This is a genomic window from Pollutibacter soli, assembly GCA_029269725.1.
Lineage (GTDB): Bacteria > Bacteroidota > Bacteroidia > Chitinophagales > Chitinophagaceae > Pollutibacter > Pollutibacter soli.
The window spans coordinates 865073-922743 of sequence record JARJHS010000002.1 but is presented as its reverse complement, the minus strand read 5'-3'; the positions used below and the strand labels follow the sequence as shown (position 1 = coordinate 922743).

General features: G+C 42.5%; 54 protein-coding genes (2 of these 54 running past the window's edge). 6 read left to right on the top strand and 48 right to left on the bottom strand.

The features are described from left to right. The 9 genes from murG to mraZ form a co-directional block, all read right to left on the bottom strand. A protein-coding gene (gene murG / locus P2W82_RS08435) for an undecaprenyldiphospho-muramoylpentapeptide beta-N-acetylglucosaminyltransferase (protein WP_336515425.1) crosses the window boundary here: on the bottom strand, nucleotides 1-296 show its 5' portion. It extends 811 nt beyond the left edge of the window; only the first 296 of its 1107 coding nucleotides appear in the window; it begins with the start codon at nucleotides 294-296; its stop codon lies off the left edge, out of view. Then, on the bottom strand, nucleotides 289-1545 hold the full coding sequence (locus tag P2W82_RS08430; protein ID WP_336515424.1) for an FtsW/RodA/SpoVE family cell cycle protein: 1257 nt from the start codon (nucleotides 1543-1545) through the stop codon (nucleotides 289-291). Before P2W82_RS08430 ends, murG begins: the two co-directional genes overlap by 8 nt. A 255-nt stretch (nucleotides 1546-1800) precedes the next feature. Continuing rightward, entirely contained in the window at nucleotides 1801-3138 is a 1338-nt protein-coding gene (gene murD / locus P2W82_RS08425) for a UDP-N-acetylmuramoyl-L-alanine--D-glutamate ligase (RefSeq protein ID WP_336515423.1), read from the bottom strand. 280 nt (nucleotides 3139-3418) lie between these two features. Continuing rightward, entirely contained in the window at nucleotides 3419-4690 is a 1272-nt protein-coding gene (mraY, locus tag P2W82_RS08420; RefSeq protein WP_336515422.1) for a phospho-N-acetylmuramoyl-pentapeptide-transferase, read from the bottom strand. Between the two features lie 144 nt (nucleotides 4691-4834). Further along, the gene (locus tag P2W82_RS08415) at nucleotides 4835-6301 is read right to left on the bottom strand and encodes a UDP-N-acetylmuramoyl-L-alanyl-D-glutamate--2,6-diaminopimelate ligase (protein WP_336515421.1); all 1467 of its coding nucleotides are present in this window, start codon (nucleotides 6299-6301) and stop codon (nucleotides 4835-4837) included. Between the two features lie 246 nt (nucleotides 6302-6547). Further along, the gene (locus tag P2W82_RS08410) at nucleotides 6548-8677 is read right to left on the bottom strand and encodes a penicillin-binding protein (protein ID WP_336515420.1); all 2130 of its coding nucleotides are present in this window, start codon (nucleotides 8675-8677) and stop codon (nucleotides 6548-6550) included. 26 nt (nucleotides 8678-8703) lie between these two features. Beyond that, entirely contained in the window at nucleotides 8704-9036 is a 333-nt protein-coding gene (locus P2W82_RS08405) for an FtsL-like putative cell division protein (protein ID WP_336515419.1), read from the bottom strand. A gap of 56 nt (nucleotides 9037-9092) precedes the next feature. Next, entirely contained in the window at nucleotides 9093-10031 is a 939-nt protein-coding gene (gene rsmH, locus P2W82_RS08400; RefSeq protein WP_336515418.1) for a 16S rRNA (cytosine(1402)-N(4))-methyltransferase RsmH, read from the bottom strand. Between the two features lie 17 nt (nucleotides 10032-10048). Then, on the bottom strand, nucleotides 10049-10504 hold the full coding sequence (gene mraZ, locus P2W82_RS08395) for a division/cell wall cluster transcriptional repressor MraZ (protein ID WP_336515417.1): 456 nt from the start codon (nucleotides 10502-10504) through the stop codon (nucleotides 10049-10051). A gap of 270 nt (nucleotides 10505-10774) precedes the next feature. Here mraZ and P2W82_RS08390 point away from each other — a divergent pair, with 270 nt between their 5' ends. The 4 genes from P2W82_RS08390 to P2W82_RS08375 all read left to right on the top strand — a co-directional run bounded on the left by P2W82_RS08390 (nucleotide 10775) and on the right by P2W82_RS08375 (nucleotide 14096). Further along, nucleotides 10775-12004: an S-adenosylmethionine:tRNA ribosyltransferase-isomerase gene (locus P2W82_RS08390; RefSeq protein WP_336515416.1), complete on the top strand. Its 1230-nt coding sequence runs from the start codon at nucleotides 10775-10777 to the stop codon at nucleotides 12002-12004. 123 nt (nucleotides 12005-12127) lie between these two features. Next, complete coding sequence (locus P2W82_RS08385; protein ID WP_336515415.1) at nucleotides 12128-12709, top strand: pentapeptide repeat-containing protein; 582 nt, start codon at nucleotides 12128-12130, stop codon at nucleotides 12707-12709. Nucleotides 12710-12823: 114 nt separating this feature from the next. Beyond that, entirely contained in the window at nucleotides 12824-13447 is a 624-nt protein-coding gene (locus tag P2W82_RS08380; protein ID WP_336515414.1) for a sensor histidine kinase, read from the top strand. 1 nt (nucleotide 13448) lies between these two features. Continuing rightward, nucleotides 13449-14096, top strand: coding sequence for a response regulator transcription factor (locus P2W82_RS08375; RefSeq protein WP_336515413.1), 648 nt, complete (start codon nucleotides 13449-13451; stop codon nucleotides 14094-14096). Here the strand turns inward: P2W82_RS08375 and P2W82_RS08370 are convergent. Further along, nucleotides 14093-17101, bottom strand: coding sequence for a sensor histidine kinase (locus P2W82_RS08370; protein ID WP_336515412.1), 3009 nt, complete (start codon nucleotides 17099-17101; stop codon nucleotides 14093-14095). The genes P2W82_RS08375 and P2W82_RS08370 overlap by 4 nt on opposite strands. Before the next feature lie 39 nt (nucleotides 17102-17140). On the opposite strand from P2W82_RS08370, the gene P2W82_RS08365 reads away from it, so the two are divergent. Then, nucleotides 17141-18652 carry a clostripain-related cysteine peptidase gene (locus tag P2W82_RS08365; protein ID WP_336515411.1) on the top strand — a complete coding sequence of 504 codons (1512 nt, stop codon included), beginning with the start codon at nucleotides 17141-17143 and terminating at the stop codon, nucleotides 18650-18652. Between the two features lie 258 nt (nucleotides 18653-18910). Here P2W82_RS08365 and P2W82_RS08360 read toward each other — a convergent pair whose 3' ends face one another. Further along, the gene (locus P2W82_RS08360) at nucleotides 18911-20260 is read right to left on the bottom strand and encodes a sensor histidine kinase (protein ID WP_336515410.1); all 1350 of its coding nucleotides are present in this window, start codon (nucleotides 20258-20260) and stop codon (nucleotides 18911-18913) included. Nucleotides 20261-20410: 150 nt separating this feature from the next. Between P2W82_RS08360 and P2W82_RS08355 the strand changes: the two genes are divergently transcribed. After that, on the top strand, nucleotides 20411-20962 hold the full coding sequence (locus P2W82_RS08355; RefSeq protein WP_336515409.1) for a YqgE/AlgH family protein: 552 nt from the start codon (nucleotides 20411-20413) through the stop codon (nucleotides 20960-20962). 268 nt (nucleotides 20963-21230) lie between these two features. Here P2W82_RS08355 and P2W82_RS08350 read toward each other — a convergent pair whose 3' ends face one another. From P2W82_RS08350 to P2W82_RS08170, 37 genes are all read right to left on the bottom strand, one after another. Continuing rightward, nucleotides 21231-21599, bottom strand: a complete 369-nt coding sequence (locus tag P2W82_RS08350) for an ApeI family dehydratase (protein ID WP_336515408.1) — start codon at nucleotides 21597-21599, stop codon at nucleotides 21231-21233. Then, nucleotides 21586-22230, bottom strand: a complete 645-nt coding sequence (lolB2, locus tag P2W82_RS08345) for a flexirubin biosynthesis protein LolB2 (protein WP_336515407.1) — start codon at nucleotides 22228-22230, stop codon at nucleotides 21586-21588. The genes P2W82_RS08350 and lolB2 overlap by 14 nt, the downstream gene beginning before the upstream one ends. Then, nucleotides 22193-22828: a flexirubin biosynthesis/transport protein LolA2 gene (gene lolA2 / locus P2W82_RS08340; protein ID WP_336515406.1), complete on the bottom strand. Its 636-nt coding sequence runs from the start codon at nucleotides 22826-22828 to the stop codon at nucleotides 22193-22195. The genes lolB2 and lolA2 overlap by 38 nt, the downstream gene beginning before the upstream one ends. Next, a complete protein-coding gene (locus P2W82_RS08335) occupies nucleotides 22821-23594 on the bottom strand; it encodes a polysaccharide deacetylase family protein (protein ID WP_336515405.1) in 774 nt (257 codons plus the stop codon). The genes lolA2 and P2W82_RS08335 overlap by 8 nt, the downstream gene beginning before the upstream one ends. Beyond that, entirely contained in the window at nucleotides 23588-24619 is a 1032-nt protein-coding gene (locus P2W82_RS08330; protein WP_336515404.1) for a beta-ketoacyl synthase chain length factor, read from the bottom strand. Before P2W82_RS08330 ends, P2W82_RS08335 begins: the two co-directional genes overlap by 7 nt. Before the next feature lies 1 nt (nucleotide 24620). After that, complete coding sequence (locus P2W82_RS08325; RefSeq protein ID WP_336515403.1) at nucleotides 24621-25823, bottom strand: beta-ketoacyl-[acyl-carrier-protein] synthase family protein; 1203 nt, start codon at nucleotides 25821-25823, stop codon at nucleotides 24621-24623. Then, entirely contained in the window at nucleotides 25823-26086 is a 264-nt protein-coding gene (locus tag P2W82_RS08320) for a phosphopantetheine-binding protein (RefSeq protein WP_336515402.1), read from the bottom strand. The genes P2W82_RS08325 and P2W82_RS08320 overlap by 1 nt, the downstream gene beginning before the upstream one ends. A gap of 4 nt (nucleotides 26087-26090) precedes the next feature. Continuing rightward, nucleotides 26091-26705 carry a beta-ketoacyl-[acyl-carrier-protein] synthase family protein gene (locus P2W82_RS08315; protein WP_336515401.1) on the bottom strand — a complete coding sequence of 205 codons (615 nt, stop codon included), beginning with the start codon at nucleotides 26703-26705 and terminating at the stop codon, nucleotides 26091-26093. Between the two features lie 13 nt (nucleotides 26706-26718). After that, nucleotides 26719-27972 (bottom strand): NAD(P)/FAD-dependent oxidoreductase, encoded by a 1254-nt coding sequence (locus P2W82_RS08310; protein WP_336515400.1) that lies wholly within the window; start codon nucleotides 27970-27972, stop codon nucleotides 26719-26721. Nucleotides 27973-28002: 30 nt separating this feature from the next. Further along, the gene (locus P2W82_RS08305; RefSeq protein WP_336515399.1) at nucleotides 28003-29070 is read right to left on the bottom strand and encodes a methyltransferase; all 1068 of its coding nucleotides are present in this window, start codon (nucleotides 29068-29070) and stop codon (nucleotides 28003-28005) included. A gap of 55 nt (nucleotides 29071-29125) precedes the next feature. Beyond that, nucleotides 29126-30265, bottom strand: a complete 1140-nt coding sequence (locus P2W82_RS08300; protein ID WP_336515398.1) for a beta-ketoacyl synthase N-terminal-like domain-containing protein — start codon at nucleotides 30263-30265, stop codon at nucleotides 29126-29128. A 14-nt stretch (nucleotides 30266-30279) separates the two neighbouring features. Beyond that, nucleotides 30280-30702: an acyl-CoA thioesterase gene (locus tag P2W82_RS08295; RefSeq protein ID WP_336515397.1), complete on the bottom strand. Its 423-nt coding sequence runs from the start codon at nucleotides 30700-30702 to the stop codon at nucleotides 30280-30282. A 56-nt stretch (nucleotides 30703-30758) separates the two neighbouring features. Next, complete coding sequence (locus P2W82_RS08290) at nucleotides 30759-31400, bottom strand: hypothetical protein (RefSeq protein WP_336515396.1); 642 nt, start codon at nucleotides 31398-31400, stop codon at nucleotides 30759-30761. Beyond that, nucleotides 31397-31834, bottom strand: coding sequence for a hotdog family protein (locus P2W82_RS08285; RefSeq protein ID WP_336515395.1), 438 nt, complete (start codon nucleotides 31832-31834; stop codon nucleotides 31397-31399). The genes P2W82_RS08290 and P2W82_RS08285 overlap by 4 nt, the downstream gene beginning before the upstream one ends. Then, nucleotides 31835-32716, bottom strand: a complete 882-nt coding sequence (locus tag P2W82_RS08280) for an LpxL/LpxP family acyltransferase (RefSeq protein WP_336515394.1) — start codon at nucleotides 32714-32716, stop codon at nucleotides 31835-31837. Continuing rightward, nucleotides 32716-32973 carry a phosphopantetheine-binding protein gene (locus P2W82_RS08275; RefSeq protein ID WP_336515393.1) on the bottom strand — a complete coding sequence of 86 codons (258 nt, stop codon included), beginning with the start codon at nucleotides 32971-32973 and terminating at the stop codon, nucleotides 32716-32718. The genes P2W82_RS08280 and P2W82_RS08275 overlap by 1 nt, the downstream gene beginning before the upstream one ends. A gap of 10 nt (nucleotides 32974-32983) precedes the next feature. Continuing rightward, a complete protein-coding gene (locus P2W82_RS08270; protein ID WP_336515392.1) occupies nucleotides 32984-34204 on the bottom strand; it encodes a beta-ketoacyl-[acyl-carrier-protein] synthase family protein in 1221 nt (406 codons plus the stop codon). Between the two features lie 321 nt (nucleotides 34205-34525). Then, on the bottom strand, nucleotides 34526-35254 hold the full coding sequence (gene flxB, locus P2W82_RS08265; RefSeq protein ID WP_336515391.1) for a flexirubin biosynthesis SDR family reductase FlxB: 729 nt from the start codon (nucleotides 35252-35254) through the stop codon (nucleotides 34526-34528). A gap of 24 nt (nucleotides 35255-35278) precedes the next feature. Further along, a complete protein-coding gene (flxA, locus tag P2W82_RS08260; protein ID WP_336515390.1) occupies nucleotides 35279-36880 on the bottom strand; it encodes a flexirubin biosynthesis tyrosine ammonia-lyase FlxA in 1602 nt (533 codons plus the stop codon). Nucleotides 36881-37226: 346 nt separating this feature from the next. Beyond that, on the bottom strand, nucleotides 37227-38516 hold the full coding sequence (gene flxY / locus P2W82_RS08255; RefSeq protein ID WP_336515389.1) for a flexirubin biosynthesis putative acyl-CoA ligase FlxY: 1290 nt from the start codon (nucleotides 38514-38516) through the stop codon (nucleotides 37227-37229). Between the two features lies 1 nt (nucleotide 38517). Further along, complete coding sequence (acpS, locus tag P2W82_RS08250) at nucleotides 38518-38892, bottom strand: holo-ACP synthase (RefSeq protein WP_336515388.1); 375 nt, start codon at nucleotides 38890-38892, stop codon at nucleotides 38518-38520. Beyond that, a complete protein-coding gene (locus P2W82_RS08245) occupies nucleotides 38889-40565 on the bottom strand; it encodes a C45 family peptidase (RefSeq protein ID WP_336515387.1) in 1677 nt (558 codons plus the stop codon). Before P2W82_RS08245 ends, acpS begins: the two co-directional genes overlap by 4 nt. Beyond that, nucleotides 40549-42069: a phytoene desaturase family protein gene (locus P2W82_RS08240; RefSeq protein WP_336515386.1), complete on the bottom strand. Its 1521-nt coding sequence runs from the start codon at nucleotides 42067-42069 to the stop codon at nucleotides 40549-40551. The genes P2W82_RS08245 and P2W82_RS08240 overlap by 17 nt, the downstream gene beginning before the upstream one ends. After that, complete coding sequence (locus P2W82_RS08235; protein ID WP_336515385.1) at nucleotides 42056-45895, bottom strand: 1-acyl-sn-glycerol-3-phosphate acyltransferase; 3840 nt, start codon at nucleotides 45893-45895, stop codon at nucleotides 42056-42058. Before P2W82_RS08235 ends, P2W82_RS08240 begins: the two co-directional genes overlap by 14 nt. Nucleotides 45896-45941: 46 nt before the next feature. Continuing rightward, nucleotides 45942-47144, bottom strand: coding sequence for a DUF2062 domain-containing protein (locus tag P2W82_RS08230; protein ID WP_336515384.1), 1203 nt, complete (start codon nucleotides 47142-47144; stop codon nucleotides 45942-45944). A gap of 105 nt (nucleotides 47145-47249) precedes the next feature. Beyond that, on the bottom strand, nucleotides 47250-47858 hold the full coding sequence (locus tag P2W82_RS08225; RefSeq protein WP_336515383.1) for a hypothetical protein: 609 nt from the start codon (nucleotides 47856-47858) through the stop codon (nucleotides 47250-47252). A 163-nt stretch (nucleotides 47859-48021) separates the two neighbouring features. Continuing rightward, a complete protein-coding gene (locus P2W82_RS08220) occupies nucleotides 48022-49059 on the bottom strand; it encodes a beta-ketoacyl synthase chain length factor (protein ID WP_336515382.1) in 1038 nt (345 codons plus the stop codon). Nucleotides 49060-49061: 2 nt separating this feature from the next. After that, nucleotides 49062-50249, bottom strand: coding sequence for a beta-ketoacyl-[acyl-carrier-protein] synthase family protein (locus P2W82_RS08215; protein WP_336515381.1), 1188 nt, complete (start codon nucleotides 50247-50249; stop codon nucleotides 49062-49064). A 7-nt stretch (nucleotides 50250-50256) separates the two neighbouring features. Next, the gene (locus P2W82_RS08210; protein WP_336515380.1) at nucleotides 50257-50520 is read right to left on the bottom strand and encodes a phosphopantetheine-binding protein; all 264 of its coding nucleotides are present in this window, start codon (nucleotides 50518-50520) and stop codon (nucleotides 50257-50259) included. Nucleotides 50521-50534: 14 nt separating this feature from the next. Beyond that, a complete protein-coding gene (locus P2W82_RS08205) occupies nucleotides 50535-51812 on the bottom strand; it encodes an ABC transporter permease (protein WP_336515379.1) in 1278 nt (425 codons plus the stop codon). After that, nucleotides 51805-52560 (bottom strand): ABC transporter ATP-binding protein, encoded by a 756-nt coding sequence (locus tag P2W82_RS08200; RefSeq protein ID WP_336515378.1) that lies wholly within the window; start codon nucleotides 52558-52560, stop codon nucleotides 51805-51807. The genes P2W82_RS08205 and P2W82_RS08200 overlap by 8 nt, the downstream gene beginning before the upstream one ends. After that, nucleotides 52557-53573, bottom strand: coding sequence for a BtrH-related acyltransferase DarH (darH, locus tag P2W82_RS08195; protein ID WP_336515377.1), 1017 nt, complete (start codon nucleotides 53571-53573; stop codon nucleotides 52557-52559). The genes P2W82_RS08200 and darH overlap by 4 nt, the downstream gene beginning before the upstream one ends. Further along, on the bottom strand, nucleotides 53563-53970 hold the full coding sequence (gene DarG / locus P2W82_RS08190) for a flexirubin biosynthesis protein DarG (RefSeq protein WP_336515376.1): 408 nt from the start codon (nucleotides 53968-53970) through the stop codon (nucleotides 53563-53565). Before DarG ends, darH begins: the two co-directional genes overlap by 11 nt. A gap of 203 nt (nucleotides 53971-54173) precedes the next feature. After that, nucleotides 54174-55322: a dialkylresorcinol biosynthesis protein DarB gene (gene darB, locus P2W82_RS08185; protein ID WP_336515375.1), complete on the bottom strand. Its 1149-nt coding sequence runs from the start codon at nucleotides 55320-55322 to the stop codon at nucleotides 54174-54176. A gap of 9 nt (nucleotides 55323-55331) precedes the next feature. Then, nucleotides 55332-56234, bottom strand: a complete 903-nt coding sequence (locus P2W82_RS08180) for a hypothetical protein (protein WP_336515374.1) — start codon at nucleotides 56232-56234, stop codon at nucleotides 55332-55334. A gap of 8 nt (nucleotides 56235-56242) precedes the next feature. Further along, nucleotides 56243-56743, bottom strand: coding sequence for a hypothetical protein (locus P2W82_RS08175; RefSeq protein ID WP_336515373.1), 501 nt, complete (start codon nucleotides 56741-56743; stop codon nucleotides 56243-56245). Between the two features lie 107 nt (nucleotides 56744-56850). Next, nucleotides 56851-57671: the 3' portion of an MFS transporter gene (locus tag P2W82_RS08170; RefSeq protein ID WP_336515372.1), read on the bottom strand. It continues 301 nt past the right edge of the window; the window shows 821 of its 1122 coding nt (coding positions 302-1122); the start codon falls outside the window, past its right edge; it ends in the stop codon at nucleotides 56851-56853.

The following is a 57671-nucleotide window of genomic DNA, read 5'->3' as shown; positions in this document are numbered from 1 at the left end:
ACGGCATCAGGCTGGTAGGTCTTAAATATGCGGCGTACCTGGATAAAGCTTTTTATGATCTTAATGGGTAACCCAAAATTTTTATAAAGTGCAGAACGATTAAATCCGGCGATATCCAATCCCTCGATCCTGAATCCAGCCTGTGGCACTTTCTCCATTTCCATTTTTCCTTTTGCACCTATAAAAAGGAAATCCGTGTCGGGAGTAATTTTTTTTATCGCCTGCGCAATCGCAATCGCGGGAAAAATATGTCCGCCGGTTCCACCACCTGCTATGATGATCTTCCTCCTATTCATCACTTACCTCCTTTTTACCAGACGGTTCGGTTATGGGTTGCAGCTTGCCTTCTTTCTGTTCCACATTCCTCGCAACACTTAGTATAATTCCGATAGCAATACACGTGAACAGGAATGAACTCCCGCCCATACTAACCAAAGGAAGTGTTACACCCGTTACCGGGAACAGGTTTACATTCACTGCCATATTTGCCATTGCCTGGATCACCAGCGTGAAGCTGAGACCGAGTGCGAGGAATGCACCGAATGCATATGGGCATCTTTTAAATATTCTTATGCATCGGAACAGGAATGCGAGATAGATAAATAGTACAAAAGCTCCACCAATCAATCCATATTCTTCAATGATAATGGCGTAAATAAAATCGGAATAAGGATGCGGCAGAAAATTCCTTGCTTCACTGTTTCCCGGACCAAGTCCAACCCATTTGCCTTTCGCAATTGCAATCTTTGACTGCTGAACCTGGTAAACTGTTTCTGTTTTGTCAGCATACATAAAATTCTGTACACGCCTGACCCAGGTTTCTGTTCTTCCTTTTGTCAGGATAGAAGGCAGCTCTTTCGCTTTCCCTTCTGCTTTGTCATAATACGCTCCGGCAATACTGATGAGAATAATAATAGGAATGGCTGCAACACCGATCACCAGCCCGATATGTTTCATGCTCACCCGACCGATAAACATCAGCAGCAAACTGGTGGCGCCTGTGAGTAAAGCAGTCGACAGATTCGCTGGCGCTATCAATGCACAGGTGACCATTACCGGTATGATCAATGGGAGAAATCCCTTTTTGAAATCCTTGATCACCGGCTGCTTCCTGCTCAACTGCCGGCCGAGATACATGAACAGCGCCAGCTTGGCCATATCCGATGTCTGGAAAGTCAGGTTGATGATCGGCAGCTTGATCCATCGGTTTGCTTCATTGATACTTGAACCAAAAACGAGAGTATATAATAGTAATGGTATTGATACCAGGTATAGTATTAATGCCACCCGCGAATAGATGGTATAGTTGACGAGATGCGCGAAATATATCAGTACAACACCGATGATGATAAACACCACCTGTTTGAATAAATATGATTCAGTACTCTTTGATAATTTATATGCAAGAGTTCCCGTACTGCTATATACCACCAGCAGACTCATCATCGTTAGTATGAGCACAATTGCCCAGATCACTTTGTCCCCACGCGTATTCTGCGCAAGGCGGGTGAATGTTGGAGTTGGTATTTTTTGTTCTACGGGCATGTTTTTTAGTTCATAGTTCGAAGTTCATAGTTCGAAGTTCATAGTTCGAAGTTTATAGTTCATAGTTCATAGTTTGAACAGCCAGTTCTTCATTGTTCGGTCTTCGTTGTTCGTTCTTCGTTTGCAGAGCCTCTGAACATAGGGTTCGGGCGGTTCCTTTTGCCTAAATCAGAAACAGAACACTGAAACAGAAAACAGGGCGGCACACTCATCGGCCGGCTGTCCCCAACTTACTACTTACTACTTACTACCTACTCACAGTTCCCTCACCGCTTCTTTAAATTGCTTTCCTCTGTCTTCGTAATTTTTAAACAGATCAAAACTTGCACAGGCAGGGCTGAGTAACACAACATCACCTTTATCTGCCAGGCGGAATGCAGCATGTACTGCTTCTTTTGCGCTGGCTGTATTTACCATAACCTCTACCTCCTGTCCAAAAGCTTTGTGAATTTTTGTATTGTCTACTCCCATGCACACAATCGCTTTCACTTTTTCTTTCACCAGTTCCATCAAACTCGAATAATCATTGCCTTTATCAACACCGCCCAATATCAGGATCACCGGCTTCTCCATACTTTCCAAAGCAAACCAGGTACTGTTTACATTGGTCGCCTTACTATCATTGATGAATTCTACCCCTCTTATCGTTGACACCGGTTCCATTCGATGCTCAAGACTTTCAAAAGAAGTTACCGCATCGCGGATCTTTTCTTTTCGGATATCCATAACCGATGCTGCCAGGCATGCTGCCATGGTATTATACTGATTATGTTTTCCTTTTAAGGCAAAGTCATAAATACTCATGGTCAGCGGTTCATGTCCGGTAATAACCATGTGGTTGTTGTTGATATACGCGCCCTTGGGCAATTCTCGGCTCATAGCAAACGGCAATGGGTTTGATGAAAAAGGGATCAGGTTGATGTATTGCATGGTTACAGGATCGTCTTCACAATAAATAAAAACATCTCCCGCTTCCTGGTTCTTTACGATATTGAATTTTGCTCTGATGTACTTTTCAAAAGAATAATCATATCTGTCCAGATGATCTTCGGTAATATTCGTCAGCACCGCTACATCAGGTCTGAACGTTATGATATCATCCAATTGAAAACTACTGATCTCCGTCACATACAATTCTTTCGGATCTTCGGCCACCTGCCTCGCCATCGAAAAGCCGATATTACCTACCAGCGCACAATCCAATCCTGCTGTTTTGCAGATGTGGAAGATCATTGCCGTTGTTGTCGTCTTCCCATTGCTGCCGGTGATTCCGATGATTTTGCTCTTCCCTTTGTGGCGATAGGCCAGCTCTATATCACTGATCAGCGGAACTCCTCTTTCTAAAAAATCTTGTACTACAGGACTTTTGTGAGGAATACCAGGACTCTTCATGACTTCCCCGGCCCATTGCATTTTCTCTGCGCTGTGGCCACCTTCTTCGAATTCAATTCCGCGGGACTGCAGGTCTTTTTTATAATGATCTTTAATCACACCGCCATCGGAAACGAAAACTGCATACCCTTCCTTCTTCGCCAGGATCGCCGCTCCTACACCGCTTTCACCTCCTCCCAGAATTACAAGACGCCTGTTCATTACATTCCCTTTTCAAAAAAAAATTGGTTCTTCAATGGATGAATTTCTTTGGTACGTTAACAGAAGCCCTGGAACAGATCTTCAGTTTTCGAGAACATGTATGGATGGTTTTTCAGGATGACGCATTTATGACCCCCGAATCATCTTCCGGAATGGTTGTCACCGGATCTGCGTACTGATTACTTAATACAATTCCATTCTTTCCCGTTCACTTTCCAAACTCATCGTTTAACCGCCTGCGTTACGTTCCATCCACAAATACTCCAGCTCTTTATTTTTACTACCTGATCTTTAATGATAATATCGCGAACACAACACATAACAAAGTCACGATCCAAAACCGCACTGCTATCTTACTCTCATGGTATCCCAGCTTCTGGTAATGATGATGAAGAGGGCTCATCAAGAAGACTCTTCTTCCTTCGCCGTATTTTTTCCTCGTGTATTTGAAATAACTCACCTGTAGCATTACACTCAGATTTTCTATCAGGAAAACGCCACAGAAAATGGGGATCAATAATTCTTTCCTGACAATGATCGCCAGCGCAGCGATGATTCCACCCAGTGCAAGACTTCCCGTATCACCCATAAAAACCTGAGCAGGAAATGTGTTGTACCACAGGAATCCAATACACGCTCCGATCATTGCTGCAATAAATATGGACACTTCACCCAGGTTGGGTATGTACATGATGTTGAGGTAATCAGCCAGCAAAAGATTACCACTCGCATAAGCAAAAATGGCAAGACAGATGCCGATCAATGCAGATACCCCGGTTGCAAGTCCATCCAGACCATCGGTGATATTTGCCCCATTGGATACAGCTGTTACAATAAATATCACGATTACGATATAAAGGATCGAAGTAAGGCCACGCATTGCCTTTGGTAAAAGTTTCGAATAGTTGAACTCGTGGCTTTTAACAAAAGGAATGGTTGTAATCGGTTCATTTGCCGGAACAAAATGCCGTGTTGTATCACGGAATTTTACCGGAATCGCATCCGATGGAATCTGGGTGCCTTTATACTCGCGGTATACCTGGACATTATCGTTGAAAAGCAAGGTTGCTCCAATGATAATGCCCAGGCCTACCTGGCCGAGTATTTTAAACCATCCGGCAAGTCCATCTTTATCGCCTTTTTTATATGCGACTCCTGCTTTCTGCGCCAGTCTTTTTGCCCGTAGTTTCAGATAGTCATCAATAAATCCAACGATGCCCAACCAAATGGTGCAAAGCACCATAAGACGGATATAAGTTTTATTCAGATCAGCGAATAATAATGTCGGGATCAAAATTCCGAGCAGGATGATGATGCCACCCATCGTCGGGGTTCCTTTCTTTTTCTCTTCACCCTGTAGTCCAAGTTCTCTTACGCTTTCGCCGACCTGCTTGTTCTGCAGATATCGAATGATCCGGCCTCCATATATCATCGTAATTATCAGACTGAGGAGGATAGCCATCAATGCCCGGAAAGTGATGAACTGAAACAGTCCACTCCCCGGGAATTTGATCCCCTCCGAAGTCAGCCAGTTAAAAAGATGATAAACCATTTACGTTTTACGTTGTACGTATAACGTTGAACGTTATACGTCGAGTTAGCCAAAAATCTCAACAATCCGGGCACCTCAATTGTCCATCAATATCTTGCACCAGCTTAGGCGCACGTTATACGTTATACGTTTTACGTTTCACCTTCAGCGGTCAAGTAATTCAAACATTTCCTTCAGTACCATCTTATCATCAAAGGGAAATTTGTTCCCCGCTATTTCCTGGTATTTTTCGTGTCCTTTACCTGCGATGAGAATGATATCCTCTTCACGACAAACAGTGATTGCCGTTTTTATTGCCTCCCTCCTGTCTACAATCGATATTACTTTTCGTTTAGCCGCCGGCGTGAGCTTCTCTTCCATTTCTTTGATGATCGCTGCCGGATCTTCTGATCTTGGATTATCAGAAGTGAAAATGGCCTTATCACTATGTTCGCATGCCACCTCAGCCATGAGTCTTCGTTTTGTGCGATCCCTGTCGCCACCGCAACCCACCACCGTGATAATCTGCTCACCACCGCTTCTCAATTTTTTTATAGTTGTCAGCACATTCAATAGTGCATCGGGTGTATGCGCATAATCAACAATTCCGATAATTCTGTCTTTTGCAGAAATCAGATAATCAAATCTTCCTTCAGCGCCGGTGAGATTACTCAGGATACGCAAAACTTCCTGGCGATCTTCGCCTAAACAAAGCGCAGCAGCATACACCGAGAGAAGATTATATGCATTGAATTCGCCGATCAATCTGAAATGAACTTCCTGTTCATTGATCGTCATCTGCAATCCACCAAGACTATTATCAATGATCCTTCCTTTGAAGTCAGCGATCGTACGCAGACTGTAATAAAATTTATCCGCAGGTGTGTTCTGCAACATCACGGCTCCACGCTTATCATCCAGGTTAGATATTGCAAATGCATTGGCATCAAGATGATCAAAAAATGATTTCTTTACGCGTATGTATTCGTTGAATGTTTTGTGATAGTCAAGGTGATCGTGCGTGATATTGCTGAATATCGCACCCGTAAAATGTAAGCCGGTTATACGATGCTGATGAATCGCATGACTGCTGCATTCCATAAATACGTGTGTGCAGCCATCGTCCAACATCTGGCGGAGCAACCTGTTCAGACTCACTGCATCGGGTGTGGTATGTGTTGCAGGAATGATTTTATCGCCCACCTGGTTTTGTACAGTTGAAACCAAACCGCAGCGATGATCCAGCAGCGTGAACAATTTGAACAATAATGTCGCGATAGTCGTTTTGCCATTGGTTCCGGTAACGCCAACCAGCTTTAATTTTTCGGACGGGCTACCAAAAAACTGGTGCGCGATATATCCTGCAGCCTCTGCTGAATTTTCCACCTGAATCCAGGATACAGCTTCCTTCATTTTCTTTGGAAACTCTTCGCAGACAACAACTGCGGCACCCTGCTTCACTGCCTGGTCGATATATTCATGACCATCTGCATGCGTTCCGCGAACCGCAATGAAACATCCTCCGGGAACCACTTTTCTTGAATCGATGGTGATGTCATCGATATCAATATCGGTTGTACCGTTCACTGACCGGATTTTTACTTTGTACAATATGTCCTGTAACCGTGGCAAATTTTTACTGTAATGATTGTTCGTTTATTTTTTTTCGTGATCGCTTTTTATTCCATCAATCCCTGGATTGAAATCCGTTTTCCATTTTCAACATCCCGTGGATTGAAATCCACGGCTAAATGATTGGGCGATCCTACGGATCTATTTTCTTTCGCTCTTTCAGGGCTCTTGTCTTACGCCCCTACAGGGCTCATTATTAACTTTCAACTATTTCTTACCTCTCACCTTATTCCTCTTACCAGTTACTTAGGCTCCGAGTTCAAGCACTACCACCTGTCCCTTGTTAACCTTTGCTCCTGCTGTCACCGACTGTGCCTTCACCTTTCCTCTTCCCCTTACTACCACTTTTAACTTCATATTCTCAAGCAGGAAGATGGCATCTTTCAATCCCATCCCCTGTACTGCGGGCATCGCCTGTTTTGAAATTGCCAGTTCTCTTGCGGTAGGTTGAAAATCATTATTCACCACATTTGTCCACTCGCTTCCTTTGGCAGAGTCACGAAAATTTTTCTTCATGGAATTGAAAACCTGTTCGTAATCTGCCTTCCAACCGCTCCATGCATAAAAATTGCTATCGGTTTTTTCGGTGATGGCGTAGAGCTGATGTGCTGCTGTATTTCTTGAATAAAGCTTATCCGCAATCTCTCTGAACACCGGACCAGCCACCGCACCGCCATAATAAACTCTTGCATGAGGCTTATTCTTTATCACCACAATGCATGAATACTGCGGATCGGTAGCCGGAAAATATCCGGCAAACGATGACTGATAAATATGATCTGCATAACCTCTTGTTCCGTTTGCTACCAGTGCCGTCCCTGTTTTGCCTGCAAAATCATACAGTGGTTGCTGCAAAGCTTTAGCAGTACCGTTCGTTACAACTCCTTCAAGGCATTCTTTCAACTGTACAAGTGTTGATTCCTTGCAAACGCTTTCAACTAGTGTTGTGGGTTCGTACTCTTCGATGATCTTGCCGTCCTTCATGATTGCATTCACCAGATAAGGCTTCATCATCTTTCCATTGTTTGCAATGGCATTGTAGATCATGAGCGTATGCATCGGTGTAAGGGAAAGATTATATCCAAAACCCATCCATGGTAAAGTGGGTGCGCTCCAGTATTTGCTTTTGGGTGTGGGGATGACTGGCTTTGTTTCGCCTGGCAGATTCAAACCGGTGAGTGTATCCAATCTTAACCTGTACAGATGATTAAGAAATGACTGCGGCTGGCGATAATAATACTGCGTCATCAGTTTCGCCATTCCCACATTGGAACTGAGTTCGAATGCCTGCTTAACAGTCACATCGAAGAGACCACGTTGCTCACTGTCATAAACTGTTCTCGTGCCTACACGCCAGACACCGCCTTCAATATTTACCTTGTCATTCAGATGCACATAACCATCTTCCAAGACTGAAAGCATCGTTACGAGTTTGAATGTTGAACCAGGTTCAGATTTGGTTACGGCATAATTCATGTCTTCGAAATAGCTGCCGTCTGATTGTCTTCCGAGATTGGCAATCGCTTTGATCTTTCCGGTTTTCACCTCCATCACTATCGCAGTCCCATGTTCAGCTTCATTGCTGATCATCATTTTCATCAAAGCCTGCTCCGTGATGTCCTGGATATTTACGTCGATCGTTGTGAGAATATCTTTTCCGTTGATTGGTTCAATTTCGGAACCTTCAATTGGTACATAAGAACCACCTGAAATGCGACGCACAAGTCGTTTCCCGGTAACGCCCTTCAACAAACTATCATAGGCCTTTTCGAGGCCTACATTTTTTGAAATCGTTTTTCCACTTTCGTCTACATATTCCCGTGAAAGCCCGATCGTCCTGTTAGCCAGCAGGCCGTAGGGAGCCATTCTTTTTTCTTTGTCCTCGAAAATGAAACCGCTTTTATTTCTGCCCTGGTTTACCAACGGGAACTCCCGTATTTCCTGGTACTGCCGGAAACTTACATTCCGCTTGAGGAGGTAATACCGCTCTTTCTTTTTATAGGCTGCCTTTAATTCCTTTGCGTAAGTTTTTGCAGGTTTGTCGTGGAACATTCCTGCCAGGGATGCCGAAAGTGAATCAACATAAGTATTGAATCGTTTTCCGTTTTTCTCGCGTAACCCATCTGCCGCAAAATCGATCCTGATATCAAAGAAAGGAATGGAAGAGCTCAGCATGCTGCCATCTTCACTATAGATCGTACCGCGATCGGCATCCATTTCGCGATATTGCAGGTGCAGGCTATCGCTCAGCCCGATCCAGTAACTTCCCTCAGCCTGCTGTATATAAATGGCTTTACCCAATATTACCAGGCTGAACACAACAATGCCCAGGAAGATCAGGTACACGCGCCATAGTATGTCTTTTTTAATTTCCAATACAGCAGTTCGTTTTCAATACTTGTTTACAATGGCATAGAGTCTTTAAGTTTCATTGGTGGCACCACGAGTTCTTTCAGTCCCAGTGGTTCCACAGCTTTTACTACTTCGGATTGTTTTGTTTTAAACATCAGCTCGCTCTTGATGGTCTTATACTCGTACTGCAGTTCACGCAATTCGCGCGCACTGCGGTTGATGTCTTTTATTTTCTTTTCAGCGAGGTGACCGTTATAGATATACACGACGGCGAGGAAAGACAAAAACAGAAAGAAGCCGATATTCCTTACCATCCATTGGTAGTTAAGGAATAGGCGTTTCCATTCCCGGCGGGGTTCTCTTTGTTCCTGTTGGTCTTGCATGTAAAATCCGTTGGTGGTTGTTCAGGATATTGGATTTTAAACAGCAAATTCGATAGTTAGCTTTCAGCTTTCATAGCAATGCGCAGTTTCGCGCTTCTTGCCCTGGGGTTCGTTCTTATTTCTTCCGGTGAGGGAAGAATAGGTTTCTTTGTGATCAGCGTGAAAGGCGACCTCCCTCGGTTACCGTAGATTTCATCCGCTTCGGGCTCATTCACACTGCCGTATTTAAAAAATTGTTTCACCATCCTGTCTTCAAGACTGTGAAAGGTTATTACAGCAATTCTTCCTTCGGGTTTCAGCAGGTCTGCGACCTGTGTAAGCATTGTTTCCAGCGCACCAAACTCGTCATTCACTTTTATTCGCAGGGCCTGGAATACCTGGGCGAAATATTTATTCGGATTTCCTTTTACACATTCCGCAACGGCATCTTTAAATTGCCGGCTGGTCTTCAGTGGCAGCGAGGTCCTTTTCTGAACAATTGTTTTGGCAAGTGTTTTTGAATTTGTAACCTCACCATACTGTTCAAACAATTTGTGCAGTTCCTGCTCACTCATCTCTTCTAATAAGGTTGCTGCCGTAACCTTTGCACGCTGATCCATTCTCATGTCCAATGGCGCATCAAACCGGATAGAAAACCCGCGCTCCGCTTCATCGAACTGGTGGCTGCTTACGCCCAGATCTGCAAGTATTCCATCGACAGGAGAGGCTTTGTAGAACTTCAGAAACCTGCCTATATACCTGAAATTCTCAGGTACAAAAATTACCCGCTGGTCGTTGGGCAGGTTTTGTTTCGCATCTGCATCCTGGTCGAATACGATCAGCTTTCCATCTGCTCCCAGTTTTTCCAGTATACCCCGGCTATGGCCACCCGCGCCAAACGTGCAATCGACATACACGCCATCTGGCTTAATTGCAAGCCCTTCAATAACCTCACGAAACATTACAGGCACATGGTACACCTCACTATTTCGTTCGTCATTTTCCTGTTCCGCCATAAGCTGATTGCATGCGGTTAAACATTTGGCCTGCCCATTACCTGTGCTGCCAGATTGCTGAATTTTTCCGGCGAAATCGCCTCAAAGAACTGTTGGTACCTCCCTTTATCCCAAATCTCAATCTTCGTCATTGCCGACACCAGCACTATGTCTTTTTCCAGGCCTGCGTGCTCCATCAGGTTTTTTGGCACCAGGAGCCGGCCGGCACTGTCCAGTTCCAGGCTTATAGCTCCGTTCAGGAAATACCTGCGAAACTCCCGGACCTGTGGCTCAAAATCATTCAGTTTGCTGATGTTGTCGAAAATCGGATTCCACGCACTCAACGGGTATAGTGTCAGGCATTTTTCAAATCCCCTGTTGATAACAAATTGAGTATTCTCGCCCTCCTGCAGCTGTTTTTTTATACCAGCTGGCAGCAGAAACCTACCTTTAGGGTCTAAAGTGGCCTCAAATTCACCGAGAAAACCAATCATTTACAGAGAATTACAAAAACCGATCCATTATTCACACAAAATAACACATTTTCCCACTTTACTTTCCAAATTAAATTTTTTTAATTTTTCCACAACGTAAACGCAGTGCGGATACGGCTTTCCGTAATAAATCATGAAAACAACGTGGATAGCGTGTAAAACCCTGTGGATAAGCTGTTGGCGGAAGGTTAGAAACTGTGCATTGCATGATTAATCGGTGGAAAGTACAGATGCCCTAATTTTGATCGACCAGCAGTTAGCTGTTAATATATGCACCCTTCAGATCTCGCGATTAAAGATTTCACTTATGCGCTACCGGATGACCGGATCGCAAAATTCCCACTCGAAAAACGTGATGAATCCAAACTACTGGTTTTGCAGGAAGAAGGTTTTAAAGAAACCCAATACCGGTATATCGCACATTTTCTTCCGGAAAACGCCCTGCTGGTTTTCAATAACACCAGGGTAATTGCTGCGCGGATACTATTTAAAAAAGCAGAGGGAGGGATAATTGAAATATTTCTTCTCTCGCCTGTTTCCGGGAAGCCCGGCATTGCTGATGCCCTTAGTCAGCACGAAACAGCGATCTGGCGCTGCCTGATCGGTGGTGCCAGCAAATGGAAACCCGGTTATATTCCTACCATTCATTTTTCAGAAACCGGACATTCGATACATCTGAAAGCGGAGATCGTGGAAAGGGAAGCAGATAGTTTTATCGTCAGGTTCAGCTGGGCTCCCAATGAAATGAGTTTTTCGGAAGTAATTCATTTCGTTGGACAGACCCCATTGCCTCCATACCTGAAGCGTGCACCTTCAACAGAAGATCCGGAAAGATACCAGACGATTTTTGCAGAATCGGAAGGTTCAGTTGCTGCACCTACTGCAGGACTTCATTTCACGCCTGAAATTTTCAAATCATTAAAAGAGAATAAAATCGATTCTCTTTTTCTGACGCTGCATGTGGGTGCGGGTACATTCAAACCGGTGAAATCCGAAACGATGGCCGGTCATACCATGCATGCTGAATGGCTGGAAATCGATCTGGATAAGCTGCAATTGCTGAAAAATAACAAGCGTCCGGTTATTGCTGTGGGCACTACATCACTAAGAACACTTGAAAGTGTTTACTGGATGGGTGTGAAATGTGTGATTCATCCTGACATCAGTATGGAATCCATTGAAATTTCGCAGTGGGAAGTGTATAATGATTTACCAGGCGAAATTGATAGAGAACAATCCTTGAATGCACTCATTGAATGGATGGAAAAAAATGATATTACCAGGCTGATCGTAAAAACAGGCATCTTTATCGCGCCAGGCTATCAATTCAGAATGATCAATGGGCTTATAACAAATTTTCATCAGCCGCAGTCAACATTATTGTTGCTGGTTGCAGCTCTTATCGGAGAGAGATGGAAAGAACTTTATGAGTATGCGATAAATCATGATTTCCGTTTCCTGAGTTATGGCGATGGATGTCTCTTATTCCCGAAAAAATAATTTGTGTCAGTGTGCATTTGTGGTTAAATTCTCATGTTAACGCAGACATACAACCGAAAAAATAGCATTGCCTGATTTTTATTTTTATCAAATACCAGGCAGCAATAAAATACCTGTTTCGTTATGGCGGGAACCGATCAGTATTTTGACGACATTGTTTTTGAGAAAACCGATTTTCCGAAGGAAGGATTTAAGGTAGGTGAGTATGACGATTGCCGTTTTATTCAATGTAATTTTGAAAAACTGAATTTTTCAACTACACGATTTTCAGAATGTACTTTTACTGGCTGCAATCTCAGTCTGGCGATTTTAAAAGGAACTTCATTTCAATCGGTGGAGTTTGTCGACTGTAAAATTCTCGGAGTTCATTTTGAGGACAGTTCGCCTTTTCTTTTTTCTGCAGCTTTTAAAAATTGTGTAACCGATCATTCGAGTTTTACTGGAATGAAATTGAAAGATTCTCTGTTTGATCATTGCCACATGAAGGGAACAGATTTTTCAAATGCAGATCTGAGTTCTGCAAAATTTGATTTTTGCGATCTTGCAGATGCAGTTTTCAGTCAGTCAATTCTTGAAAAAACAGACTTTCGCACTTCTTATAATTTCAGGATTGATCCTGAAATGAACAAAATGAAAAAAGCGAAATTTTCTGTCAGCGGCCTGCCGGGGCTGCTCGAAAAATACCATCTGGATATTAACCAATAACCACTGCAACGATCATTAGTAAAAAAAGCATTAACAGGTGATACCGTTTTTTTACGGGATAGGTTCATATCTACAAATTGTATCATTGATATTAAATCATAAACAATTTGTTTCATGGACAGTGGGTCAATTGGTAAGGTGAAGGAAGAATGGCCGTATCGATTGGAAATTCAGGGGAGGGCTTTGGAAGTAATTTCGCGTGAACTCCAGGAAAACATTGGACAGTTGCTGTGGCTCGCCAGGTTACAACTCGGACTGCTGTCAGATAATCTGGAACAGACTCAGCAGGAAAAAGCGCAGGACACCGGAAAAATACTGTACCAGGTGATACAGGATCTGAAAGCATTGGCGAGGCAGAATATCCCTGATGAAATTCTTCGCAAGGGTTTTATTGACGCTATTAAAAATGAAATCCAGATTAAACAGTTGTTGCATGGAACTGAAATTGAGCTGGTAATCAATGGCGAACTGCCACCTGTTTCCGCAACCGATGAATTGCTCATTTTCTGCACTGTTCAGGAAATAATAAATGATAACTTTAGCTCACAGCAACGACCCCATGCAATTCATATTGATTGTGACCAGAAAAACATCTGTTTCAAATTGAAGAAAAATACTGATCAGCAGCCTATCCATATTAGTGAAAATGCAAGGCTAAAAACTGAACAGATGAATGGTAAGCTCGAACTAGTAGAAGAGACTGAAGTAAATACTCTTTTATTATCAATTCAATTGTAATATGCCACTGTTAGCATTAGTTGATGACCATGTCGTTTTAAGGCAAGGTCTCGCCGGGCTTGTTCGTGATATTGGTTACGACATTGCCTTTGAAGCCGAAAACGGCGAAGCCTGTATAAAGAAACTGGCAACATCCAGGGAACCTGATGTCATACTCATGGATATCAATATGCCAGTGAAAGATGGGTTTGAAACAACACTGTGGTTGAAACAAAATAAACCGCATATCAAGGTGCTGGCCTTAAGTATGGTTGATGATGAATCCTCCATCATCCGTATGATTAAATATGGAGCCAGAGGGTATGTACTCAAAGAATGCGATCCTTCAGAATTGAAATCTGCAATTGATGATGTGATCAAAGACGGATTTCATTATTCTGATATCGTTTCCGGGAGATTGGTCAACAGTGTAAACAAAATGGAAAATGAGGATCCTGAAATGAAAAGATTTATGCGGCTGACGGAAAAAGAAATTCAATTCCTGCGCCTCGCAGCTTCTGAACTGACATATAAAGAAGTGGCGAGCGAGATGAAATTAAGTCCCCGGACGGTAGACGGCTACCGGGATATTCTTTTCGAAAAACTGAAAGTTAAAACACGCGTCGGGCTGGCGATGTATGCCATTCGTCATGGAATCGTTCATGCTTAAACAGGCCTGAGCAGGATCGTTGTACCCTCTCCCATGCCTGACCTCAGTTCCATCCTGTAACCGATTTGTTCGGCTCGCTGTTGCATACTTTTCAAACCATATCCTTCTGTTTCTGCATTGCTATCAAAGCCATTTCCGTCATCCCTGAGTGTAATCAATGGCCTACCAGACTTGCCGGGTTGGAAAGTATAACCAAAGGTCTTCGGTTGTGCATACTTGATACTGTTGTTAAAAGCTTCTTTAAAAATTAAATAAAGATTTCTCTTTACATCCTTTGGCAATGTCATTCCGGAAATATCAAATGGAATATTTTTTTCAAGATGGATATTTCTTGCTTGTGCAAGACTACCGGCAAACTGTTCAAACCGATGTACAAGATCACCCGCCGTATCCAACTTATCATTTAACACCCACATCAGGTCGCGTACTCCACTGATGGCGTTTTGAGTTTGCTCCCGGATCTGAAATAAATATGAACTATCTCCTGGCCTGGCAATAGACAGATTGGTAAAGATTTTTATGCTATTTAATGTACTGCCGATATCGTCGTGAAGATCACCTGAAATTTTCCGTCGAAGGCGCTCTTCTTTCTTTAATTGCGCGATCCTGTTCAGGTACAGTCCATACAGAATTCCAGCGAATGCAATTACGAGGATCAATTTAAACCACCAGGATTGATACCAACGTGGCTGTATATAAATATTCATCGCAAGCTCATGCTCACCAAATGAACCATCTTCCCTGAGGTAACGGATACTCACAGAATAACTACCGTATGAAAGTGTGTTCAACGTTATGATATTATTTTCACTGACATCGATATATTCATCCTGTACACCATCCACTTTATAGCTAAACCTGATCTTGTGATTATCGGTAAAACTCAACGCTGCCAGGTGCATGGAAACGATGCTCGTACCAGCCGGCAGACGTACCTCAGTCCACTTCAATGAATTGATTACCTGCTTCTCTGCACCGCGGTAATATTCAACCTTGTGACAATACACCGGGAAATCTGTTACCTGTATCCTGTACAGATCAAGATCAATTTCCGTAAAGCCATTTAAGCCACCGAAATAGATTCTGTTACCGATAGCAAGTTTGCCTTTTTCATCAAAGGAATTATCCTGCAGCCCGTCTTCAATAAAATAGTTGGTACATGATTTCTGACGGGAATGCACACGCGAAATACCATGGTTGGTACTTACCCAAAAAACGGAATCATTTTCGGGAAGAATGCTGTATACACAATTATTGCTTAATCCATCCTTTTCTGTAATGTATTGCCACTCGCCTGATGTTTTATCCAGGCCATTCAATCCACCTCCATAAGTACCATACCATAAAATTTTTCCATCATCATACAAATCGGAGAACAGGTCATTCTGAAGACCCGTTCGGTTGGTACTATCCCTGATATAAAGGATGATTTTGTCAACGCTGTCTTTCTTAGTATTAAAAATCGCTACGGAGTTATCCATCAGGAGCCAAAGATTTCCTTCCCTGTCTTCGGCGAGATTGCGGATATGGTTTTCAGGAATTCCGCCGGAATTGGCTTCACCATTTTTAAACTGCCTGATCGTATGTTGCTTTCTATCCCAGCGTACCAATCCCTGCATACCCTCACTTGCCCAATAGGAAACATCGCCCGCATTGTGCACATCATTAAAATAGTAGCTGGAATAAGACCGCCATTCCGGGAATCGATCAAAAAGAGTTTGCTGAGAAATTTTTCCGCTGGAAGGAATATATGCGAACATTCCTTTCTCGCTGCTCACCAGCCAGTAATCGGTTTCCAGCTCTTCAATATGATGTACCACTCCTAGCGCTTCCGAACCTGGTACGCGCTTAGTAACTGCTGTTAAAATATTGGTCAGGTACAATCCATCGGTTCCCGTGGCAAAAATCTCACTGTTGCTTTTTTTAACAAGTGAATAAACATGATCCATTGGATCACTACCGGCAAGGTCACCCGAAAAATATCGTATAAATCCGGAATCCAGATTCACACGTTGCAAAGGACCTGAAGTACTGATCCACAGATTATTCTGATTATCCAGCATGAGGTGATTAATCTTATTGTCCTGCAGCCGGTATTTTTTCTGTTTCTCGGCGAGGTACAGAGTAGCAAGAGGTCTTGTGATATCAAAACAAATCATTCCGTTATTTGTGGCAAACCAGAAACGGTTGTGTTTGTCTCTTACCATCGTATTGATGGTTCTTCCTTCAAATACCGGATCCATAAACCATTCTTTCGCCACCCAGCCAGATTTATCAAATTTCCCCCTGGCCAAACCAACACTGGTTGCCGCATAAACATCATCACCTTCGCCTTTGAGAAAAAGAAAATAGAAACAACCGTCCTTTTCGGTTTTTTGCTGCTTATCAGTGATACTACTGACCTGTCTGCGATTTCTGATATCGTATAGTACAGTTCCATATTCAGCAACACCCACCGCCAGGTAGGGCCAGTGCAATGGCGTTATAAACTGAATGTCGATCTCTTCCGAGAACCCGGGAAAAGAATCGACGATATGAAAATCTTCCTGGTCTTTCGTTTTCCACGCAAGAAAATCCTCTCCACCGACCCATGTTGTGCCAAGCGTATCCACATAAATTTTTTTCAACCAGAGATTAGGCAGTTTGGATCTGATCTTCCTGACATGGAGATCATTCAGATTTAATTCTTCCATTCCAGAATTAAATCCGGCGAATAACAATGAGGTATCATTTACCGGCGCGAAATCCAGGAATGCGACGCCTGCCCAGCTTTTTCCATCCGTATTATTTTTCTTGAATACTTCAAACTGGCGGCCGTTGTATCGATATGCGCCGTCCTGGGTTGCTACCCAGACAAATCCGTATGCGTCCTGATATGTTTTGAAAATGTTATATGAGTTAAGCCCCTGTTGAAAAGAATAGGTTTTGAAAAGGAGTTGTTGACCCTGCGCCTGTACTGCGCAGAGAAAAAGGATTAGCAACCCGTTAAAAAACCCTTTGGGCATCGCTTTCAGAATAAATAAATTTAATAAAGCCTAATAGTTATGAAAAAGTGGACCATCATTATACAGATCAATGCTGAGAATAATCTCATCTACGACAGCATTTCAGTAATTAACGAAATCGGCAAAGCCGATTCAAATGACCTGGTAAATTATGTTGTGCTTTTTGACGGAATGCCGGATCCAAAATTTCCAAAAGCACCTGAACACCCGGCAGTCTATCTTGTAAAAAAGGATACAGTGTACGGAGAAACGGAACCTGATTATGTATTCACTCCCGACTTCGACGATCTTGCGAATCCAAAAATACTGGCGAAAGCGCTTACCTGGATTAAAAATCAGTATCCTTCGGAAAACTATGGATTTATTTATAAAGGACATGGAGGTGCGGAGGGTACAGATATCGTTTTAGGAAAAATTTTTACCACTAAGCTGATGAAGAAGCCTGCAGGAACCGAAGAACAAATAGAAGAGGAACTTACGAGGCTTGGTGGCGACCTCCAGGATTTTGAAGGATATTCAGAATTTGATAAAAATGATAATATCATCCTTGCTATTTATACAAACAGTAATGAAGGTGAATATCTCAGTTATAAAAAACTATCTGAGACATTGGTGAAAGTATTCGGCGAAAAGGGTTTAGGCTTTGTTGGGCTGGATTGTTGCTGGGGCCAGCAGATTGAACACGCTTACAGTTTCAAAAATGCGACAAACTATTTTGTTGCATCCGTAGATGAAATGACTTCCCTTGGTTTGGGTTATCGCGATCTTGCCCAGTATCTGAACCGTCGGCCAACCATCTTACCATATGAACTGGCCAGCATGTTCGTCGCTGTGAATTATGTAAAAAATTATGCTGATTACGATTCTGAAATTCCTGAGTTCAGGGAAATGGGTGTTTCGCTTACGGCAGTTGATACGATACGACTGAATAATCTTGTGAAACTTTTTAATGATATCTGCGACCGGATGATTGAAAAAATGAATCTGCATTCGGCACATATCACAAAAGCACTGGAATGTTGTATGGATTATACGTACCAGATGGAACGCTCTATGTACAGCGTCTACAACATAGACATGGTTTGGTTCTTTGAGAATTTTCTTTTCTTCAATAAAACCGATCATAAACTCAATGATATGATCATGAGGTTTATTCACTTTCACCTGCTGTACTATATCCGTGGTTATATGGGGAATAATTATAAGGTTATTGATCCAGGCAGCGGAAAACGGGAGCTTGGCGGACGCGGTGTGTCCATTGCATTTCCGCGGACAAAGGAAGAATTTGACGATTCTATTTATTCCAAAAAAGATAAGCCGGATTTTGCCGATGACACGCATTGGATAAAAATGCTCAAAGCCTATCATAAAACGCTTCCACCCGCTCCACGAAAAGCGCGAGCACTGCGACCATTAACCAGATCCGCCGGAGAAGAAGTTGTCGCCGAAGTGATACGCGAAAAAATGCATATAGGTGAGGATAATTGTAAATGGAGAAACTTTAAGCCAGCAAAAAAGAACCTGAAAGAGGAACCACAAATGTCTCTCTGATCTAAAACAAAAAATGTGAGGGCGGCGGCGTTTCTCGTTCATCGTTGTTCGTTCATCGTTGTTCGCTGAAGAGGTGTATTTGCAGAAGTGTAGAATAGATAATCCGAAGTAAAAACCTGATGTGGAGGTCAACCAGATGCAAAGGATTTCACGCTTTGACTTTTTATATCCATGCAGACACTGCATCAAAATTCTTTTGCAGTTCAATATCCATCCGGATTTGCACAATAAACAGCAGGCCCTAAATTAGTCTGGAGATTATTCTTTACTAACGGGGAGGTCTACTGTAAATGCACTGCCGCTTCCCGGAACACTTTCGGCTTTAATCCTTCCCTGGTGTGCATCGACCATGCTCTTAACATAGCTTAAGCCCAGTCCAAACCCTTTTACGTTGTGAACATTGCCGGTATGCACGCGGTAAAACTTCTCGAATATACGGGAGAGCGCTTCTTTATTCATACCGATACCATTGTCTTCAATGCGTATGCGGATATATTTGCCCATGTCATGAGTAGATATTTTTATCACAGGCGGCACATTCTCTCTCGAATATTTTACGGCATTGTCCACCAGGTTCGAAAGCATATTCGTGATATGAACTTCGTCGCCCACGATTTCATCTGTTGAAGCACCGAGATCAAGTGTTGCCTTCCCTCCTCTGTCGTTCAATTGAAGACTGAAATTATCCTGGATTCCCTGGAGAATTTTATGAACATGCAATGGCTGAAGCTGTAACTGTATCTGTTGTTTATCCAGCAACGCAGCCTGCAGGATGGTTTCCACCTGCTTGTTCATCCTTTTGTTTTCGTCTTTGATGATATTGCTGAAATAACTCAGTTTTTCTTTATCAGCGATTACTTTATCGTTCCTGATAGCATCAACTGCGAGAGATATAGTAGCCAGAGGAGTTTTCAGTTCATGGGTCATGTTATTGATGAAGTCAGATTTGATCTCACTCAATTTTTTCTGCCGTAACAGTGTGCGAACAGTCAGGAAGAAAGCAGTGATAATAATTACGGTAAACAGAATTGCACCGCTGATCATCCATCCGAGAGATTTAAGCACAAAATCCTGCAGATCTGAAATGATGATGATGAGTTTTTCATCAGGTGAAAGGCTTTCCGTTTCAGAACCGGAATTAGAAACCAAGGGCCATATCGCTATCCAGTTATGAGCAGTATCTTCCAATGCAGCATCATAACTCTGATCAAAATTCGCCGACTGCATTTCATATCCGAATGTATTTGTACTTGAAATGATTGCGAACTCGAACTTAGTATCCTTTAAACCTTGTTTTTCGAATGCTTTGCGAAGTTTTTCCTGTATGCCTTTTACTTTATATCGCTGGGCAATGGTCGGAGCACGCATCAGGTTCAGGAGTTGATCCCTTGGCCACTCAGACATTATTTTCGGTGATATAAAAGTCGGAAATTTGCTCTTTTCCTCTACCAGTTCGTCCACCACTTCGTACATGGCTTTACTGATATGCTCATTAACCTGCTCCTTTTGGATAAGAAGTGATTTTTTGATCCACGAAACCTGGATGACAATTATGCCAACCAGCGAAAGAGAGATCAGTATGGTAATGAGTGTAAAGATTTTCTTCATCGGCCTGCAAAATAACGGGGACGCACTCAGCTTTATTCCCGGAAAATTTCTATTTAACTTAGGTTTAGGAAAACGTTAAACGTTAAACGTCCGACGCTTAACGCCTAAGATTGCTTGTAAATTAACGGATTATCCATTATCTTAGAAATAATGACGTCACCTTCTGCCGGAACTTTACTGATAGCCGAACCATTTCTGAAAGATCCCAATTTCAGCAGGACTGTCGTGCTGCTTTGCGAGCACCAGGAAGAAGGCAGTTTTGGCTTCGTGTTGAACAGAAACTATCAGCACACGCTGGATGAACTTATACCGGAATTGGTCGGAATCGATATTCCTGTACATTATGGCGGACCGGTTCAAAAAGACACGATACATTTTCTGCATCAATACCCGGAACTGATCCCTGATGGATTTGAAGTGGCTGAGGGTGTTTTCTGGGGCGGCAATTTTGAAAAGGCTATCGAAATGATCCGGGCAGAAAAGATAGACAGGAACAAGATCCGTTTTTATATCGGCTACTCGGGATGGACGGGCGGGCAGCTGGAAACAGAACTGAAAGAAAAAAGCTGGCTGGTACTACCCGCGCACCGCAATCTTGTATTTCATCGGAAACTTGATGAAATCTGGAAAGATTCGCTGAGAAATCTGGGCGGAGAATATGAAATGATGATCAATTTCCCGGTTGATCCTTCACTGAACTAGTGTCTTGTTAATAACGAATGGACGTTTATTACTCCCGGAAGTTTGTTGGTATCTCAAAGTTCTATAATTACAGCAGGAGACTGAATATTCACCTATGTGACTATGTTTTCCTTATGTGAACTATGTGGTTCAAATTTCTCCGCAATTACAGTTTTTTATTAAATCACATAGGTCAGATAGATATCATAGGCACATAGGTAGGAAATACATTTTTCGGAGTAAATGGAAATCGATCCTGTTCTGCAAATCACCATTCATGCTAAACATATCATGAATCTGCTATCCGGGCTTTCATTTTAAAAAAAACAACCTCTTCTTTTTTCAGCATTGCATCGACAATCGTTTTGCCTTCTTCAGTTTTTTTCAGTTGTATTTGTACATCAACTTCCGGATGTTGATTGGGATTAATCATGGAAAGAAACTTCATCTGAGGAATGTCATTGAATAAGAATGATCGGTTGTGAAGCTCAGTTATGATTTCTTTTACCAGCATCAGCATGCAAACTCCCGGAACCACGGGCTGCCCGGGGAAATGACCTTTGAAAATCGCATGATCTTTGTCAAAAATTATTTCTGCATTGATCTTTTCAGATTCAACCGTATGTGTTTTTATCCGGTAAAAATCATTCAATAACATCTCGCTTCATTTTATTGAGCTGTATTTTGAACTGGAACTGCTGATGTTCTATTGTAAATGAAGATGGAATTCCATCAACATCGGGAACCATTGTCGCTTTCACAACCGGTTTTCGTTTACCCATGCGCTTCATCAACTCAAGTGTTGTCGACGATTTATTTGTGAGATAAACATCATATCCTTTTGGTCTGCTAAAAATAAACCAGCGTTGTGTTTCACTCTCTCTAATCTCATACTTCCCTTGTACGAGCCGGTTCATCAATATTAATTCAAAATCCTTTTTCAGTGTTTTAATCACTGATTTTTTGTTCAACTGAGCCATGATTGACTCCACTATAAACTCACCCACTGCCGTCCAGGAAAAATCAAAATACACAGGACCCGCTTCATTGGTAAACACCACACGCATACTGCTGTCCGGCATTTTTTTGATCACAAGTATTCCACTCAGGTGTCGGCCTGTAACATCCACTTCTGTTTTGTAAAATCCAACACCAAACGCGGGCCGAAATTCTTCGAGCGCAGTAAATGAAGAATCAGCCGTTGCAGAAAGATGCTGAAATGGCGTTCTGCAGGAAGGGAAAGCAAAAATGCTACCTGACAGCAAAAAGATGATCAGGAATTTTTGCATTCAGTTGTTTATTTAGAAAACGAATTTTTGTCTGATCCCCACGAAGTTCATTCATTTCAACCGTCTGCACTGCATAATCCGATTTATCAATGATCACCACAATGTTTTTGAAAAGCTCTTTCATATTCTTTGCCACGGGTGTCATTTCCACCAGCCAACCGGATTTATTTTCGAAAACCTTTGTAATAAAATCCGGATTCGAAAACACTGTACCCTGAACACAATCCACGGTAATCCTGTTTACCTGCTGAATTAATTTCCCTGACGAAGAAGATACCTTTGTTTCCTTCACTCCATCTTTGATCAGTATTTCACCCTGATTCATTACCAACAGGTATTGAAATGGTTGCTGGTATTCCATTCTCACTTTATTTTCCCGCTTAAACCAGAACTTACCTTTTGAATTGATTTTTTCGCTCAGCAGGCTTAAGGTTTTCTCCTGTGTAAAATCACTCTGGATGCTTTCGGTTTTTTTTGAGTTCGAACTGAATTGCTCTTTAAATGCTGCCGGATCCGGCACAGCAGTGTAACCAGAATACTGCGCATACAGTACGGTGGAGAAAAAACAAAAAGTTGTAGTTACAATTATGTTACGCATAAGGTTTCAGATTAAGAAGCTGATCGATCCTGACTACTTCGTATCCGCGGTTTTTTATTTCCTGGAAAAATTCCGGAAGAATTTCTGCCATTGTCAGGCTCGTATCATGAAACAGAATTACAGCTCCCGGGCGAAGTGATGACTTCAGTTTGCTGAGCAATTTATTTCGATCGTTTATTACAGTATCCATGGACCGGATGCTCCATCCAACTGCGGTATAACGTCCATATTCAACCGCTTTTCGGATATTCGGATTCGTTACACCATATGGCGGACGAAATAGTTTTGGTTGCACCCCTATTATCTTTTTTATCTCATCATCTGCAGCAGAGAGATCCAGATTCATGTTTTCCGCAGATTTCATTGAAAACCAGAAATCGTGCGAAAAGCTGTGATTGCCAACCAGGTGCCCGGCATCAGTAATTGCTTTGAGTATTTTTTCTCTCCCTCCTATCTTTTTACCGATGCAAAAAAATATAGCGGGAAAATGAAATTCTTTCAGTGTACTAAGTATCCTTGGTGTATAGTGTTCATCGGGGCCATCATCAAAACTGATGGCAATTTTTTTATCGTTTGTTTTTGCAGAACAAACCACCGGCAGATAAAATTGTGAGTCGATGCGATAACTCCCAAAAAAAAGAACCGTAAGATAAATGAGTGCAGCAATACCGATAGGCCATACCGGCCATGCCAACAATATTTTAGCCAGCAAAAGCACAGCTATAATAACTGTAAAAAGAATAGTGGTATTGCGAAACTTCAGCATGCACTGAGAAGGATTAATGAATGATGCGTGCCTTTATAATGATTCCAGATGAGAATTTTCTTTGGTGAGCCTTTAGCATTTTCTGATATCAGCAATGAAGCGTACCAAAGTGCAAATGAAATCGCTGTAGGATATTCACCGCAATAGTTCTTGAAAGTCCGCATAGGAATTCCTCCGAACAATTTCTCCTGAAGAGCATCATAAATTGCATCGCCTTTGTTGTCGCCATTGTGTCCTGACAAAATAAGGTCAACGTTTTTTATATCTGTATCCGAAGATTTTAAAAAATCTATGATAAATTTTTCCGTCTCACCAGCATCAACAGGTTTGTACAACGAAGCGAAATCATCTATGCATGAAATTGACTGATCATTTTTTTCTCCTGAAATCACAAAGAAAGCGGAGCCTTCACCTGCAATCGTTCCTGTCGTTCCGGAACCGATCAGCTTATCGCCCACTTCTTCATTTTTCTTGTATATATCGAAGCGCGAAAGAATGTCGTAGCTGTAACTGGTGATTTCATCAGCAGCACCAACAAGTATTTTCTGCCGGGGATTTTCTTCCAGTAGCAAGGCTGCATCGAGTAGTGCTGATTCAAATGAAAAAGCACGATGAACAAAGGTGTTATTGTAATTATGGCATTTCAATAACAAAGCGATCTGCGCAGCGACTGTATTATGCGTGGATTGTATAAAAGCAGTTGGCGATAACATTTCCTCACCTTGCTCCACCATCCGCTGTATAAACACGCCCGTATCCTCAAGACATCCATATGCAGTACCGGTGATGATTGCGTCAGGCATTTCAAGTTTAGCTGTTTGCAGACTTTTCTTTGCTGCTGCCACCCCCATTCTTATGATCCTGCTCATTCTTCGGATCAGTTTCGGATCTATCCATTCCCTGTATTCCGGTTCGACAACATCAAACCTGTTGGATTCCGGTTTACGGATTTGTGCCGGAAAGCCCTCGTCCGTAAAACCAGGCTGAGGTGAAATTGCCGATGATGAATGTATGTACAGTTTCATATCAGCTTTTTGAAAAAACGAGTGAAGAACAATTGCCTCCGAAGCCAAAAGAATTTGACATTACATGTTTCAAACCTTTTCCCTTCAACAATTCTGTAACAGGTTTGAAGGGAAGTCCTGTAATGGCTGTTTCAAACCGAAGATTGGGAAATATCAAATCGTTCTGGAGTGCCAGTACAGAGAAAACGGCTTCGATGCCACCGCTTGCACCGAGGGTATGGCCAGTAAATGATTTTGTGGAACTCATCGGAGGAAAAACAGGATCAAACAATCTTTTTACAGCTGTTCCTTCCGCGATGTCGTTATTCTGCGTACCGGTGCCATGAAGGTTTATATAACTGATATCGGCTGGCTTTAATCTGCTCATTTCAAGCGCGAATTTCATTGCAAAATAAGAACCCGCGCCATCCGGTGACGAAGCCGTCTGGTGATAAGCATCATTTGCATTTGCATACCCGCTCAGACTGATCGTTGGTTTTGTTTTTAATGTATTTGCGATTTTTTCTGACACCATTACTACATAACCCGCACCTTCCCCCAGGTTCAGACCTTTCCTGTTTTCATCAAAGGGCCTGCAAAACTTATCATCCAGGATCATCAGTGTATTGAAACCATTCAGTGTAAATCGCGTGAGCGCATCAGCACCACCAGCAATCACTACATCCAATCTATTTTGTTTGATCAGTCTTGCTCCGAAAAAGATCGCGTTTGCAGAAGAGGAGCAGGCGGTACTGATTGTGCTGATAAAATCTTTCACACCTAAAAGATCTGCTACGATTTCTGTAACTGACCCGCATTCATGATGCACTACATTGCGCAGATGTCCTTTTGAATGGTCAGCGAGAAATGGTTTAAAAAAGTTTTCCGTTTTATCCATTCCTCCAACCGTGTTCGCAGAAATAAAACCGATGCGCAAACCGGATTTCAGATCAATTCCGGATTTATCAACCGCTTCTTTAGCGGCAATTGCAGACAAGAGTGCGGTGCGTGGGATATGTTCGTTCAATCCGCAGATCGATGCGAGTTCCGCATTGGAAAATTTGACTTCAGCGACGGGCAGCTTTCCTTTATGCGAACTTTCGAGCCAGTGCATGGTATCCATTCCTGCAACTCCGTTTTCGAGGGATTGCAGAGAGGTTTCTGTATCCTTTCCAATGGATGAAATGGTACCTGTAGAAGCAATAAAAACAGGTGCGCTATTCATCAGGCATTACTGGGCTGGTGAGTGGTGATGTATTCAGCCATAGTACGCACAGAGCGGAATACTTTTGGTCCGTCTTCAGCATTTGAAATCTTGATCTTATAATGTTGCTGTAGCAACACAATCAATTCAAGCGCATCGATAGAATCCAATCCAAGTCCTTCTACGAACAGTGGCTGGTCATCTCCGATATCTTCGGGTTTTACATCCTGCAGGTTCAACTGCTCTATGATCTGCTTTTTCAGATCCGACATTAATTTCTCCATCTCCTTACTGATAAATTTGATTCATAATAGCTGGTGTAAAACCTACCGCGCCAGCATTCGGTGTTTTCTCCACCAGAAATAAAGCCGCGTCCAGCTGTTTACCAAGGGTTTCCACCCATCCGCAAATACAAGCCTGCAAGTTATCATTATTCAGCAGGCCGCTGACATATTGTTGAATAAAACCGGCATTGAAATGATCGAAAATAAAAAAGGCATTTTCTCCTTTCAAGCGATGCCTGATGCTGATTTCGCCAGCGACAATATTGGGTAAAGTATAAACGAACAAAGCCGGGCTCGCAATATCTTTTACGGTATCGTAATACCGGATATCAGTATCCAGGCTCGCATTGGCATTGGAAAGTACGATACCTACTTTGTCTGCAGGATAATTTTTGTACCTGAACTCCGGCCCGAGCAGAATCTCAGTCGCCAGCCAACCCAGCTTTGAAAGCTGATCCATCTTATAAAATTTAGGATAGGCCGGCAGAAGATGTTCATAAATTTCTGCAAGGATAGAAGAGGGATCTTCCGAACCTGCTTTAAAATACAACTCACCGTTACGCATTACTATCCCGTTTTTGACAGTAACACTGGCATTGATATAAAGATCGCTTGACAACCTATTAATTTCTTTAGGATGTTTTTTTCTCCATCATATCCCTGTACTCAATTTTGCGCGCAAGTACCTGTAATGCCTGGATATGGTTTTTAACATAAGGATTGGTAGTATCCCACACATATCCGGCCAAAACAGAACAGATCATATTTTTTATCTCGGGCACCTGCTTTTCGGCAAAGAAAATAGTGTCCAGTGTTCCATCATACCAGGAAGTAACATAGGAACGGAAAGTATTAACCCCCTGCATGACGGGTTCCATATATTCTTTTTCCCAGTTCACATTTTCGCCTTTCAGTTTTTTAATCACCAGGTGCGCAGCATTCTGGCTTGAAATAGTTGCGAGGGTAACACCGGACGAAAAAATGGGATCAAGGAATTCGGTAACATTCCCTGTCAGCACGAATCCGTTTCCATAAAATTTGTCCGTTGTAGAAGACCATGATTCCAGTACGCGTGGTGAAAAAACCAGTTCCACATCCCTGAATCGTTCAGCGAGGTAAGGTTCTGATTCAATTAATGCACGATACACCTGCTCATCATTTCCATCGAATGTTTTGAAGAAATCCGGAGTTCCGACAAATCCCAATGAAGTAATGCCCGTGGAAAATGGAATCACCCAAACCCAAACACCTGGTTTATGTGTTACGATGGTGATTCGGTTAGGTTCATCGGACATTGATCTTTTCTTGTCGACGGTGTGTGCAAACAATGCTTTTCTTGGAGGCAACGTGGAAGGACGATCAAGATTGAACAGACGAGGGATGACGCGACCATATCCACTGCCATCAACAATAAACCTGGCGGTGATCTCTGCTGTCGAGCCATCGGTATACTGGACCGTTGTAACAGAACTTTCATCATCGAAAAAACGTATACCCGTTACCGTGGTTTCGTAAGACACTGGTATTCCCATTTTTTCGCATTCATCTGCAAGCGTCTTATCAAACTCGGCGCGAGGTACCTGCCATGTCCAGTTCCATCCAGGGGTGTACTGGTCAGCAAAGAAATAATCGCAGATCTTTCCATTCTTCACAAACTTTGCCCCGAATTTTTGCTGGAAACCTTTTGATTTAACAGCGTCAAGAAATCCTGCTTCATCCAAAGCTTCCATACATTTTGGCAAAAGACTTTCACCTATAACGAATCGTGGAAATTTCATTTTCTCAACAACGGCAACGGAAAATCCTGCCTTGTTGATGATAGACGCAGCAACGGTTCCGGAAGGACCAGCACCAATGACAAGCACATCTACACTAATCTGTTTCATACTTATGATAATTAAAAAATGGTTGTTAACTTATTTTTTTCTGCAGGTTAAAAGCGTTTGACTGAGGCCGATTCCGTTGACTTGTTTTTCGATAGTGAACCCGGCCTCATCTACACACTTCAGGAATATGGCTGCGCTGTACATCTGGCTGTTGCCGTTTGCAAGCGCAGTAAAATATAATGAAGTCTGATGAAGACAAAAAGCTGCCACTTCAAATCGCTGAAGATCCCAGAACGGTTCCAGTATGAAAAGTTTTCCTTTTTCATCAAGTGCTGCATGTGCTCTTTTCAGAATGGATACTATTTCAGCTTCTGAAAAACAATCCAGGAACTGACTCATCCAGATCGCTTCATATCCGGTGGGAAATTTCACCGTTTCATCGAGAATATTTACCGCCTTAAAGCTTACACGATCTTCCAGGCCCATCTCTGCTATTTTCTTTTTTGCAACATTCAACTGACCAGGAAGATCCATGATGGTTACTTCAATATCATCTCTGAATCCGGTCGATGCAACGGCCCATTTGCCTGTATTACCACCAACATCCAGCAGTTTTCTTACACCTGTTCCGTAAACATGCCTGAGTACCAGTGGAAATGCATCATCTGAAAAAAAGTGATCAAAACTAAACCAGCTTTTTTGTACATGTGGCGGAAGACTGGAGAGTCCTTCATAAATCGTTGGCCAGTTGCCGAGTTCTTTCAGCCCTTCTGGTTTACCGTTTTCTATGCTTTTATCAAGATAATACATCCCCTTGTAATTGACGTCATGTACAAAATCCATGTTTGTACGGGTCAGGGGATCGTGAAGAATAAAATATCCGGTTTTTGTAAGTGTATATATTCCGTCGTTTACAATCACGAGCCCGATACTCAAACCGGATTCCAGCAACACACGAACGCCATAGGTTGACAGTTTAAGTTGTTCTGTAATCTGTTCAATGGTTACACCATCGGTTCCGCTTTCTTCGATCATCTGCAGAATGCCGCTGTTCCTGAGTACTCGTGCGGCCTGGAAAATCATTGGTCCAAAAGCAATCCATTGAGCCTGTTCTTTTGCCTCGAAAGCAGTCTTTCTGTCTTTACTGAAAAAATTCATGAATCAGTTGCCTTGTTTATGTATCAGTTTTGAAATAGGTAATGAGATTTTATATTCAGCGACTAAGCGTAATAGCTGCGTTGCAGCCACCAAAGCCAGATGCCGTTTTAAGGCTATGTGTAATAGATGCGGTTCGCAATTTATTCGAAATGTTCAAAGGCATTGACACACCGGATTCTTCAAAACCGGGTGTGGGAACTATTAATCCTTCGAGCATGCTTTGTTTTGTAATGATGGTTTCAATGATTCCAGCTGCCCCAAGTGTATGACCGAAATATCCTTTCAGGCTGTTGACCGGGACATCCTGCAAATTAGCCAAACTAATCGCTTTGGCTTCCATTTCATCATTATAAATCGTAGCAGTTCCATGAGCAGAAATGAACTCGATTTCGGAAGATTTCAAACCAGCTTCATCCAGTGCGCTATTGATGGCAAGAAAAAGTTCCTCCCCTGTTCTTGAAGGCCCGGAGATGTGATTGGCATCGTTTCTGACGGAGCCGCCGCTGATCCTGATGTTGCCTTCGTATTTATCATTACCGGATAAGATAATTGTTGCTGCTCCTTCACCAAGGTTAATGCCTTTTCTCGCCGCATCGAACGGCCGGCAAACAGTATCGCTTAATGCCTGGAAAGACTGGAAACCGGAGAATATGAATGATGTGATTTCATCTGCGCCTGCAACAACTACCGTTTCATAACTATCTGATTCAATCAATCTTTTCGCAGTGATGATCGCTAGTAATCCGGAAATACATGCGTTTGAGATCACCAGCGGTTGATGTTGAAATTGAAAATGCGCAGCGATCTTTTTTGCAGATGCAACGAGACTGATTGCGTCTGCTTTCGCGATCTGATCGCCACCCGACTCCAGCATACTGATATTCCCTTTCGTTGAAGAAATAATCAGCAAAGTTTTTTCTTCTTTAGGATCGACATTTCCGGACCGAAGCGCATCCTGAACCGAAAGCGTCAACAGATTTTCAAAACGGGAAAATCCCTTAACTGAATCCGGAAAATGTTTTCCGTTCCTTCCCTCTCCTATCAATGAAGCAACAAATGGAGTTTTACTTATAGAAATGTCTTCGTGTGTGCGCACACCGGAGCCGCCACCAATGATCGTTTCAAAATTTTCCCTGGTTGTAGATCCTGCGGGAGAATAAATATTATCTGCAACGATAAACGCCCCTTTCCTCATGCTGATATTCCTGTTTAAAGTCCTTTTTCTTTTTTCCAGCTTTCAAAAAAAGGAGGGTTTGTCAATTGAAGAAGGTTATCCTCGCGGCGCAGAAAAACCTGCACAGAATACCCGGTAGCAACCAGGTCCTTAGTCACAGCGTTGAATAAACGATACTCAAATCTGAGTCGCGCCGCTTCGCTGGGCACATATATTGTTTCCACCAATACTTTCTCGCCGTACCGTAATGATTTTTTAAAATCACAGTGCACACTCACCACCGGGATCACAAACCCTTTGTCATATACATCGAGATATCCCAATCCGTTGGCCAGACCAAAGGATTCGCGGCCATCTTCAAAATAGCGGATATAATGGCCATGCCACACAATGCCTAAAGGGTCCGCTTCATTGAAACGGACCAATACTTCAATAGTGTGTTTTAGTTGATCAGGCATATCTAAGTACGGAAATAACAGCAGTTTGACTTATTCCAGTTATCAGAATACAACAACTAACTGCCATATCTGGATTTCCATTCGTTGAATTTTTTCTTCTTCACATCGTCAATAACATCTTTAATCGGAACGGCCCAATAATTTCTCCAACTGAAAGCCATTCCTGTTTTTCCTTCCAGTCGCTGAGTCAGTAACACTTTTTTTGTGGCGATATCAACAAATGTCCACCACATAGCAGCAGCCTTCTTCGATTTACTGAGTGATTCAACAACAATCAACAGACCAATTCCTTTGTGATCTCCAAAATCAAAGCCGGATACCAGCGTCTGAATATCTGCTTCTTTCAAGCGATCATAATCTGCCGAATTGGATGATTTAATGTCATCAGGTTTTACTGCACGGTTCCTTTTCGAAACGAAACCAAGATCACTGGGAAGATCAGTTCTTTTTACTGCACCTGCGATATCATATTTTTTTGCTTCGCTCACCATGAGATCGTTCAGGCCATCAAACTGGCGGTCAACAATATCATTTGCATTCGCCTCTGCGTCGTTAATGATTTTCACTTTGGTAAAATCAAGACCGTAGTAAAATATCGGTTTAGAAGGATCAAAAATATCTTTTACGGATTGTGCATTCAGTGAGAGCGAAGCAATCACCAGAAATGCCGTCGTTAATAATAGTATCTGCTTTCTCATTTTGATGTGATTTTATTGTCTGGTAATAAAAAAATTTTCATTTCGCAGCTTGCTACCAGTCTGCCTTCACAGGACACTTGTCCGGAAATGAGTGTGACATCAAATATCTGATTTTCTATTTTAATGTTTGTTTCAAGCAAAGATCCATTAGAGGGGAGTTCAGTAATTTTCAGATTTGTTACTGCACCAATAAATCCTGTTTTAACAGGTTCATTTTTATTCAAAGCCACAAAGCCGGCATGCGCTGCGGCTGTTTGTGCAATGTTTTCCACCAAACCGCCTTCTGAAAAACTGTTCTCGTCTAATAAAACATTGTCAGCCCGGATGGTAAATTTTGTGGAGCACGTATCATCAGTCACATTTACCAGTTCATCAACCATAACAAAGTTAGGACGCTGAGGAATCAGTGATAATATGTTGGGAAAATTGCTCATTTATGCCTGCCAGAAATTGTAGAAATTATACCATTGGTCTGGGTATAGTTTCACTTTTTCTTCCATATCTGCCGCAAATTTATCAACCATTAGTTGCATTCCCTTTGTTTTTTCCTTGCTATAATCGTCGAGGAGTTGAGATCCGTATAAATAATAGTGAAATTTTGTTTGTTTCATGGCAAAAACAAAAGTGACAGGCACTTTAAAAGTCTGAGCAAGTACAAAGGGGCCTATCGGGAACCTTGCCTTTGAACCTAAAAAATCTGTACTGATGGTTTTATTACCTTCAAGAAAACGATCAGCATGCATACAGATCAGTTCGTTGTTTCGCAATGCTTCGCTGATGGCATAGATATGAGATAAATCTTCTTTTAGTACGATCACCCCTACCTGCCAATCGCCGGTAACGCCGGTAATATATTTCCTGATGGCTTCATCTTCACCATCAAACAAAACAATATTGATTTTTGTTTTCAGCCGCCGGAGCAGGTTTCCAGCCACTTCCCAGTTCCCGATATGAGCGCTCAGTAAGAGACCGCCCCTTCCTCTTGAAATCATTTCATGAAGCAGGTATTCATCATCAAAATTGAATGAAAGTCGGGTAGGTATTCCCGAGAGTACTGCAATTTTATCAATAATCGATTCTCCAAACCGCACATAGTTCTTATACACATGGGTAACCGCCTTACCAGGAGAATAATGCATCCGATCACGAAAAAAGCGATAAGAGATCCGTGAGGATTTAAATGAAAAAACCAGGTAATAGAAGGCTACCAGATGCAGTAAGGCATAAGCAGGAGTGAGACCAAGATGTTTTAATGTTGCTACGAATATTCTGTAACCTAAAGGTGTTCCCCTGGATTTACCTTGCCATAAAGGCATTATGCGAAGGCTTTAGCATTTACTTTTGAAATGACGTAGTCATAAAAATCCTGGAAAGTGACGATGCCAGCAAAATCTTCCGGTTTTACCTTAAATGAAAAATTGCTTTCGATTACCACCACGAGGTCGATATAGTCCAGGCTATCCAGTTCTAAAGTTTCTTTGAGCTTTGCTTCCGGCCGGATGTTTTCAGCATCTTCTTCAAACTCTTCAACGAGGAAGGCATTAATCCTCTCTATTATTTCTTCAGGGCTCATAAGCATCTGTTTAATTCAATTTTCTGATAATCAATGACGAATTAGTTCCACCAAACCCAAATGAGTTGGACAAAAATACGTTTATATCTTTTTCTATAGTACTATTTACTATATTCAGTTTCGACGAGTCTTCGTCAGGATTTGTGAAATTTATATTCGGTGCAATGAAAGAATTTTCCATCATTAACATGGAGTAAACAATTTCACTGGCACCTGCCATCCAGCATTCGTGTCCCGTCATCGACTTGGTCGAACTCACATAAGGCCTAGTTTCGCCAAACACCTCATCAATCGCTTTCGCTTCGCTGGCATCTCCGGCGGGCGTACTGGTCGCGTGAGCATTGATGTACTCAATGTCCTTTGCCTGCAGACCCGCGTCTTTCAGAGCCATCTGAAGCGACCTGACGGGGCCATCTACTGTCGGGTTAGAAATATGCGAACCGTTGGATGAAAATCCGTAGCCTACTACTTCCGCCAGGATCTTCGCGCCTCTTTTTTGTGCCGACTCAAGACTTTCGAGTATCACAGTTGCGCCGCCACCGCTGGGAATTAGTCCGTCCCGATCGCGATCAAAAGGCCGTGATGCTTTCTCTGGTTCCGATTCGTGAATGGAAAAGGCCGACAATGCGTCAAAACTTCCCATCGAAAAATGACCCGTTTCCTGGGCGCCACCACAAATAATACAATCCTGCAGACCGGTTTTGATGAAATGGTATCCAAGGCCTATAGAATGCGAACCACTTGCGCAGGCAGCACTGATGGTAAAGTTGACTCCCCTTAATTTAAAGATCGTTGCCAGGTTCATGGTCACCGTACTGTTCATCGTCTGGAAAACATAACCTGACCCAACCAACATCGTATCCTTTTTTTCGCGGATAATATCGTTGGACTCAATAACGGATTTTGCCGAACTATCATTGCCATAAAGGATGCCTATTTCATGATTCTGAATATAATCGGCATCAATTCCCGCCATTGCCAGCGCTTCCACGGTGGCTATATAGGCGTACTCACCCTGCTCAGGCAGCATGATCCTGGCCCGCCTGTCGAGCATTCCCTTTAAATTGGGTTTTTCCAGATAGCCCGTCAATCCGGACCGGTATCCGAATTCTTTTCGAACGGGATCAAAAACGATCCCGGATTTTCCTTCGTACAACGAGTTCCTGACTTCCTCTAGGTTTTTCCCGATGCAGGAGTAAATTCCCATTCCCGTAATCACCACTCTGTTCATATGCCGCCTGACTTGTCTGAAATTAAATTAACCTGCATACTATTTATAAAACCCGATCCGGGAGAAACAATTTTTACTGATAATGTCTTCATATGTAACGCTTAATCTCATCACATATTAGTGAACACCCTGATAAATTCTTTATTTTCCTGAAAAACAGTTTCCTCACCGCAGGAAATGGCAAATTACGTTTTTAGTATCTGAAAACGGGGGAATTTATGCCCCGTTTGCAGTTGCAAATTACGTAAACATTAAACCGCTTTTGTAGTTTAAAACACGAAAAATGATGTTGATTTTTAGCAGCTTAATAGGTTACACCGATCAGGTGTAGAGACCGCCATTTACCGAAATAACTTCACCAGTGATATACCCGGAACGTGGAGAAGCGAGGAATGCTACGGTATGCGCGACTTCATCCGCTGTACCAAAACGCCTGACGGGAATATGCGCCTGCAATTCTTTTTCATTCATTTCTTCCGTCATGTCTGTTTTAATAAAACCCGGTGCAACTGCATTCACTGTTATACCTCTCCTCCCGACTTCCTGTGCCAATGCTTTTGTTGATCCGATTACACCAGCTTTTGCAGCCGAGTAATTTACCTGTCCTGCCATGCCTTTGATTCCGGAAAGAGACACTACATTAATGATCCGGCCATACCGACGAAGCAACATATTATTCAACACCAAACGGGTAACAAAGAAGAAACCATTCAGACTGGTTCCAAGCACCTGGTCCCACTGTTCATCCTTCATCCACATCATCAGTCCGTCATCCTTAATACCCGCATTGTTAACCAGTACTTCAATTTCTTTATCCTGGTTTTTCTCTATCCATCCACCCAATACTTCAGTAATCTGGTGACGATCAGCTACGTCAAAAGCAATAATCTCACCATCCGCGCCCCTGGCCCTCACCTGTTCCAAAGTGTCCAATGCTTCTTTCTCGTTGCTGCGATAGTTAATGAGAATAAAATAGCCATGGGTGGAAAGTTCAATGCATATGGCTTTTCCGATACCACGGGATCCGCCAGTGACCAATGCGCATTTCATGTACTGGAATTTATTTTATGAAGATCAGCGTTCGGTTGTTGTGCTGTCGAGAACACCATTGGTGCTATAGCTGGTAGCACGGTTTCCTGAAATCAACGGAGCAACAGTTTTGAAATGATCCCTCAGTTTCTGCAAGTCTTTATATTTAGGGAAATCTTCAACAAACACAGGGAACAACTCGCGTACTTCACGATATAATGCCTTTGTGCGGGCAGACAATTTATCAACACACTCCAGATAATCGATCGCCTGTACCACGGACATCATCTGGATCGTCAGCACCTCAAAAGAATTATCGATGACCTTTTTTGTCATGATCGCTGCGTTACAGCCCATGCTTACAATATCCTGGTTGTCGTTGTTGTTAGGGATACTGTGCACGTACATCGGGAATGACAAGGTCTGATTTTCGGCAACAGTTGAAGTGGCGGTGAACTGCATACCCTGCATACCAAAATTGAATCCGAGAACTCCAAGGTTTACAAACGGCGGAAACTTCTGGTTCAGCTTTTCATTCATCAGATAATTGAGCTGACGTTCAGAAAGCATTGACAGTTTCGTAATGGCGATTTTCAGTTTGTCCATCTCCAGCGAAACATAATCGCCGTGGAAATTACCGCCATGAAAAATATTGTGATTCTGATGATCAATAACCGGGTTGTCGTTGACAGAATTCAATTCATCTGTCACGACTTTTTCCGCCTGGATAATTGTATCATAAACTGGTCCCAATACCTGCGAAACGCAGCGGAGTGAATAGTATTCCTGGACCTTGTCTTCAAATTTTTCCTGGTTTAAATTTTCAGGATTGTATAAATGTTGTGAGCGATCCCGGATCATTTTACTGTCCTGCAAAATATCACGCAGCATTGCAGCGATCCGGTTCTGACCTTTGTGTTTTTTAACTACGTTTAACTCATAACTGTAGTGATCATCAAAAGCTTCCACAATTTCATTAATCATTGCTGATAACATCACTGACCATTCCAACAGCTTTGTTGCCTGGATGATGTTCACCATTCCAATGCCCGTCATAGCAGAAGTTCCATTAATCAAGGCAAGACCTTCCCTGATGTGAATGTGGAGAGGCTTTATTCCCAGCCTGTTAAAAACATCCGCAGTCGGCTGAACCTTTCCTTCATAAATCACTTCGCCATCACCAATCATTACCAATGCGAGGTGAGCAAGTTGAACAAGGTCGCCGCTTGCACCTACTCCTCCATGATCATAAATACAGGGAGTAACATTTTTATTTATAAGATCTTTTAATAATTGGACTGTTTCAACATGCACTCCTGAAAAAGCCTGGATCATGCTGTTGAGCCGGGCCAGCATCAGCGCTTTCACCAATACCGGGTCGAGCAGATTGCCACCGCCTGAACTATGACTTCTGATAAGATTGTACTGAAGCTGCAGCAAATTTTCCTCGCTCACTTTATACTGCGCCATCGGACCAAAGCCAGTATTAATACCATAAATGAGTTTATTGGACGAAAAGCCGCGCAAAAACTTAAAGTTTTCGGCAACATTGTCCACCGCTTTCTCATCCAGAACAATCTGCTTATCCCGGAAAAGCACATCTACAAAGTCTGCACTCGTCAATTCCCGTCCGCCAACATGAGTCATGATATTGGGTAATTTTTCAATTTAACCGTAAAGTAATAAAACGTGCGAAATTAAGGTAAAGATCGGAAATAGGCAGCAGGGAGCGGGCAGCAGGCAACAGATAAATGTGAGACCCTGTCTATTTAATCTGAAATCCTACGTCGTAATCAAAATGGATAGTCGAAACAGGAGCGGAAAATCACCGGAAACAGCTTTACGAATTCGGAATATTGCCGATGAATTTGCTTACCCTGACGTCGTGAAAAATGAAGTATCGACTTTACCCATCCGAAATTATCTGACAAACTTCAACGATTTTCATAACCTGGTTCTGATTAAATCTTTGTACAGATTTTGAAGAAATAATTCATCTGCGGTCAATGAATTTAACAGCCTTTCTTCCCGATTCCGGAAATTGCATCGCTCGTATTTCATCTTTTGTAACGTATCGTACATGCGGACTGACCCTTAACCTTGCCTGGAGATAAGCCCTGATCTTTCGATCAGTTTCTTCTGAATAATTAACTGCCTCCAGATGCAGTAAAACTTCATCCATACCGATATCGTTTGAGTATACCTCAGCAACAAAATCGGCAACCTCTTCCATTTCATTCAACAGGTCAAACAAAGCAGGTGGATACAGGGTTGTGCCCTTGTATTTGATCATCTGTTTTTTTCTGCCTATGATCGGTGAAAGCCGTACTGTGTTCCTGCCGCAGGAACAGTGGTCATTCACATACATACAAACATCACCTGTCTTATACCTGAGCAATGGCATTGCTTCAACACCCAATGTCGTGATCGTCACCTCTCCGGCTTCACCCGGCCCGACAGGTTGATCATTTTCATTTAAGATTTCAAGAATCAACAGTTCTGGTTGCAAATGACCACCACGACCTTCATTGCATTCCGTGAAAGCCGTTTGCATTTCTGTTGAAGCATAAGTCGAATACAATTGAATATCCCAATGCCCGGTAATCTTCTTACCAAGCATGTTCAATGAGAAATCTGTATTTCGGATATTCTCTCCGATACACACGGCTTTTTTTACCGAAGTTTTATTGATGTCAATGCCGTGTTCGAGTGCAAACTGAATCAGTTTTACAATGAAGGAAGGCACCGCGACAATAGCTGTCGGTTTAATGCGCACAATTGTCTCCCATTGCAAGGAAGGCACTCCGGGACCCAGCCTTATAATTCCTGCCCCCAGCTTCCGTATACCTGAATAGTAAGCCATGCCCGCCATGAACTGGCGATCAAGTGTTAGCATCAGCTGATACACGTCGTCTGGACGACCTCCTGCGCAGACAAATGACGAATACTCGTTGTGTGCCAAACGATTCAGATCATTATCCGTCAGCATTATGGTTACCGGACTACCAAGCGTACCCGAAGTAGAGCTATACTCAATCACTTTATCCCTCGGCACACAAAGAAAATCCAGGTTTCGTTGCTGCAGATCTTCTTTTGTTGTAAGAGGAATGCGGGTCAGATCTTCGAGTGTGCAGATCTGATCGGGAGCAATATTGTGATGTTTAAAAAGTTCCTTGTAAAACGGAGAATTCAAATGCAGATAGTTAATCAGCTCCCGTAATTTTTCTTCCTGGAATTTCCTGATGACGTCTTCCTTCTGAAATGAAAGCTGATTCTGCTGCATATTAACTTTCGATAATAACTATTGCTGTTGCTACTGTTTTGATATGAGACAAAGAAACAATGATCTTTCCAAGTTTTAATGATTCTACAGTCTTTGCAGTTTCTCCTTTGAAACGAAGGTGCGGACATCCTTCTGTATCATGTACAATTTCTATTTCGTTAAATGCAGTACCGTTTTTCCAACCCGTGCCAAGTGCCTTAAAGAATGCTTCTTTTGCAGCAAACCTCGCGGCGTAGTGTTCAGCGCAATGTGTTTTGCTTTCGCAATAATCAATTTCATCCTGCGAAAAAACGAGCTCACGAAACCCACTGTCCTTCCCTACTTTGAGGGCGATCCTTTCCACTTCGATCATATCGATCCCAATCCCGCGGATCATAAGCTTTTTTCTATTTTACGGCCAGTCTTTTCCATTTGCCCGTGAATATAGTCGTATTCTTTTTTTGTAGCAATTTCCTTGGTAAGCGCCTTAGCATAAAACTGCATCGCTTTCTGATAGTCCTCCTTTCTGAAACTTTCATCGCCCGCCAGGACCCACGCATGATAGTACTCAGGATTGGAAGCCACGATGCTGTCGGCGTTCACCGGCTGATGGTCAAGTATGCGTTTCCGGTAGCTCCGGAATCTTTCAAAATCGGCGAATGATTTCGTCTGCAAGAAGCTATCTGCTGGTACACGGAGTGAACTATCGGAAATCTCTTCATTACTGGATTTTCCTGCAAGTCCAAAAACCTTATTTAAATCATATGCTACATATTCTCCCAGCTGCCATGGTGATGTTGATACCCATACCAGTCTTTTCTCCGGTTCAAAAACAATGGAGTGATGAGCAATCAGCTGGTTGATGGCCTTCTCATTCCCCATACCGATATTACGATTATTAATCCCTTTCTGATCGCGCAGGATACCGATGGTTTTTTCCACTGTATTTTTTCCATTGGAATCAAGCAACTGCTGCAGACGTTTATACCTGTATTCCGAGGCACTCTCATGTATCTGTTCCTGGTTTTCGACCGTATTTACCAGTGACGATCCCTGGAAATGATTAGCACAAACGATATAGTCTTTTCCCGGATCATATACATCCATTGCTTCCGGCGTCTTCTCAATGACGACAGCTTTATGATCTGCGGCTGAAGCGACAAGGAAAGATTCTGATACAAACATCTTGCGGCTGGCTGCAATCTTTTTCGCTTCTTCTATATTGCCGGCATACTGCAGGATCTCTCTTGCAACAAGGGATACAGGTGTTTCCGCGCCGGAAGGAATTGCTGTTTTTGCAGCATTGATAGTTACTGTCAAACCTTTTTCATTCATGCCGGAGACTGCACCGATAAACCCTCCCCAGGTTACAGTCATAAACCTGTTTCCTGTGGATGGATGATAAAATGCAACGATCTTGTCGGTTGCGAATTTGTCGCCTACATAAAAATCAAAATTGCGACCGATGATCATTGTACCATCAGCCGACAGATTATCCCAGGTACCAAAAGATGTACAACCCACCAGTGCCATACTCTGCAAGGCATGACCGATATCATGTGCTGCGTGGTAATTTAAGATTCGCTGGTAGGGAGTTCCAATGTATCCGAAGTCACCTGATGCAGATTGCGAAACGCCGTAAATTTCTTTTCTATATTCATCACTGACATTTTTATCCAGGTGGCGGTTAAACCACCCGACGAAATATTTCAGAAAGTGCAGGTAAGATTTTGATGGAATCATTTTTGAGATCTGTTCATTGAAATAGATCTCCTGGTTTACGACAAGCTCTTTACTTAATTTCCCGTTAATCACACCCATTTCATATGGATTTCCCTCCACGTACATTTCATACAATCCTGACTTACTTTTTCGAAACCAACTGTTCTTTAAGGTATAAAAACCCTCTCCTTTATCTTCTCTTTGCCACGTATCTGCAGCCCGGTTGGTGATTAATGGTGGTTCTGTTTTTGAAACAATACTTACATAGATAAAAAGACCAAGACACAATAAAAGTATTGTCCCGATGAAATATAAAACCCAACGGAATATTTTACGCGTTTTCGGCATTTCGGATTTTTTCCACAACAGAATCATTTCCCATGACTGCAGTCGTTGTTGATAAAGCACTGATGGTTGCACCAAGAATTCCGTGCAGGTTCAGGTTCTGTCCCGTAAGAAAAAGGTTGGATACATGAGTTCTCGGCGGAATCAATGTTTTTAATGGCTCGCGATAATCCTTCGCAATTCCATATAAGGATCCATCATCATTTCCGATATAGTCACGATAAGACAGCGGAGTAGCTGAATAAATGGCTTCAATATTTTCCCGTATACCAGGAAAACGTTCAGCTACGCAATCCAGCAACTTCTCTTCCTTAAGTTTTTTGAACTCCTGGTACTCTGCAGTTCTTTCGGACGGATACAATGTTGTATTGAAAGTATCTCCCCATTGCTCAACTTCTTCGAAATGCATATAAGTTATTATACTTACTGATTCGGCCCATTGATGATTATCACGTTGCGGAGTGAAGAACACTCCATATCCCAACGGCCAGTTGTCCTGCGTATATTCATCGAGTGACCATAACTTTCCTTCCTTATGAAAATAAGTATTACTGCTCTGGTAGGGAACTGTATTTTTCTTCAGAACGATATTGAGTGTAAATGAAGAAACGGTATTCTTAAGACTTTCGAGACGATGCTGATAGGCAGGTTTAATGCGGAGACCTTCCAGCATTTCCAAAGTTTTCATAGGATGGAGATTAGAAATGAAAACAGCAGCATAGATTACATTTCCATCAGCTAAAGTAACATGGGTTGCCTCTTTTCCATCTCCAACTATTTTCTTCACTTCTGTATTTCGCAATATTACTCCTCCTCTTTCACGGATATTTGCAGCAAGAAATTTACCAATCTGCGATCCGCCGTTGAGACATTTCCATGAACTTTCGATATAGTGATTCTGTATCAATGCATGTACATACAAAGGAGTTTCATTTCCGCGGCCGGCATAAAGAATATTATTTCCGCCGAGCACAGCCCGCAGCTTTTCATTTTCCGTACACGACTTTATAAATCGTTCCGTATCCACTTCCATCGCTTCCGTCTTCTCGGCAAAAGATCCTCCCGAACGTAAGTTGTACAAAGGGAAACGAAGACATATCCCGCGAAGCGTATCGCGATACTTTTTTAATCCTGGTTCTTCTCCGGGAAAATCCCTGAGAAGCGAATCATAAAACTGATCCCAACCCTGTGCAAGCGAATACACTTTCGGATCATCCCCGATAATTATCTTATCAAAAGCATCTTCATTTATCCTCTCCAGGTGTAGCTTCTCCATCAATCCCAGGTAGTCGAAAATCCGGTACAGATTCTGTCCCTTTTCCAAACCACCGATATAATGTACCCCTGACTCGAATATCCTTTTATCCCTGGAAAAACTCTGCAGGCAGCCACCCAGCTGTTTATTTTTTTCAATTATGCACACCTGGTAACCTTCCCTGCTCAGGAGATCGCCGCAGACCAGGCCGCCCATACCACTACCTATGATCACAATGTCAAACCGATGCATAGTTTACGTCCTTCTCCTTTTTCAAAATGAACAACATATTCGAAGTATACTTCGTCTCATCAATTTCAGTAATCTGCAAACCATAATTCCTCGCCAGTTCGCGAACCATTTCACCGGATAAGAAAGACAAGCCTTTTGCAGATGTTTTATTAAACCCGATCAGCTTTGTTGAAAAGAATTCAGTCAACACAGTGCCCTTATGTTTTTCCACCAACTCTTTATTGCCATCGCGAATCACGATTGTACCTCTGACATTCAATTGCCGGATGCATTTTTCGAGGATTAATTTCTGCTGCCCCGGCTGAAGATAATGCAACATATCGGCAAGAATGATACAATCATAGTTTCCGAACCGGAACTGCATTATATCTGCGGTTTCAAAATTGATTTCTTCGTTTCTGCTGAAGCAATGCCTTGCTGTTGAAATCTTGTCATCATCAAAATCGATACCTGTAATTTCTCTTTCCGCGGAAGAAAAAGCCAGCATATAACTCATAAAACCATAACCACATCCGACATCCAGTATCTTCCCTTTTTTCGGAACGATTTCATTAAATGATTTGTAGTTTTTTTCAAGCCTGGTCTTTATGCGCATGTACCATTCCAGCACAGGCCCCTTATAGATAAAATTGTATTTCAGCTTCTCCCTGAAATAATCGGGTGTTTCAATTTCAGCCTTCAGATTCGCAAACTCTGATCTGAAAAATCTGCCAATCAATTTTGCACGTTCTGCATAACCCTGGCCAAAACGATTGTCATCAGGTGTAATCCTGGGAAGTATCTTCAAAGAGATTTGTCCATTCTTCAGAAGAAAATCTCCCTTCGTCATCGTATATCCCGTACCATGTATAACTACAGGAATGATGTCGAGGTTCAGTTGCTCAGCTAAAAAGAAAGCTCCTTTGTGAAATCGCTTCATTACACCATCCGGTGTTCTGGTACCTTCCGGAAAGATTACTACCGAATAGCCTTCTTTCACTCTTTCAGCTATCTGCCCGATGCCATTTTCTACTCCACGTGCAACGGGAAAATAATCGGCCATCCTGACCACAGCACCAAATACAGGAGAGTTCCAAACCCATTTATTTGTAAAAAGAATGAGCTTGGGATGAAGCATAATCATGCATAATATGTCAAGGAAGGATTGATGATTCGCAATTAACACCGCTGGCTTTTTGAAGTCCTCATTGGTTGTATTGAAAATTTTTTTCTCATGGTTGCCCATGATGTACATCACTGACCAGCAATATTTTGAGATTACCCGGTGATAAAACAATTTTACTTTTTCTTTTCCGAACGGTTTGAACAGGTACAAAACCAAACCGAGTAGTGTACATAATATGCAACCGAGTACAAAATAGGTAAACGCAAAAACGGAGGTGAGAAATCCTGTAAAGGTCCAGGGGAAATATTTTTTAGCCACCCTGTTGCGGATGATCAAACTAAAAAAGAAGGGAATCATTACCTGTGCAATCAGCGCGACTGATGCAATGCCGATAATAGATATTACAGCGATTGATCTTAATGCCGGATGCTTTGCAAAGATCAGAACACCAAGACCTGTAATAGTTGTTAGTGCAGATAATACTATCGATGACTTGAACGATGCGAGCGTTTTTTTCCCGGCGCGATATTCATTCACAAGGCCGTCCATGATAAACAGACTGTAGTCGTCACCGAGGGCAAAAATCAAAGCAGATATAATGATGTTTACGATATTGAATTTCAGACCCGCCATTCCCATGATTCCCAGTATCCATATCCATGTAATCACCATCGGAATAAATGCCACCAGCGCAAGTTCGATCCGACCATAGGTTATCAGCAAAACAACGAACACAAGGATTGATGTGATCAATGCAATCCTGGTGAAATCCTTGTTCACGATTTCCACCAGTCGGGATGTAATGTATTGTTTGTCCATTACTACCTGCCCTTCTGATTCACCGAGAGCTGCATATATTTCTGCTCTTTTTCCGGGAGCAACTTTTATGAGTGTATACAACGAAACATGATCAGGTGTCTGCGCTAAGTAACCACTCAGAGCTGCATCCGAAATATAGTTTCTGCTGTTCGTATCTGGAATCGTGTAATCTTTGCTGAGTAATTCACGAAACTGTTCAAATGCAGTGGGATTATAACCGAGAGATTTTCCTTCTTTATCAAGCTGCCGGAACAACGATTGTTTTTTCTTCTCATCCCAGAATGTATTCCATCTTGCAACTCTTGTTTTTCTGAGTGAGTCGGAAATCATCGCGGAAGAAAGTCCTGCATATTTCCTGACGGTTCCATTTTTAACCAGGGAGTCAAGGACGCTTTGTTTCTTTTCGCTTCTGCGCAGTGCTTCCTCTAATGTTTTGCCTTCAGTAACGAGATAGACTGATTGCAATGCATCGGCATTTATCCTGCTGATTTGTGATTCGCTTTTCCGGAGAGTTGACGACATGTAATTCATGTTCATCATCTCACTTTCAAAACCAGCCTTGCCCGCATAGAATGAAAAAAGAATGGTCAGGGCAATAATACCCAGTACCAGCCAGCGGTTATATTCAAACCGGTAACCAGAGAAACGATCGATCCAGGATTTGCTTTTGTTAACTGTAACGGGCTGATGATTTTTTTCTGCAGCGAGCGGCGGCAAAAATATCAGCGAAGCCAGTGCGGCGCCAATAAGGCTAAAAGCTGCAAATAATCCGAGATCTGCAAGCATCGCGGAATCTGTAAACTGAAGCGAAAGAAATCCGGCAATAGTAGTAAATCCTCCCACCGTCATTGGCAGTGTGAGGTCACTGATTACCGTCTCCATATTTCTTACATGCCGGTAATGGTTGAATACGTGCAATGAATAATTTACTGCGATACCCAGTACAATCGAACCAGCACCAAGAGCAATAACTGAAATACTCCCATCAATCAAACGAATTGCTGCTAAAGAAAACAATGCACCAAAAGCAACGGGTAACAGGATCAGTAATGGGGCTCTTCTCTTTCTGAAATAAAATGCGAAGAACAACACCAGGAACAAAAGAGTAATACCCTGTGTAAGCATCGCATCCTTTCTTAATTGAAGTGCGTTACCGGTGGAAACAGCTGTTGCGCCAAAATAGCCTGCATCAATATGAGAAAAACCGTTTGCATGATAATGATTTATCAAAGAGTCGAGTCCGCGAAGAAACAACGCATTCTGACCCGTGTTCCCAGGTGGAAAAGATGGAGTGATCATCACCATCAGATCTCTGTGATCTTTTGAAACGAGATAACCGTTGTATAACTCAAGGTTATCATCGGCATTCAGTTTTTCCAGGTTACGCAATGCAGGATAACTGATGCCAACAGGATCACGACTGATGACCTCTCCCATCGCCATACCCATGGGTGATGAAAGTGTACGAATATTTTGCTGAAGCGTTTGATGAATGGCATCTGGAGTGATCAGACTATCGAGCCGTTGGTAATCATTTTCTTCCAGGTAATAGGGAAGATGATCCTGAATATCTTTTACGAGTGCTATAGCATCTTCAGGATCGGCGGCGGATTGAATTGATTTTATATATGGCCTGATGCTTTTGTCAATGGCAGGCAAAAGAACGTCAGCATACGCAACCAGGCTATCGGGTTCAGTCTTCGTAGAATCTTTCAGGCCTATACGCAGTACTAACTGATCCGCAAACTTCGACTCGCGGAAAACCTGGTTTAGTTTAGAAAGCTTTTCATCCGCCGGTAGTATTCTTGAAATATCTTCTTCGAGGTGAATACCCGAAGCGAGCCAGCTAACCACAACGAAACTCAAAACCAGCGCAAGAAAATACGCAGGTTTATTCTTCACAAAAAACTGATATATTTTAAGAAAAATCACAGGGATAAATTATGGCTCAGGCCAGTAAAGGTTTTCTTTTAAAAATTCTGAGCAATAAAAAACTGATTAAACCCAACAATACTCCTGCAGCCAGGGCCAGCGTGCAACTTCCGTAGATATATTGTTCCAGGTTGTTCTTTACCGCTTCAAGGCTGATATCGTTACTGAAGATGATTCTGCTTTGTTGTTCACCCATCCACAAGGCACCCATTTTATAACTCAGGAAAATTATCAGCGGGATCATTGGTGGTATGCTGATGTTGGCAGCGATGATCACCAATGCAGTATTCAATCTGAATAAAACAGAAAAAAAAATGGCCACGACAAGTTGAAAACCCCAGATGGGAACAATTCCCATGAACACACCAAATGCAATTGAGATTGATTTTAATGCGTCAGATTGATTTGGGTTAAAAAGATGCTCGTTAACTGCCTGCCTGAATTTTTTTTTATCAAATAATGTTCTCAAAAAGTTTCTCGGCTTTATATACAAAAAAGTAATCAGTACGAGAATCGTGTTGAGAATACTTATCCTTGTAAAATCCCTGAAAGGTCTAAAATGTGTGATGCGCTTTCCGCCGGGCGCATAATACACGCTGATCGGAATTGCATCCACATGAATCCCTTTCCACGCTGAGCGTACCAGCACTTCAATTTCAAATTCATACTTGCGTGTAAAAAATCGCATGCGCCTGATAGGATCTAAAGGATAGAGCCGATACCCGGTTTGCGTATCCGGACATTTGAACCCTGTTTCTACTTTAAACCAGAAATTTGAAAATTTGTGACCAAAACTGCTCTTTCCGGGAATTCCTTCCTGGTCCATATTTCTGGCACCCATAATGATCGTACGCGGAGAGCACTTCATTTTTTCAATAAATGCCGGTAGATCTTTTGCGAAGTGCTGACCATCAGAATCTATCGTAATGGCATTCTCGAAACCCAGCACAATTGCACGTTTAAATGCCTGCCTCAACGCCCAGCCCTTACCCTTATTTACCGGGTAATTTACCAATTCTATGTTCCTGAATTCCTTCAATATTTCTGAGGTGTTGTCGGTTGATCCATCATTCACCACAATGATATTGGAACTGTACTCAGAAACATCGCGGATAACCTGTGGGAGTGTGCCTGCATTATTGTAGGTAGGTATAATGACACAGGTTTTTGTGTCATCAAAATCAGCTTTAAACACAGGAACTTCGGTGCTCGACGGCATAGTCTGCAAATTACGAAAGGTTCAACGTTGAACGTACAACGTTCAACGAAAAAAGCCGGTCAGAGTAACCTCGTGCCCGGCTGATGAATATCTTTTAAATAATGATTAACCTTTGGTGCTCTTGCGGAAATATTTACCCAGGGCCTTGCCTGCATCTGCATAACATTCCATAATGCGTCCACCGGTATCAAAATCGTAACCGCCGAATGTGCGACCAAGTGCATTGTCAACTTTAATTTTTGCGATCACTTTTGCAGGATTCGCAGTTTCCACCACGAGTACTTCAGCGTCGATCTGTGCATTTTTACGCATAACTCCCACATTGAAACCAGGTTCAGTGAAGATGGTTCTAAAGATCAGTGTGTATTTCGCGGGAGTTTTTGAGTTGTAAGTAATTGTCTTTTCAAACTCGCGCTCAAAAAGCTCGTTGAACTTAGGCTCGAATTTATCTTTACGATCGAGTACCCAGTTTTTCGCCCAGTTGTCGCCACGACCTGGTTCTTTTTTATTGTACTCTTCCGTCTTTTTTGCAATGTATTCTGATTCTTTGTCAAATTTTCCGACACTCATATTATCATAACTAAATTGAATATTGAGTGCAGTTTCATTTTCCAGAACTGAGAGATCACCTTCCACCAGTTTTAATTTCTGTGCCTGGGTACTGGCGGCAGCAAACAGCAGAAAACCAGTCATTACTGATAATACCTTTTTCATAGCTTGTCCTTTTTCAAAAATTTTTATTTGATTTAAAAATCTCAATACTGATTTACGGATCGCCAGTAATAACTGGAAGGCGTAAATATTATTGTGGTTTTTAATTACTAAAACACACTTCTTAAATAATTGTGACAAATGGAAAAAGAAAAAGGAAAAATTTTTATGGTAATTGAACGAGGATAAAGCTGTGCTGTTCGCCTTTGTAATTATTATAAATCACTGCGTTGCGGTAAGACGCAATTCCACGCCGGGAAATAAAGGCTGAATCTGGTAAAGAATTTAATTTGTTGATGGAGACGGCAAGCCATAAAGCAAATCCTGTAGCTGTTGGAAATTCACCACTGAATTGTTTGAAACGAAGTATATCAGCACCTGCGGGAGTGGTTTCCTGTATGGCTTTATAAAATGGAACTATTCTGCTATCACCATTGTCGCCGGAAATGATGAGTTCGGGAGATTCTTTGCCGAAATGCAAGTCAAGAAATTCTTTCCAACGGTCAGATAATTCGATTATCTCCTTCGTATGAATTGTCTCTACTGCTTCGATTGCTGCAATTGCATTGGTTCCTTTTCCGCTGACCCTGAACATCGCGGCGCCTTCACCAGCTATAGAGCCTGGAGTAGCAGACGTAAATAAATTTTCAGAAGAAGCATCAGCTGTTTTGTACCAGCCGCCCAGCCTTTCAATATTGTAATTGTATGCAGAAATTTCATCCACGCCGCCTACAAGCCATTCTGCATCGGGTTTTTCTTCACACATCATCATCGCATCCAGCAAGGCCATTTCAAATGCAAGGCCGCGGTGTACATGCGTAATGTTGTAACCTGTATTTTTTGTCATCAGTCCGATCTGCGAAGCGACAGCATTCGGTGTGCTCTGCACAAAATTTCCCGGGGTAAGCATTCCCTCTTCATACTGCACGATCTGGTTGAGGAATTTTATGCAATCCTCCATTCCTCCTATAGCTGTTCCGAAAATAATTCCGTTGGGCTGACCCGGTTTTAATAATGGAAGTGCGGCCCCTACTCCCATGCGCACGGCTTTCCCCATTCTCCTCAGGATATTTATTGGAATGCCGGAATAATCAGGTTCAATAGAAAGCAATTTTCCATCCACCGAATTTTTATCAAATGACAACGCTTCACCTCCGTAGGTTTTCTGCGGTGAAATACAACTCGTATGGTGGATGTACAGCATGTTCAGGAGCGGGAGAAAATTAATGATGTACAATTGCCACCGAAGCCGAATGAATTCGTCATGACATGTTCAATGACATACTTCCGATATTCTCTGTTCGGTATTAGCCCGGTTTCAGGAATTTTATTTTCAAACTGCAGGGCGGGATATATTTCCTGGTTCGTCAGACAGAGTATGCTGAATATTGACTCGAGTGATCCTGCTGCCCCCAGTGTATGACCGGTATTCCCTTTTGTTGAACTGAATGCTGGTTGATTTTCAAAAAGGCGCTGCATAGCGACACTTTCAACAAGATCATTGTTTTCTGTACCTGTACCATGTGCGTTTATGTAACCGATATCTCCAGGACTCAACGATGCTTTTTGCAAAGCCCCATGCATCGCATTATATGGGCCGACCCCGGTATCTGACAACGATGATGGATGGAACGCATCATTTGCATTACAGTAACCTGTTAAAGTTGCGTATGACTTTTTATTCTGAGCCACATCTTCTGATTCGAGTACAACATAAGCCGCTGCTTCTCCGAGATTGAGTCCTTTACGTGATTCATCGAATGGCCTGCACAATTCATTGGATAGTATATGCAGAGAGTTGAATCCATTGATCGTGAATTTTGCGAGGCAATCTACCCCGCCGGCGATTACCCGGTCTGCTCTTCCTGTTTTTATCAATGCTGCACCAAATGCAATTGCATTGGCCGAAGATGAACAAGCTGTATTGATGCTGTTCACGACACCCCCGATTCCGAAATATTCGCGAAGAAAAAGCGTGGTATCTGCATTATCATAAGCCCCAAGGTAAGGCGAACCAGTATCTGCTGCATTAGCATCATGATAGAGTTCATCTGTAAGGCACATTCCTCCAACGGTTGTAGCATTTATAAATGCTGTAGAACGGCTTCGTAAAATTTTTTCGTCCAGACCGGCATCATCCAGCATCTCCTTCATCGCCATCAGGCCTAGCAAACAGGGCCTGGTAATTCCGGGCTTGGTAAGATTGTATTTCGCTGCGAGGCCGGAATTGTTTTTTTTGATTTCGCCGAAAGGCATCAGTCCCGCAAAACGACTTTGAAAACCCTCGAGTCGGGTGATACCACAGATTCCATTGATCAGTGATTGCCTGTTTTCTGCAACATTGCTTCCGATTGCACTCACTACACCCATGCCAGTTACCAGAATCCTGCTCAAAGCCACATTATTTTGTACGGTTCTTTTCGATATAATCTACCATAGTATTCACATCAACAAGAATCTTCCTGCCTTCTTTAGGATCCTGGATATTGATGCCATATTCCCTCTGTAATAATACGATCAGTTCGAGTGAATCGATAGAATCGAGGCCAAGACCTTCACCAAAAAGCGGCTCATCATCTTTGATGTCTTCAGGCTTCATAGACACCAGATTCAGAAACTGTATGATTTGTTGTTTTAACTGCAGCTTAAGTGCTTCTTTTTCCATGTTAAATTTTAAATTCAAATAAGATTTTTCTTCCGCAACCCCCAGATAGTAATCAGCTGAAACAAAATGGTTATAGCGAGTAAAGGTAAAAGATTCATCATAATATCTTTCAGATTTCCGCCTTCCAAAAACAATCCATAGAATGCTTCAAGACACCAATGCAGTGGCGAAAGGCGGATGATGTAACTGAATGAATCCGGCATTGCAAAACTGGGCACCAGCAATCCTCCAATAGCAGCCAGTAACACAATGGAAACTGCGCCGATACCGTTGGCCTGTTCCTGTGTTTTTGCAAATACTCCGATACAGATTGCAAAACTGACGGCACACCATCCGCAAATCAGCAGAACAACAAAAGTGGCAAAGAGATCATTCGGCAGATTAAGCGCCGGCAGGTGTATGAGTGGAAAAATCCAAACACCTATAGCGAAAATGACCAATGCCTGAATAAGTGTAACTATTAAATAAGTGATCTGTTTGGATATCAGCGATATAAAATATGCTGATGGCAATGTTTTCAATCTTAAAAAACTGCCATTGAGTTTTTCCCTGACGACGCTGCTTCCAAGTGAGATCACCACAAAAAACATGGCGAAGATTGTCCATGCCGGAATATTGTGTTGCGTTGCATTGGGAACATTCCTGCTGCCATCTCTTGAAACAGGTACCTGGTTGATAGCTGTCGTATTGTGAAGGATTTCATTTTCAAGAGCAACAGGCATTGGCTCATCATTCAGTTTTAGGTAAAGACTGTTCAAAATCTGTTTGCTTTCTACAAGAGAAACAGCACTTTTTAAAGCGCCGTGTACTGATTGACGAAAAGATTCCTGCATCACGGGATGATACATCATCGTCAGCGGATCCACTTGAACTTCCATTGAAAGACTATCACCTTCGAGACCGACACTTTTCAATGCTTTTGCCGCAACAACTTTTGCTTTTCCTTTTATCCGGATGGTAAAATCTTCGGGAATCAGTATGGCTACCAATGCATCGTTGGCTTTCATCATCGCGGCAAAATCCGGCTTTTTATCAACCTCCAACGATTGCATCACTTTAAAAATGCCAGCGTCATTGATCGATGCAAGAAATTGTTTACCTGCCTCGCCCGTATCGCGGTTAAGTACTATGAGCGGAATTTTATTATCGTTAACCAGTTCGAATGTACTGTTCTGAATTGCTGTTATCACCACCGCTAAAAGAATGGGCATAAGGAACATCAGCAATAACCCTACTTTGTCCCGGAGAAGAATCCGCACATCTTTTTTTATGGATGAAAGCAGTTTAAACATCACTATCCCTGTATGCTTTACCTGTTAATTTGATAAACAATCCTTCCAGCCCTTCTGCTTCATGGGCTGCAAGGAGATGTTCAAGTGTATCGTGTGCGATTATGTTTCCCTGGTCAATCAGTGCAAAATTATTACACAGGTTTTGCGCCTCAGCGAGCTGATGGGATGTATAGACGAGCGTCGTTCCTCTTCTGTTCAATTCCATCAGGTAGTCCATTATTGCGAAACGTGTTTGTACATCAACGCCCACTGTCGGTTCATCCAGGAATAAAATCTTCGGTTCATGCATTACACTGATAGCGATATTCACCCGACGTTTCATTCCGCCTGAAAACTTTTCAACCTGCTTAGTACGCACATCCCACAGGCCGAGTACTTTCAGCAGCTCTTCTGATTTCTTTTTGATTGCAGGCATTTTCAGGCCCGACATCGCACCGAAGTATTCGAGGTTTTCCAGCGGATCAAGCTCCTGGTAAAAAGAATATTCCTGTGGTACGTATCCTAATACTGAACAGAATGACCTGTTCTTCCTGCTCACTTTCTCGCCAAAAATTTCAATGCTTCCATCAGTAAAATCCAGAATGCCAGTCATGCATCCCATCAATGTCGTTTTGCCGGCACCGTTAGGTCCGAACAAACCAAACCTGTCACCTGCAGCAATTGTAAGATTGATGCCGGTGATGGAATGGTGAGCCTGGCCCGGATACATGAAACTCAGGTTTTCTATCCTCACCGCCGGAAAATTCATGAACGCCATTTGATTTTTTTCAGATCCTGGAAAGCATCTTTTTCCAGTGCAGCAATGGCCATCATCTGATCAGCCATTAAATCGAAATCCTGCTGAGTAGTCAGTCTGCCTTTATATATACCTGCTGCATGAACCGCAGCATTGCGCCAGAGATCACCTGATTTTGTAAACTTTTTTGAAATATCCAATAACTCATCCTGTGGTAGATAGGCATAAGCCTCCTGTAAAAATGCACCGTAGATATAGCGAAATCCACCGCCACCTGTTCCGATTTCTTCCTGCATACGTACCAGCTGAGCGAGATACAATCCTGCATCTTTCAGACCCAGCTTATCCCGCCATTTGCGAATCCGGTTAGCCGTATACACTATCCCGCTCACTCCAGCAATGGGGCCAGGAATATGAAGCATATCACGCACGTTTCGCCTGATGCCGGATTTTATTCCCTCACGGATCTGTTCATCAGTTACAATTTTATTCTCCTTTGGATAATAAAGTTGCCCCTTGGGCGACATCGCGCCTTTTGCAAAACGCACGCGTGTAAGATCAAACTTTGTAAGCGTCGTCACCGATTCCATTACCGGATCACTCACCAGATATTCATCACCTTCACGTCCGTAAATGATGAGGTTATGCGCGTTAAAATGAAAACGATATTCTTTCGGAAAATAAGTGAGATAGTACACTCCTACCTGGCAACCCACAGCAAGTCCCGCCTCTATACATTCGTCGAGACGTTGTTCTGCTTTTTCCTTTGATCGGAAAGTTTCCCTGTGAATCGAAATACCGAGTGACTTGGCTGTACGTTTAAAAATGTGACCGGGCATTGTACGGAATGCGATCGCCGGCCCTTTATTCACTTTTAAAAACGGTATATAAATGAAAAACAGCCCTGAACCAATCCCGAACGATAACGGCTCTGTCAATTTATCTGCGCCAGCTTTTCTCAACAAATTGGTGGTCACGCCATTTTCACAATGTGCAGCCTGCAGATGAACAAAATCATTCTTCATGTACGTTCATGGTTTTGAGGTCGTTCACAGAAATATCAAATGCTTCCGCATATTTCTGCAGCTTTTTATCTGATAATTTCTGAAACACGTCGTATTTTAAATGTCTCTTCACCGTCCATTGCCAGAAACCGGTATAGGACGCAAGAATGGGTACATCCATCAATCTCCATTCCATAAAAAATAACACAGGGCTCGCCTCTTTGCGCACTACCTTATCATGCGCATCTTTTATCCTTTGCTGGATATCATCCCAGGCGAGGCCAAGAGCTGCCGCTTTAACTTCCCATCCTGTACTCAGTGCTGTAGTATAATTTCCGGATTCATCTACGGCATAACATACTTCCCTCGTCAATTTATTCAGTGCGCCATCATCCTGGGGTATTTTATCTTTTTCCATAATACCGGTTTAACGGGACAAATTACTAAAAAAGTAAGTAGTGAGTAGTAAGTAGCGAGCAGGAGTTGAAAGTTATAAGTTTAAGGTTCAGGGTCAGCCCTGTGCGGTAACAAAAATGATTACCTGTATATAAGCTTTAAATCGAATCCGTCATTCGGAAATTGCATGCACATTGCTGCGGTCTGCTACCTGTTGCTTTGTGATTAAACCACGGTCAGGTAAGCGTACATATAAGAAAACCTCGAGCTCTCTGGAACAGAGAAGAAAATCCGGTCTCCTTTTTTCAGTTTACCACTGTGATAGAGTTCATCCATCATGAGGTAGATACTTGCAGCGCCGACGTTGCCCACAGAGCTCAGGTTGACAAACCATTTTTCTTCAGGCATATCCAGGCCGATTTTTTTTAGTTCATCCTGTACTTTGGAACGGAAAAATTCACTGGAGATGTGACAGAGATAATAGTCCACGTCGTTTGCAGTAATGCCCCGTTTTTTAAAAATCTTTGTCATTGCTACGCCACCGAGCAGAACAATATTTTCACTCAGCAATTTCACATCCTGCTTGATGCTGAGTACAGAAAGATCTTTTATCTCATCGGGAGTCATATCCATGAAATTCCGAAGGGATCCATCCGGCATTTTTATGCATCCCATATACATACAGGCTTCGCGGATATTTGCAAAGGAAACACCTTCGATCCATTCGATTCGGAGGCTTAATCCGGTTTCATTTTTTTTATTGGTCAGATAGAATGCGGCGGCGCCGTCCGACAGCATCCAGCGTAAAAATTCTTTTTCAAAGCTGATATAAGGATTCTGTTCCAGCTGAGTCAGTTTCTGTACTTCACTTTCAAAAAGATCAGCGACCAGTAAACGTGAAAATCTTTCAGAACCTGCAGCCACAGCATTTTCGAAATCGCCACTTTTCACAGCGAGATATGCATATTTTAATGCATGCATCCCTGCACAACATACACCGGCGGGGGAAACAACCTCAACCGATTCTGATTCGGTGAGGCAACCATGTACACTTACTCCATGTGAAGGCATCATCTGGTCAGGGGAACTTGTGCCACAACTGATCAACTCAACATTTTTAATTTCTCCGGGATTATCCTTAAAAAGAATCCTGATGGCGCTGGATGTCATCTCAGCATTTGTGTGTGTAGCCTTACTGCTTTTATCTAATGCGTAGTACCTGTTTTTTATTCCGTTATTTCTGAGTACAATTCTCCTGGATTTCGAAGGCTTTCCATTAATCATGCCCAGATAGCTTTCCATATCTTCATTCGGTACGGGATCATTAGGGAAATAGTGCGAAGTCCTGGTAATATAAACTTCATTCATCGACATGTTCAGTACTTATTGATTCAAACCTAAATAATAATTAATCTTTTTCTGATTTTGTTTCCCCCTGAATGGTCTGAAAAAAATATTATTAATCAGCAAAACCAGGGGCGAAACTATAAAAAGTGCAAATAAAAGATAATACTTAAAAATTACGAGCCAACGACTCCGGTTTTTTCTGCTGTTGATAATCTTTGCCCACACCCGGAATATCTTCTTCCCGGTATTCTCCACAAACATCAGATTATATTTGACCTCTACAGCTCCTGCTTTCACCAGTTCCTTCTGAAGATCGCTATAAGAATTCCCACTGATCGCTTTAGCCACAATTTGTCCATACTCCTTCGCAGCAAGAATGTCCTCATCCGAAACACCGGGCTTCGGAAAAATATTCAGGTACCTGTCCTTTCTCCCGGACAACATCCAGTGAAATATTGTGACAACACTTACCAGATTACTTACCCTGTCTACCAATGCAACATTTCCAACAAGTGAAGCTCCTGCTGATTTCAGTTCATTCTTCACAGTTTCCTGCGCATTCAGCCACATATTCCTGGCACCGATCAATGTAACGACCGGCGTATCTTTAATCACAGCTCTGAATGCGGGATCAAGTAAAACCGAATTCGACGGGATGCTCGGTGAAAGGAACCAGGGTTGATATGCAAAAATAACCAAATCATACGACCTGGACTGAAAACGTAAAGGCTCCAATGGAACGGGAACGCCATGTACAGATTCAGGCATGGCTTCAAAAAAGACAGGCGTCGTCCAGGGAAACGGAAAATCTTTTTCCGGTCTGACACGAACAGATTCCACAGTTATTCCCGCTGATTCGAATGATGAAATTAAATTGTTGGCAATTTCTTCCAGTTGACCGGATTGTGTATAATAAATCAGCAGAACATTTTTCGGCATAAATATGGTCAGTTAAAGTCTTCTGGCTTTAAAATCGTGGAACTTTTGCTGTAATTTTTTATGATTTTCTTGAGTTCAGTTGATAATGAGCTGAAATTGGCGCGGATAAATTTGCTATCCTTTTGCAGATCATTATCATAATTAACAATTTTGGGCGCATGCTCCTGGATCATCAGCCGCAGAAACCGATATTCCGTATTATTCTCATCGGCCTTTATTGCACTTTGAAGATTTCCGGCACCTTTCTTAAACAGTTTCAACTTGTCATGGGCCTTTTTCTGCATGGACGCTTTCTTTGCGAATAATGCACCCTCAAACGCCACTCTCTCCTGCATCTGACTATCCTTCAAAATATTGAGCTGAGTGTCTATTGCAACTTCATCCTTTCCCTGCATGGCTTTGTAAAACTGATTTCTGCTAAAGTCCGATTGAGATTTAGCATCATTCCCGATACCGAGGATGCAAACCATCAGTAAAGTCAGCAGAGACATGTGTATATTTCGTTTCATAATAAATGGCATTAAAAGTAAAACAATACGCCTGAAACTGACAACATCATGCCATGGCCGGATTAAGGCGCAACGTACGATATTCTGTGAAAAAAACAGAACAAAAATCACTGTCCTTTGCGTATTCCTTTACCAGATAAAATGAAGATGAGTAACCCAAGAAAAACGACGACAGATAAGGCGATCCGCAACCCTGTTTCGTGCGCGATAAATCCTATCACGGGCGGACCAAACAGGAACCCTGTGAAACCAATTGTGCTCACCGCTGCCAATGCTGCAGACGGCGCCATTGTTTTGCTTCTTCCGGCAATCATATATACAATCGGAATTACAGATGATACTCCAAGACCAACAAGCGCAAACCCGATAATAACGGAAAGGGATACCTGCCATAACAAGGCGAGACTAAGCCCGGCAGCTATGAAAAGTCCGTTCGCCATCAGCATTTTCTTGTGACCGAAGGATGTAATCAGCCTGTCGCCCAAAAATCTTCCACCCGCCATAGCAAAAGTGAACGCAGTATAACCGGTAGTACTGACTCCACCGTGATCGCCAAGTACCTGCCGGTAATAAAGCGAACTCCAGTCTGCCATTGCTCCCTCACAAAGTGCTGTACAAAAACAGATCAGACCAAGCAACATCAATGCTTTATCCGGCCATGCAAATATTTTCTGCCCTTGTTCGCCGTGAACGGAGTCTTTAATCATCCATGAATATATCACCAGGGAAAAAACCATGCTTGCGATTCCTATGATCAGGAGATGCTGTTCCGTGCTCATATTGTTTTTTAATGTCCAGCCTCCGGCAACTGCTCCAACCAATGCACCGAAGCTCCACATCGCATGCAGACTTGAAAGAATAGGCTTATTCAATTCATGTTCAACAGACAAACCCTGTGTATTCATGGAGATATTCAATGCATCTCCGA

What these genes read in the sequence shown, in the direction of transcription:
- rsmH (WP_336515418.1), bottom strand. Translation starts at nt 10,031, where the DNA reads ATGGCGGAACAGGAAAATGACGAACGAAATAGTGAGGTGTACCATGTG.
- P2W82_RS08375 (WP_336515413.1), top strand. Translation starts at nt 13,449, where the DNA reads ATGCCACTGTTAGCATTAGTTGATGACCATGTCGTTTTAAGGCAAGGT.
- P2W82_RS08350 (WP_336515408.1), bottom strand. Translation starts at nt 21,599, where the DNA reads ATGTTATTGAATGATTTTTACCGGATAAAAACACATACGGTTGAATCT.
- P2W82_RS08310 (WP_336515400.1), bottom strand. Translation starts at nt 27,972, where the DNA reads ATGAAACAGATTAGTGTAGATGTGCTTGTCATTGGTGCTGGTCCTTCC.
- P2W82_RS08390 (WP_336515416.1), top strand. Translation starts at nt 10,775, where the DNA reads ATGCACCCTTCAGATCTCGCGATTAAAGATTTCACTTATGCGCTACCG.
- P2W82_RS08180 (WP_336515374.1), bottom strand. Translation starts at nt 56,234, where the DNA reads ATGCCGAAAAATGTTCTGCTGATTTATTATACACAATCCGGTCAACTG.
- acpS (WP_336515388.1), bottom strand. Translation starts at nt 38,892, where the DNA reads ATGATCCGCGGGATTGGGATCGATATGATCGAAGTGGAAAGGATCGCC.
- P2W82_RS08430 (WP_336515424.1), bottom strand. Translation starts at nt 1,545, where the DNA reads ATGCCCGTAGAACAAAAAATACCAACTCCAACATTCACCCGCCTTGCG.
- P2W82_RS08290 (WP_336515396.1), bottom strand. Translation starts at nt 31,400, where the DNA reads ATGAGAAAGCAGATACTATTATTAACGACGGCATTTCTGGTGATTGCT.
- P2W82_RS08355 (WP_336515409.1), top strand. Translation starts at nt 20,411, where the DNA reads ATGACGTCACCTTCTGCCGGAACTTTACTGATAGCCGAACCATTTCTG.
- P2W82_RS08240 (WP_336515386.1), bottom strand. Translation starts at nt 42,069, where the DNA reads ATGCATCGGTTTGACATTGTGATCATAGGTAGTGGTATGGGCGGCCTG.
- P2W82_RS08320 (WP_336515402.1), bottom strand. Translation starts at nt 26,086, where the DNA reads ATGGAGAAATTAATGTCGGATCTGAAAAAGCAGATCATAGAGCAGTTG.
- P2W82_RS08370 (WP_336515412.1), bottom strand. Translation starts at nt 17,101, where the DNA reads ATGCCCAAAGGGTTTTTTAACGGGTTGCTAATCCTTTTTCTCTGCGCA.
- P2W82_RS08325 (WP_336515403.1), bottom strand. Translation starts at nt 25,823, where the DNA reads ATGAATAGCGCACCTGTTTTTATTGCTTCTACAGGTACCATTTCATCC.
- P2W82_RS08330 (WP_336515404.1), bottom strand. Translation starts at nt 24,619, where the DNA reads ATGAAACTGTACATACATTCATCATCGGCAATTTCACCTCAGCCTGGT.
- P2W82_RS08205 (WP_336515379.1), bottom strand. Translation starts at nt 51,812, where the DNA reads ATGTTTAAACTGCTTTCATCCATAAAAAAAGATGTGCGGATTCTTCTC.
- P2W82_RS08335 (WP_336515405.1), bottom strand. Translation starts at nt 23,594, where the DNA reads ATGCTGAAGTTTCGCAATACCACTATTCTTTTTACAGTTATTATAGCT.
- DarG (WP_336515376.1), bottom strand. Translation starts at nt 53,970, where the DNA reads ATGGAAAAAGATAAAATACCCCAGGATGATGGCGCACTGAATAAATTG.
- flxA (WP_336515390.1), bottom strand. Translation starts at nt 36,880, where the DNA reads ATGACTCATGTTGGCGGACGGGAATTGACGAGTGCAGACTTTGTAGAT.
- P2W82_RS08305 (WP_336515399.1), bottom strand. Translation starts at nt 29,070, where the DNA reads ATGAATTTTTTCAGTAAAGACAGAAAGACTGCTTTCGAGGCAAAAGAA.
- P2W82_RS08270 (WP_336515392.1), bottom strand. Translation starts at nt 34,204, where the DNA reads ATGAACAGAGTGGTGATTACGGGAATGGGAATTTACTCCTGCATCGGG.
- P2W82_RS08285 (WP_336515395.1), bottom strand. Translation starts at nt 31,834, where the DNA reads ATGAGCAATTTTCCCAACATATTATCACTGATTCCTCAGCGTCCTAAC.
- darB (WP_336515375.1), bottom strand. Translation starts at nt 55,322, where the DNA reads ATGTCGATGAATGAAGTTTATATTACCAGGACTTCGCACTATTTCCCT.
- P2W82_RS08295 (WP_336515397.1), bottom strand. Translation starts at nt 30,702, where the DNA reads ATGCCTGATCAACTAAAACACACTATTGAAGTATTGGTCCGTTTCAAT.
- mraY (WP_336515422.1), bottom strand. Translation starts at nt 4,690, where the DNA reads ATGGTTTATCATCTTTTTAACTGGCTGACTTCGGAGGGGATCAAATTC.
- P2W82_RS08360 (WP_336515410.1), bottom strand. Translation starts at nt 20,260, where the DNA reads ATGAAGAAAATCTTTACACTCATTACCATACTGATCTCTCTTTCGCTG.
- P2W82_RS08385 (WP_336515415.1), top strand. Translation starts at nt 12,128, where the DNA reads ATGGCGGGAACCGATCAGTATTTTGACGACATTGTTTTTGAGAAAACC.
- P2W82_RS08380 (WP_336515414.1), top strand. Translation starts at nt 12,824, where the DNA reads ATGGACAGTGGGTCAATTGGTAAGGTGAAGGAAGAATGGCCGTATCGA.
- P2W82_RS08225 (WP_336515383.1), bottom strand. Translation starts at nt 47,858, where the DNA reads ATGAAAAAGGTATTATCAGTAATGACTGGTTTTCTGCTGTTTGCTGCC.
- darH (WP_336515377.1), bottom strand. Translation starts at nt 53,573, where the DNA reads ATGAAGAATGATTTTGTTCATCTGCAGGCTGCACATTGTGAAAATGGC.
- P2W82_RS08220 (WP_336515382.1), bottom strand. Translation starts at nt 49,059, where the DNA reads ATGCTGTACATCCACCATACGAGTTGTATTTCACCGCAGAAAACCTAC.
- P2W82_RS08365 (WP_336515411.1), top strand. Translation starts at nt 17,141, where the DNA reads ATGAAAAAGTGGACCATCATTATACAGATCAATGCTGAGAATAATCTC.
- mraZ (WP_336515417.1), bottom strand. Translation starts at nt 10,504, where the DNA reads ATGATTGGTTTTCTCGGTGAATTTGAGGCCACTTTAGACCCTAAAGGT.
- P2W82_RS08300 (WP_336515398.1), bottom strand. Translation starts at nt 30,265, where the DNA reads ATGAGGAAAGGGGCGTTTATCGTTGCAGATAATATTTATTCTCCCGCA.
- lolB2 (WP_336515407.1), bottom strand. Translation starts at nt 22,230, where the DNA reads ATGCAAAAATTCCTGATCATCTTTTTGCTGTCAGGTAGCATTTTTGCT.
- P2W82_RS08175 (WP_336515373.1), bottom strand. Translation starts at nt 56,743, where the DNA reads ATGAAACGAAATATACACATGTCTCTGCTGACTTTACTGATGGTTTGC.
- P2W82_RS08200 (WP_336515378.1), bottom strand. Translation starts at nt 52,560, where the DNA reads ATGAATTTTCCGGCGGTGAGGATAGAAAACCTGAGTTTCATGTATCCG.
- P2W82_RS08230 (WP_336515384.1), bottom strand. Translation starts at nt 47,144, where the DNA reads ATGCCGTCGAGCACCGAAGTTCCTGTGTTTAAAGCTGATTTTGATGAC.
- P2W82_RS08405 (WP_336515419.1), bottom strand. Translation starts at nt 9,036, where the DNA reads ATGCAAGACCAACAGGAACAAAGAGAACCCCGCCGGGAATGGAAACGC.
- murD (WP_336515423.1), bottom strand. Translation starts at nt 3,138, where the DNA reads ATGAACAGGCGTCTTGTAATTCTGGGAGGAGGTGAAAGCGGTGTAGGA.
- flxY (WP_336515389.1), bottom strand. Translation starts at nt 38,516, where the DNA reads ATGCAGCAGAATCAGCTTTCATTTCAGAAGGAAGACGTCATCAGGAAA.
- P2W82_RS08210 (WP_336515380.1), bottom strand. Translation starts at nt 50,520, where the DNA reads ATGGAAAAAGAAGCACTTAAGCTGCAGTTAAAACAACAAATCATACAG.
- lolA2 (WP_336515406.1), bottom strand. Translation starts at nt 22,828, where the DNA reads ATGCGTAACATAATTGTAACTACAACTTTTTGTTTTTTCTCCACCGTA.
- P2W82_RS08280 (WP_336515394.1), bottom strand. Translation starts at nt 32,716, where the DNA reads ATGCCTTTATGGCAAGGTAAATCCAGGGGAACACCTTTAGGTTACAGA.
- flxB (WP_336515391.1), bottom strand. Translation starts at nt 35,254, where the DNA reads ATGAAATGCGCATTGGTCACTGGCGGATCCCGTGGTATCGGAAAAGCC.
- P2W82_RS08275 (WP_336515393.1), bottom strand. Translation starts at nt 32,973, where the DNA reads ATGAGCCCTGAAGAAATAATAGAGAGGATTAATGCCTTCCTCGTTGAA.
- P2W82_RS08245 (WP_336515387.1), bottom strand. Translation starts at nt 40,565, where the DNA reads ATGCCGAAAACGCGTAAAATATTCCGTTGGGTTTTATATTTCATCGGG.